The following is a 41,128-nucleotide window of genomic DNA, read 5'->3' as shown; positions in this document are numbered from 1 at the left end:
ATATACAGTTCGACTGCCTGCAGTTTAAGCTCTACAGAGTATGTTTGTTTTTTCGCCATTTAAAATCCCCCTTGAGTAAACAGTAGTGTTGCTTTTCTACACTGTCCACTTAAGGGGGAGCATATCAGGAAATTTTGTTGTATTCCAAATCCGTCATTCAGTTAATAAATAGATGTGCAGCTGGATAAAATACCTTCATCAAGACTGAGGAGGTATTTTGTTTTGAAAAAGATCGTTTTTACACTGTTCCTTAGCTTAAGCACTTTAGCCTTGTTTTTGAGTAATCATGTGTATCCTAATGAGAATAAATTGCACCCCATAGAAGAATCATATTTTGAATTAGGCTATAGCTCTGCGGAACAGGCTTTAGATAAATTTGAAGGTCATTTTAGAAAAGAAGTGAAGTTGCCTATAAAAATACCTTCCGTACCATTTACGCATCGTTTTGGCCGTTTCAACGACTTAGAAGGTGATGTGGATGACAGCCTTGAAATTGAATATATAAACGAGAAGAATGGCGAGGTTCATTATAAAATAGATATTCGGCCAAGCGAAAACAGGTTAGAATTTAAAAACAATTACATCAAAAAGGTATATAAATTACAAAACCAAACAGAAGCGTTATACAGCACGAATGTTTTAAAGGGGTCTAACTTGTTTGTATTCGAAAAAGACGGTTGGCAATATCTTTTGGGCGTAGATAAGCGAATTGGTGACGAAGTTACAGCACAGGTTTTGGTTAGTATAGCGAATTCAATAAAGTGAAGTGAATGCGACATAAATGCAATTTTGTTGTATTGAGAACGCCCTGGATCTTTAGAACTTAGGGTGTTTTTTCGATTTGAGTGCAATCACGAGAAGATTTCTCTAATGCGTCTTATTGAACTAAACCAGCTAATAGTTTGTCAATATTTTTCAATAAAAATCTTGAAAATCGCATGATACACTAAAAATAAGCATGACAAATAACCTTCTTTTAATCATGTTTTGGAAGGTTTTGTGTTATTTAGTTGGGTGTAGATTTTAAGCTATATCCTGGAAAGTTGTTCTGTTCTTTAATAGGGCAAATATCCAATGTAAGAGTTTATTTACACACGCAATAACGGCTACTTTAAAGGGTTTTCCTTCTTCACGTTTTTTATCATAGAACTCCCGTAATTTCTTATTACGAGGAATGATTTCATCGCTTGTTTTGATCTTACGACAGTCACGAATTGCACAACGAACTGCCATATATAAGGCGTGACGAAGCCTGCTTGACCCTCTTTTAGTGATTCGGTTTTTAGTGGCTGTAAACTTACCGGATTCAAATACACTAGGATCAACTCCAGCGAAAGCTACCAGCTTTTTAGGATCAGTAAATCGATCTATCTCTCCAATTTCAGAAATGATCGTTGCAGCGATCTTTTCTCCAATACCAGGGATAGATTTGATGATATTATATTCTTCAATTTCCTTAGCGAGGGCATCTATTTCTGACTCTAACTTTGATAGATGTTCTTTGTATTGAAGAAGAATATTAATATACATACGAAGACTTAATATATGGCTTTGGTACACTGTTTTTTCAAAAGGATTACGGGCTGCTGCAGCTTTAAGCTGAACAGCTTTTTCTTTTGCCCACCTGATTGATCGACTTTTACATAATCCAAATATCTCGTCTGTAATTGTTTCTTCACTGGCTCTCAAAATATCCTCGGAAGAAGGGAACTCTGAAAGAGTTAAGAGTGAAACAACCGAATATAAATCACCAAAGACCCCTTTATATTCAGGAAACACCTGTTCAAGCACTGCTTGAAATTGAAGCTTTGTCTGAATCATAACTCCAGTTATATTTTCGTGTTGTCTTGTAAGATTCCGAAGGTTCAATAACTGAACTCCACGCTTTTTATAAGGTTCTAATTCCTCTTTATAAAACAACTCACAGAGGAGGTAGGCATCAATGGCATCTGTCTTTACTTTTCTCAAACTTGATCCTCTTGCCTTATATGAGATCAATGGATTGATGATAACCAATAAATAGCCCCGTTCTTCCAAGTATTGAACGACTGGAGTTTGATAATGCCCAGTAGCCTCTAATATTACTGAAGGTTTCTTCCCAGCTTCTTGCTTTACATTCTCAAGAAACGACACAAGTGAACGAAGGCCCTCAAGAGTGTGATTTACTTTAAAGCTCTTACTGTATGGCTTACCTTTATCTAGAAAGGCTTGAACCTGACTTTCCCCTTTCGATATATCCAGACCGACGACTGGATTCATTCTGAATCTCCTCCTAATATGGTGATTTGCCAGTAACCCCTAATCCTTCATGCAGTATCACAGCTTCGCTTGTTATACGAGATCTACGTCCCAACCAGCCTCAATCATGTTTCTACAAGTAGGGGGCGAACGGTTTAGTTGACGGGGTCCGGCCCCACGGGCAGTTACGTTCTACCCTGGCTACTGATATCATAAAACCATATGAAAAATGGTCAACCAGAAATATTTTCTGGCTGACCTTATAATACGAATGTGTCAGTTTAGTTGAAGTAAAATATGCTAAAATTAAGACAAATTATTCTTGAACGGTGGATTAAAAAATGCTGAATTTGTCGGAGAAGTTGGCTGCATATCAACTTGGATTGGGAATAGGGTATTTTAAATTGCCTAAAGTAGTTGAATGGATTGATTTAACGATATTACAATTGGAATCTTCTGAAATTCCTTATCAATTGTACGAAGTTTCGTTATCGAGTAATAAAAAAATAGATGACGTTATCAGCCTTTTAAATGAAATAACAAGAGGAAATCACATAGATATTGCATCGAAAGTTATATTAGGTCTCCTGTACAAATCATTTGCGAAAAAAGAACTCGAAATTCATCAAGTGATTACTTCGATTTATAGATTAGCTTGGGAACGAAATATTGAAGATGATATATTTTCAAAAATAAATGAATTAGACGCTGAATATGAAATGGCTGTGGATGGATATGGAGATATGCGAAGGGTGAAAAAAGAAATACATGAATTTTTAGGGAGATATGAAATGTATGGTGAGTTAATGTAGTGCTTGTTGAACTAACGGGGTGCGTTAGTTCAAAAAGTGAACCATAAAACTCGCTTCCTAATTCAATATAAATGTAATTATGTTGAATTGAAAACGCCCTGGCTGTCAAAAGAAGCCGGGGCGTTTAACGTAAAGTATGACCGTACTGTTGACTAATCATCTTTTGTTTTTTAGGAGCTGTATGAATGGGCATTGTTCTTTAGTATAATTTAGGCATTACATAATAAAGGATGGCTGCTTTGAAATTTCAATTAGTTAAAGAATTGTTGTTTATCTTTTTTACTTATCTATTTTTATTTATGTTTTATTTCCATTTCCAAACGGTCGAATGGGAAATCAAGATACTAAACGACTTGAATTCTTATCTATCAGTCGCTGGTCTTGTTATCATATCAAGCTATCTTAGCAGAGGTGAAAAATTGGTTACTGGTTGGTATCGTATATCAACCATGCTATTGGCTGCAATGATTGGCATCTCTATTTATTTGATATTAACGTAAAGGTTATTCAACAGTTTCGGTCAACTATTCACTAATAATTCTTTGCTCAACACGAAAAAGCCGGGATAAAGGTTTTACCCTCCATCCCGGCTTTTTCTACTTGCGGTGCTTGCCCTTCGGCTTCTTGTGCGTCCGGTTAAAGTTCCGGATTGCGTAAACCGCGCTGGTGCAGCTGGCAATCGTTGCGATTGCCCGAAGGATCAGATCCATGTCACCTCCTTTCGTCGACGAAGAAAAGAAGGATAGAACGTAACCACATGGCGGCAGCTTTAAAATTTGATTTCGATAATCAAATTTTAAATTTCAAGTAGTCATAACTTAAAAAGTTTCAGAATAGAACAGATACTTCTCTCAACTTAGTTTTGTCTAACAGACAACAAGGGTATATGACTTACATCCGGTTAAGAGGAGTAATGAAAAATGGGCATCGTACAATCACGAAAAAGATATGTTATTAAACTCGAACGGAACGGCGAAACAGTCCAAATTGTAGTTATTGCTAAAAACCTTGAGAGTATGTATAAGGAAGTTTACCGACTATATGGGAATTTTCTTATTGATGAGAAGGGAAACGATACAGGAACAATTTCGTTTGAGGAAATAGCTTTATCTCCTACTGTGCAACAAGAGTTACACATACAAGCAAGCAATAGCTGTCAAAAATAGGAATGTCAACGGACGGTCTTTTTTTTATGCTCTTTAGAGTCCTGCAGTAGTCATAGCTTGTAGTCAAAAGTGAAATAAAGGCAGCTTTGAATTAGCTGGTATTTCTGATCAGCCCATGAGATACCATAATGCTTGTTTATCTAACATAACTGCTTGAATAGATAACATTTAGCTGTAAAACGGATTTTGTGTAGGCTAAACTTTCACTTATGTGATAAGTAAAGGAGAGGACTAAAAACTAGTCCTCTCTCCTTTTGGGCTTAAAACTTTATTCAAAGAGCTTTTTCTATTCCAACACATCTATTTCAATCATTGTGCCATCTTTACAGTGTACTTCATAAGCGGCCTGTATCCTGCTGACTTCCCCCGGGAAAAAAGTATCATCAACTTCAACTTTATTTATATTACTTTTGGTGAAATTGAAGCCTGCCTTGTCGTTGTCACTATCACTCCCAACGGAAATGATATTCCCAAGCTTTTCAACCTTTAAAATCATGCATCGCATATTTGAAACAACTGTGTGTATAAATGGGATGGCGGCATTCTCATCTTTTGTTCGTATGATGAATTGTACGTTCTTTTCTTCATAATGTTTTAAAATTTCTCCTAGTTGGTCCCCTGCTTCTGTTGCAGATGGTTTAAAGCACATGAAGATCCCTCCCACTACTTATTATTGGAGTTTATTTCCTAAAGCATAGCATATATTTCGAGAGTAGGCACAAGGGAACTATGGTGACATTTCGGTTTCTTACTTGTCTCAAAAACGATCATTTTTGAGATGTTTTTATGAATAGCTTCTTTTAGCCAAAATCTTATTATTATTGTTTCTCAAAACATTGCTCAAACCCTATGTCTCATTAATCATCCGTTATGTGCAGAAACTCGTCCTTTTCTGAACACAGCCACCCAGTTCCTAAAAGGGCACTTTTTTAACGTCTTTTCTGTCACAAAAATCTGTTCATTATTCTGTGTTCAATAACCTATCTATTTTTATATTATGTTACATAAAGATTCTCGCTTAAGTAGATGAATAAGCGAGAATGTCAACGAGTAAAGCAGTTGTTTTAAGAGCTGCTTTATTTTTGTTGTATGTACACTTTGTTGTAGAAACGGTGTCAAAACTTAACAGTTTTGAATACTGCATGAAAATGTAATATAAATGTATTTTTCAGATTTTACGAAGGATGAAAAATAGTTTTCCCCACTTATCGCCTTATCAAAAACGACCGTTTTTGAGATGTTTTTTTGAACAGCTTATTTTGCCAAAAATTCTATATTTTCTTGTCTCAAAACATTGCTCAAAATCTATGTCTCATTAACCACCGTTTATGAATATTCTTAGAGATAACAAGTATTAGCTGGCGTATTCATAAATTAAAAGTTTTGAGCAAAGTCTAATTTAGTGTATATTTATAACCTTCTAGCTTTGCTGTAAACTATCAAAATCAGCAAAATCAAGGCTAAAGAGGGATCATAACTCATAGTCAAAGCGAGACGCTGTTAAGAGCATCATAATTTATTTCACGCATTTTTTAGCTTTATATACTATGCGTTAAATTCAAATACATAAATTATTATAAAATATCTCAACATGATCTACAGGCGGCCCGGGATGCAGAATGTTACCTTTTTTTAGGGAAACCTAAGTTAGTATAGAGCACAAAGAAGCCATGTGGAAGGGACCACATAGCTTTTAAAACAGGTTCTTCGCTTATTTAATAAAGAAGCAGGAACTAAATAATTACAACCATGGGAAGTGAAAATAAAGAACTAACTTAGGGAAATCAGTCATCATTCTAGTTGAATGCTTGAAATTTATTGATACTATCCCTGCTTTGGTCCTGTTCACGTTTATATACTTCTTCAAGGATTTCTGCTGCAATGTCCTGCATACTCTTGCCTGTCTGTTCTCCTTTATTACGCAGCCACTCTTTAATATACACGGACAGGGAAACCGACAGCAATTCCTCCTCCGATTCAATGCTGAGCGCCTCATATTCTGGAACATACCGCACCCCCCCTTGTTTAGCCGAGCGTTTAATAAAGTCGGCTAACTCAACCGAAACGTTATTTAACCGGGCATCTTTCATATGAATGACCCATCGATCCTTTAACCGCTCCATGTACATATTGGCCACCGGCACCTGCTGATAAAGCAGATCCATTACTTGATAGGTCAGGGAATAGACGGCCGGCAGATTCAGCACCGCATATCCGGGCTTTGTACTGCGTTTACCCATTTCAATGGAGTAGTCAGGTGTTAACCTGTGTGTATAGATCCCTTCCATATAGCTGAATGTTTCATCGGTTCCCGGCACAATAAAGTACCAGTCCCCTAAACCTTTGCGCATAAGTCTTGCTTCCGGAATGGAAGGGGAAGAAAAGCGCTGATACACGGCTTCTTTTGCTTTTTTATTGTAGTATTGTCGCTGGAAAAGCCGGTCTTCCCAAATTTTCTTTTCATGCAGCTCGCTGAATTCTTTAAGATCGCTTTCTTGGATAAGGGGAATGGTACGACCTTTTACCTGTCCTTCGGAAGCTGGAAGAAGCCCTTCTTTAATATAAGCGGCAACAAAGTTCCGATTCGTCTGCAGGTACTCTGCCGCTTGGTTTAAGGTTAAGCCTTCTAGCGTTGTAGGCATTGTTTGGATTAGCCGCTCAATTTTTTTTAGAAAAAAGAAGCCTCTGGTTACCTCCGATCCTTCATAGGTTTTAGCTTTCCTTCCTGAACATACGCATGGACCGTAGAAATAGAGAGGCCACTCATCTCTGCGACTTCCTTTGTTGAGTAACAGTTCTCTTGGTTTATTTGAATGGTTTTATCTATCCTTTTAAAGAATATCTATTTTAATTTATATTTTCTTTATCTCAAAGGGGTTATGAATAATATCGATCATGTTATTCACCTCAAAATTATTTTTCTTATAACTATCCCTAGTGCCTATTATTTTTGTAGACATACTGAAGAGCTATTATTCTAAAGAAGATAGTTTAGTTGCTGTGGATACAAACTCTTTCATCAAAACAACAGTAAAAAAGAATATGAATACAAGCGATTTACCATAAAACAATTGAGAAGTGAATAGAAAATTGTCGTTTCCAATCAACATAAATTAAAAATTTAATTGACTAAATAATCTGCATATTGTAGAATGAAATCAAATCTTAACGCATACGTATGCGTAACTGATAAAAGAGGAAGAAGCTACTTAGGCAGTTACCATAGAAAAATTGCAAAAATGGCGAATACAAGGGCAAGTGAATCTAAAGTTCGATATGTCCAAATGCGATTCCTATGATTTCAAATACAAATCTTGACTTACAATAGCGCGGCAACTTAATAGATAAATTTTTGCGTTAATATGTAAGCGTTTGATAAAGAAAATATAATCCATATAATCGATAGTCAAAAACTTGAGATTAGATATGTATTAGTAATCAGGGAATGATCTTTAATAGACCTTTAGATTTAGTGATCCTTCTTCTTATTTTTTTGCTGATTTATGCAAGCGTATGCGAAAAGTGAAATTCTAAAAATACTACATAGAAAATGGTGAAAAAAATGGAGAAATATTTACAAGGAAAGACATGTATCATTACAGGAGCTGCAAGAGGAATTGGGAAAGCATTGGCTGTCAAATATGCTGAACAAGGCGCTAATATTGTGTTGATGGATTTAAATAAGGAAATGGTTGAAGCCACTGCAAAAGAAATAGAAGCATTAGGAGTAACAGTATTACCTCTTGTTGTAAATGTGACTTCTTCAAAAGAGATTGAAGCTGCAATTAAAGAAGTTGAATCTCAATTCACAAAAATTGATGTACTGGCTAACTGTGCTGGTATCTCTACTTCGAGATTAATCTTAGATATCGAAGAAGAAGAATGGGATAGAGTGTTCAATGTAAATTTAAAATCTGTTTATCTGCTTAGTAAATATGTTGGAAAAAACATGATTAGAAACGAAGTCAAAAATGGAAAAATAGTTACAATTTCATCTCAAGCTTCAAAAATTGGCGAGCTTGGAAACGGGGCGTATTGTGCATCAAAAGCGGCTGTTAATTCGTTGACCCAGGTGCTTGCGCTTGAGCTGGCAGAATACGGAATTTCGGTCAACGCAGTTTGTCCTGGTTTTGTAGATACCGAAATGCTGCAAGAGGTGTTTCAAAAACGGAGCGTAATTGAAGGCAAAGCACCACAGGAATATGAAGAATTATTAAAAGGCCAGGTTCCAATGAAGAGATTAGCGACACCTGAGGAGATAGCAGAATTTATGCTGTTTTTAAGTAGCGAGAAAGCAAACTATATTACTGGTACTTCAATGACTATTGCTGGCGGGAAAACATTAATTTAATAGAAAGGAGTTTTTATCATGAGAATGAGTTTGGTGACAGATTGTTTAGGCTTCATGTCTCTAGAAGAAATGGCTGATACTGCCGTGTCCTTAGGGTATGAAAACTTAGAATTTGCATGTGGGAATTGGTCCAAGGCCCCACATGTAGATCTGGATGCTTTAATCGAGAGTTCCATTCAACGTGAAAAATTTGTAAACGTTTTAAAGGAAAGAGGCCTTTCAATTGAGGTTCTGAATTGCTCCGGTAACCAGTTAGCTCCAAATGAGGAGGGACGAGAACACCAGAAAGTTGTGGAAAAAACATTTAAACTTGCAGAACTATTAGGGATAAAAACCATAAACATGATGTCAGGACTTCCTGGAGGAGGACCAGGAGAGACAACTCCTAACTGGGTAACAACAAGCTGGCCGCCAATCAATCTTGAAATCTTAAACTGGCAATGGAGTGAGGTAGCATTTCCATATTGGGAAAAAACCGTGAAAGAGGCAAAAGAACATGGAATTGAAAAAATTGCTTTGGAGAATCATGGCTCCCAGCTCGTTTATAATGCGGAAACACTCTTTAAGCTAAGAAATCATGTAGGAGACATGATTGGCATGAACTTTGATCCTAGTCATCTGTTCTGGATGGGAGGAGATCCAATCGCAACGTTAAGAAAATTAGGACCAGCAATCTATCATGTTCATGCCAAAGACACACGTATGGAAAAAGGACTCGTTGATGCAGAGGGTGTACTTGATACAAAAACAATTGATAGTTTTTCAAATCGTTCATGGAACTATGTAGCGTTAGGTCATGGTCATGACGTTAGCTGGTGGAAGGAATTCTTTTCCGTACTGAGTATGGTGGGGTATGACGGACAGGTTAGCCTAGAAATGGAAGACTTAACGATGGATCCACTTACTGCTTTGAAAAAGTCGACTCAGGTATTAAAGGAAGCTCTGCCTAAAGATTTCGATTAAAAAGAATACATTGAATTTAATTGAAAAAGAGACCTTGATTACGTTCCCTGATCAATTATCAACAGAAAGGAAAGGGGCAAGAATATGAACAAACAGGCTAATCAAAATCACATATCATTTTTGAGCACCATTGTCTTAGTCTCAACATTCGGAGGTCTTCTATTTGGTTATGATACCGGCGTTATCAATGGGGCTTTGCCTTATATGTCGGACGATTTTAATCTAACTTCATTCACAGAAGGTCTTGTTACAAGTGTTCTTCTTTTAGGGGCTGCGGTAGGAGCTGTATTTGGTGGTCGGCTTTCGGATGGTATTGGACGGCGTAAAAATATCCTTTTCCTTTCAATCCTTTTCTTTATTGCTACGCTTGGTTGTACCCTATCACCAAGCGTAACGGGAATGGTTATCTTCCGCTTCTTACTAGGTATGGCTGTTGGCGGAGCATCAGTAGCAGTTCCTACATTTATAGCTGAAATGTCGCCCTCTGATAGAAGAGGCCAATTGGTTACCCGTAATGAGTTAATGATTGTAGGTGGGCAATTGTTAGCCTTCGTCTTTAATGCTATTCTTGGTAACCTATTAAGTGGCGAAGGAGTTTGGCGTTACATGTTAGGTATTGCAGGAGTACCAGCAATTCTTTTATTCTTTGGTATGCTTAAAGTACCAGAAAGTCCCCGATGGCTTGTGAAAAAGGGAAGAAACGAAGAAGCGCTGCGTATACTCCGTAAGATACGTACAGAAGAGCAAGCGCTGACTGAACTCAAAGAGATTCAAACAGCTTTGGCTGCAGAATCTGATTTGAAAGAAGCATCGTTTAAAGATCTTACTGTGCCATGGATGCGTCGCATCGTATTTATCGGAATTGCTATCGCCATTGTTACTCAAGCTACTGGCGTTAACTCAATCATGTATTATGGAACTGAAATTCTCAGACAAGCAGGTTTTGCAACGTCTGCTGCATTAATCGGCAATGTTGCAAACGGTGTCATTTCGGTTTTAGCGACAATTGTAGGGATTTGGCTTCTTGGTAGAGTCGGACGTCGCCCTATGATGTTGACGGGTTTAACAGGAACAACCTTAACCCTTCTACTAATTGGGATCCTTTCATCTACGGTTGTATCATCTGAGGCGCTTCCATATGTGATGCTGGCACTAACCGTCACATTTCTCGCTTTCATGCAAGGGGCAATTGGGCCAGTATTATGGGTTTCACTATCCGAAATTTTCCCGTCACGCTTAAGAGGATTTGGCATGGGTGTTAGTGTATTCTTCCTTTGGATGACAAACTTTGTCATTGGTTTATTGTTCCCTGTCATGCTTGATAAAATGGGTTTGTCGGTAACATTCTTTATCTTCGCAGGGGTAGGATGTGTATCTATCTTCTTAATGGCGAAGTTCTTACCTGAAACTAAAGGTCGCACACTGGAAGAAATTGAAGAGTCCTTCCGTACTTATTATGATGACAAAACAGATAAATATGATGGTATTAATCATATAAAATCTCAGGTAAATAAATTTTAAGATTACACACCTATGTTAGATGTAAACGTTGATATTCCTGTATCGATGACGCTTTTCCAGTGTTGAGCTGAGAGGTTTTTTATATGAATCTTTATTAAAACGGTATAGGTAAAATAAAACTCTATTCAAATAGGAAAATGCTTGTAAATAGATCCATCTCAACCATCAGCGAGCATTATTATTAACATAATATTGAAATCGATTTCAATTTCAATAAGAACATCTATTTCTAAGGAGGAATATATACATGTCAGCAATTAATTCCGAGGTAAAAACATTACAAAACTACATAAATGGAGAATGGGTGGAATCTCTGTCCAGCCAGACCGAAACGGTTGTAAATCCTGCAACAGGCGAAGAAATTGCCCAGGTGCCGCTTTCTACAAAAGAAGACGTAGACCGTGCTGTGCAGGCCGCAAGCGAAGCGTTTAAAACTTGGTCGCAGACGGCTGTTCCAAAGCGTGCACGCATTCTTTTCAAATATCAGCAACTTCTTGTTGATAACTGGGAAGAGCTGGCGAAGCTGATCACGATTGAAAACGGAAAAAGCTTGTCAGAAGCCATGGGCGAAGTGCAGCGCGGGATTGAATGCGTAGAATTCGCAGCCGGTGCACCGACATTGATGATGGGCAGCCAGCTTCCAGACATCGCTACAAATATTGAATCAGGCATGTACCGTTACCCGGTTGGAGTAGTGGGCGGCATCACACCATTTAACTTCCCGATGATGGTTCCTTGTTGGATGTATCCACTGGCAATCGCATGCGGTAACACATTTGTATTGAAACCATCTGAACGTACGCCGCTTTTGGCAGCGAAATTAGTCGATCTATTCAAAGAAGCCGGCCTTCCAGACGGCGTACTAAACATCGTAAACGGAGCGCATGATGTCGTAAACGGCCTTCTTGAGCACCCAAAAGTGAAAGCCATCTCATTTGTTGGCTCACAGCCAGTTGCAGAATACGTATACAAAACAGGAGCAGCGAACTTGAAACGCATACAGGCGCTTGCAGGTGCGAAAAACCACTCGATCGTGCTGGCAGATGCAAATCTTGACCTGGCCGCAAAAGAAGTAACAGCCGCCGCTTTTGGTTCAGCGGGTGAGCGCTGCATGGCTGCAGCCGTTGTAGCAGTAGAAGAAAGCATTGCCGATGAGTTTATCGCAAAATTAAAAGAAGCAGCCGACAATATTCAAATTGGCAACGGTTTAGATGACGGCGTATTCCTTGGCCCAATCATCCGCGAAAATGCGAAACAGCGTACAATCGGCTACATTGAAGCCGGTATCGAGCAGGGTGCCACGCTTGTGCGTGACGGCCGCGAAGACGAAGCCGCAAAAGGAGACGGCTACTTCCTTGGCGCCACCATCTTCGATAACGTGACACAGGAGATGACGATCTGGCAGGATGAAATCTTTGCACCCGTTCTTTCAGTCGTCCGCGTAAAAGACCTGGCAGAAGGTGTGGAGACAGCCAATGCTTCTACACTGGCAAATGGTGCCTGCCTGTACACAGACAGCGCAGCAGCGGTACGCCAGTTCCGTGAAACGATCCACGCAGGCATGCTGGGCATTAACGTTGGGGTGCCGGCGCCAATGGCATTCTTCCCATTCTCAGGCTACAAAAATTCATTCTACGGCGATCTTCATGCGAATGGTAAAGACGGGGTTGAATTCTTTACACGCAAGAAAATGGTCACTGCACGCTACGTGAAGTAATAGCTTGAATGGGTCCTGGCTGTCCGGTTCAACCCGGGCAGCAGGCCATTCAAGAAAAAATCAGGAGGTACATAACATGAGCCGCTTGCTTCAAAAACCAATGAAAAAAGAACAATCAGAAGGCGTCACACTTGTCCATGACGTTACACAAGAAAACTCTCCCCTCGAATATGTCGGATTTAAAGTCATTGATCTGGCTCCCGGCGCCACTTACACTGAATCATTAAATAAAACAGAATGCTGCATTGTCGCCCTGACAGGCAAAATTCACGTAACCGAAGGAAGCGAAGAATTCCGCAGCCTTGGCACGCGTGAAAATGTGTTTGAGAAAGTGCCGACAGACAGCGTATATGTTTCCAACGATAAAACTTTCCACGTAGAAGGCGCAACGGCTGCCCGGGTAGCACTATGCTATTCCCCTTCCCAGGAGCAGCTGCCGACTGTACTCATTAAAGCTTCGGAGGTCGGCATTGAAAACCGCGGCATTTTAAGCAATAAACGGATGGTACATAATATCCTGCCGGATTCCGACCCACGTGCAAACAGCCTGCTTGTCGTAGAAGTTTACACAGAAAGCGGAAACTGGTCGAGCTACCCACCGCACAAACATGACCAGGATAACCTGCCGGATGAGTCATTCTTAGAAGAATCTTACTATCATGAAATGAATCCGCCGCAGGGCTTCGTGTTCCAGCGTGTATATACGGATGACCGGTCGATTGATGAAACGATGACCGTTGAAAACAGTGATGTCGTGCTTGTTCCAGCTGGATACCATCCAGTCGGCGTACCAGATGGCTATGAGTCTTATTACTTAAATGTGATGGCTGGCCCGACACGTATTTGGAAATTTTACAATGATCCAGACCATGAGTGGATTTTAAAACGTCAACCTGACTAAAGAAGCAGTGAACCCGGATGAACTACACATTCGAGGTGAAAACAGCAGTATTGCATCAGTTGGCGTACCGGGAGGCTACGAGTCTTATTACTTAAACGTAATGGCCGGCCTGACACGCATTTAGAAATTTCATAATGATCCAGACCATGAGTGGATTTTAAAACGTTAACCCAATTAAAGGAGCGGTGAAACCGAATGAACTATACATTCAATAATGAAAAAGAACTTGATGTAATCGCCATTGGGCGTGCCTGCATCGACTTAAATGCAAACGAATACAACATGCCAATGGAAGAGACGATGACGTTTACGAAATACGTCGGCGGCTCACCCGCAAACGTCGCGATCGGCAGCGCGAAGCTTGGCTTGAAGGTAGGCTTTATCGGGAAATTAGCGGATGACCAGCATGGGCGTTTTATTGAAAAATACATGCGTGAAGTCGGCGTGGATACGTCGAACATGGTCACAGATAAAGAAGGTCATAAAACCGGTCTTGCCTTCACGGAAATTTTAAGCCCGGATGAGTGCAGCATCCTGATGTACCGTGACGATGTAGCAGATCTATACCTTGAGCCATCTGAGGTAAGCGAAGACTATATTAAACAAGCGAAAATTCTGCTTGTTTCCGGTACAGCGCTGGCAAAAAGCCCGTCACGCGAAGCCGTTTTGAAATCGGTCAGCCTGGCGAAAAAACACGGCGTGAAAATTGTGTTCGAACTTGACTACCGTCCGTACACATGGCAGTCGCCGGAAGAAACAGCTGTTTATTATTCGCTTGTGGCTGAACAGTCCGATATCGTCATCGGCACACGCGATGAGTTTGATGTGATGGAAAACATCCAGGGCGGCGACAACAACGAAACGATTCAAAATCTATTCAAGCATTCAGCCGATCTTGTTGTCATCAAACACGGAGTAGAAGGGTCGTACGCATATGCAAAATCGGGAGAAGTATTCCGCGCGCAGGCGTACAAAACAAACGTATTGAAAACATTCGGTGCAGGTGATTCCTACGCATCGGCTTTCCTTTATGCCCTGGTCAGCGGGAAAGACATTGAAACTGCTTTGAAATATGGCAGTGCTTCCGCATCGATTGTAGTCAGCAAACACAGCTCGTCTGATGCGATGCCCCTTGTTTCTGAGATTGAGCAGCTGATTGCATCTGCCGTATACGTGTAAAAAACAATTCATTAAGAGGTGAGTAGAAAATGGGAACTATTCGATTAACAACCGCGCAAGCGTTAATTAAATTTTTAAATCAGCAGTACATCCATGTGGACGGCGAAGAAACCCCTTTTGTCGAAGGCGTATTCAACATATTTGGCCATGGAAATGTGCTTGGGATCGGCCAGGCGCTTGAGCAGGATGCCGGCCATTTGAAAGTCTATCAGGGAAAGAATGAGCAGGGCATGGCGCAGGCGGCCATCGCCTACAGCCGCGAAATGCTCCGCCGCAAAATTTATGCGATCACGACATCTGCGGGTCCCGGTTCAGCAAACTTGATCGCAGCAGCGGGAACCGCGTTTGCGAACAACATTCCGGTTCTTTTGCTTCCGGCGGATACCTTTGCGACGCGCCAGCCTGATCCAGTGCTTCAGCAGCTGGAGCATGAACACAGCACAGCGGTAACCACAAACGAAGCGTTTATGGCGGTTTCCCGCTACTGGGACCGCGTAACACGTCCGGAGCAGTTAATGTCCGCACTCATCCGTGCGTTTGAAGTGATGACCGATCCGGCTAAAGCCGGCCCAGCGACGATCTGCATTGCACAGGATGTCGAAGGGGAAGCATTTGATTATGATGAGCGTTTCTTTGACAAACGTGTTCATTATCTGGACCGCAAGCCGGCGGTAGAACGCGAGCTGCAGGGCGCAGCAGAGCGGATCAAAGCAAGCAAAAAACCCGTCATTATTGTCGGCGGCGGTGCCCGTTATTCAGGTGCCCGTGACATTTTAAAACAAATCTCTGAAAAACATAATATCCCGCTTGTAGAAACACAGGCCGGGAAATCAACAGTGGAAGTCTCATTTCCAACTAACCTGGGCGGTCTTGGAATCTTGGGCACGTCGGCTGCAAACAAAGTGGCGCGTGATACAGACCTTGTAATCGGTGTCGGCACACGCTATACAGATTTCACGACATCATCCAAAACGCAGTTTGATTTTGACAAAACATCATTCTTAAACATTAATGTCAGCCGCATGCAGGCTTATAAGCTGGACGCATTCCAGGTAGTTGCCGATGCAAAAACCGCGCTTGAACAGCTGGCACCTCTTTTGGGAGACTATAAAACCGCATTTGGCGGCCTGCTTTCAGCATGGAAAGAGGAATGGCTGGCAGAACGTGACCGTCTGGCGAACGTAACATTTAACCGTGAAAACTTCACACCGGAAATCAAGGGCCAGTTTTCCCAGGAAACGATGAATGAGTACGCCGATGCGCTGGGCACTGAATTCACCCAAACGGCTGCTTTGGTTGCGGCCAATGAAGCAGTCGCACCGGACAGCATCGTCATCGGTTCAGCCGGGTCCCTTCCGGGCGACCTGCAGCGCTTATGGCATTCAGATGTGCCGAATACGTACCATCTTGAATACGGATATTCCTGCATGGGATATGAAGTGGCCGGTGCACTGGGTGCGAAACTGGCTCACCCGGACCGTGAAGTATATGCGGCAGTCGGAGACGGCAGCTTCCTCATGCTTCACACAGAGCTTGTAACAGCGCTTCAGTACGATAAAAAAATCAACATTCTCCTGTTTGATAACTCTGGCTATGGATGTATTAATAACCTGCAGATGGGTAATGGAAGCGGAACATACTTCTGTGAATTCCGTACACATGATAATCAAATTATGAACATCGATTACGCAAAAGTGGCAGAAGCTTACGGAGCAAAATCTTACAAAGCCAACACAGTAGAAGAATTGAAAGCAGCGCTTGAAGATGCGAAAAAGCAGTCTGTTTCCACATTGATTGATATGAAAGTGCTTCCGAAAACAATGTCGGATGGCTATGATGGATGGTGGAACGTTGGTCTCGCTGAAGTATCCGAGTTTGAAAGCGTTCAAAAAGCCTATGCCGCGAGAGCAGAAAAACTAGAAACGGCGAAGATGTATTAAGAGAAGATTGCACACGATATAGGATATTAACTTGTTAAACTATATTACAGTAGCAGTGGTTCAAGGGACGGAAGTCGGCGGCTTCTTTCCTGAACCCGTTATTTTGAAAGAGAATTGGCGTTGTGTCATTTAAATAATTGTATCCGAGCAAACGTATAGCACTTAAGGGCAAGATATAGGCCGCAAAGTGAATTTTTTAATGGCTAACTAGGTGAAAGGAGAGATTCATTAAATGGCTTTAGTTTCAATGAGAGAGATGTTGATAAAAGCAAAAAAAGACAGGTATGCAGTAGGACAGTTTAATATCAATGGCCTTGAATTTGCCCAGGCTTTTTTGCTTGCTGCGGAAGAGGAACAGGCACCGATCATTTTGGCTGCTTCGGACCGGCTTGTTGATTATCTTGGCGGTTTCAAGACGATATCATCTATGGTCAAGGCATTAACAGAAGAACTAAATATTACTGTTCCGGTTGCACTTCATTTGGATCATGGCATGAGTATCGAACGCTGCAAACGGGCGATCGATGCCGGTTTTACATCGGTGATGATCGATGGATCACATGGGTCAATTGACGCAAATATCGCGATGACAAAAGAGGTCGTGGCATATGCAAAAGTAAAGGATGTCTCGGTCGAAGCTGAAGTCGGTACAGTGGGCGGTCAGGAAGATGGAATGGTTGGTGGCATTCAATATGCGGATATTGATGAATGCATCCGCATTGTCGAAGAAACAGGCATTAATGCACTGGCTGCCGCTCTTGGTTCTGTTCACGGACCATATCAGGGTGAACCGCAGCTTGGTTTTGAAGAAATGAAAGAAATCATGGATAAAACGGACATTCCACTGGTACTACACGGCGGATCGGGTATTCCATTACATCAGCTTCAGCGTGCAATTGAATTGGGTCACGCTAAAATTAATGTGAACACGGAAAATATTCAAGCGTGGACAACTTCTATTCGTCAGACATTAAATGAAAAACCCGATGTGTATGAGCCGCGTTTGATCTTGAGACCAGCGATTGAAGCAGTGAAAGAAGCGGCCAAAGCAAAAATGAAAGAATTTGGGACGAGTGGACGAGGTGTTATAATAAATAAAGGAAACGGAAGGGTAGAAGATGCCATTACTACGCTTTGATATTGTAAAAGGAAGAACAGAAGAAGAATTAAAGAAGCTGCTTGATGCTGTTCATCGTGCCATGCTTAAAGCATTCGAAGTACCCGAACGTGACCGCTATCAGATAGTGCATCAGCACCCTGCTCATGAAATGATTATGGAAGACACAGGACTAGGGTTTGAGCGCTCAAAAGATATGGTGTTGATTAGCATCACCAGTAAAAAGCGAACAGAAGAACAAAAGCAAAATTTGTACAAATATATTGTCGAGGAATTACGGAAAGACTGCAATATTGATCCCAAAGATGTAATGGTTTCTATTACAGTCAATGAAGATGCAGACTGGAGTTTTGGATTTGGAAAGGCGCAGTTTTTAACAGAAGATCTTTGAGGTTGCTTTCAGAATCAAAGGAGTATACTTAACCGATACGGGACTCAAAACATCATTATCGACCAGATATTTTCGCCAGAATACCGCACTTCAAATCCAGTGCAGAGTAGCGCGTAAGGATAAGTGGGGGCTGAATGACGATCCTTCTTTTTTAAATAGTAAAGTAATTAATATAAACAAATTCTTGAATTTTTATTCTGAAAAGAAGCAGAAAAATGCTGAAGAATAACAAAAAAAGAATTGACTAAAAATTATAAATATTTTAATATGAATAAAATTAATGCACTCCTATGTATATTTACCTAAATGAAAACGATAACAAAACGTATGAATATTAAAATTTTATGGAAATATAAAAACACTTCAGCTGTTGACCAAAATATTATAAAATTTAATAAAGTGTTTTTATAAATGCATACGGATGCGTTAATTTTATGAAAGAAGGAAAATAGATGGCAATTACTACAAAAGATCTTGCAAAACTGGCAAATGTTAGCCAATCAACTGTTTCGAGATCCTTAAATGATAGTCCAATGATACCAGAGAAAACAAAGAAGAGAATAAAAAAGATAGCAGAAGAGCACGGTTTTCAATTTAATTCACATGCAAGAAGTTTAGCCGCAAATAAAACTTATACAATTGGTGTAATTCTCCCGGAAACTTTGTTTGATTCTCGAGTAGACACCCACTTTAAATCTTGGCAGAATGAGTTGTTGGAAAGCTTGGAGCGTTTGGAGTTTGATGTAATTATTTCGTTTTTTCAAAATAGGTTTACAAAGAAAAATAACATAAAAAGACTTATTGCAGCTAAAAAGATAGACGGTCTTATCATATTAGAACCATCGTTAGATGATGAGACAATAAATGTGCTGGAAAAAACGGACGTACCATTTGTTTTTTGTAAATATATTCCTCCTTTTTATCAAGCGAAAGAAGTAGATTTTGTATGTGTAGATCAATTCAAGGGGGGATATATAGCCACTGAACATTTAATTAAATTAGGGCACCAAAAAATATTATGTATTTCAGCAAATAATGTTGGTGGTGAATTTGAGTTAAGAACTGAAGGGTTTAAAGCGGCTTTGATTAATAATAATATTCAATATGACGAAGAAATGCTGATCTATGGAAATGAAACTTTTCAATCAGGATACGAATTAATACTAAATCATTTAGAAAAGGTAAAAGACGTCACTGCTATTTTTGCACAGAATGATTTGATGGCATTAGGAGCCATACAAGCGTTAAAAGAATCAGGATTTAATGTGCCTCAGGATATAGCAGTTGTCGGGTTTGATGACATTGATTTATGCACATGTTATAAACCGTATCTAACTACAGTGCATCAGCCGACTAAGGAAATTGCAGCATTAACATGCAAGCGATTAATAGAAAAGATTGAATCGACTGAGCCAGTAGCAAAGCTAAAGCTTGAGATAAGCCCTTCACTGGTAATTAGGGAGTCGTGTGGAATAGATAATTAATTTATTCCACTTCTTTATTCTTAAACTTTTATGCAACCGTATGCGTAAAAGATTGAAAAGCAGAGAGGGGAATAAACAAGCATTATATACGAGTTAAAAATACATCGAGCCTTCTAATATTTAAATATTTTACCGAATGATTAAAAACGTCGGTACCGTTTCTCTGAACGGCATTGGAGAGTTACAAGCCGGGAGGTCATATCAAAACAGGTTATATTTGAATCCTTTTTTGGCAGGCGCTCCAGAAATTTTCTATTGGGAAACTCCATAACAATACACGACAAAACTATTTTAATGATAGCGATTACTGTCCAGCTCCAAATTACAGTGAGAAGAAGGATGATTCACAGTGTTTACTAAGCCAAAAATGAACTAAAGTCTTGCTTTGTAAAAACATATTATAATTTGGAGGATAACGAGCTGTGACAAAATTTAACGTTGGTGTTTTGGGGATAGGCGATATTAGTGATGTGTATATTCAGAACTTAAAGAAGTATGAAATCGTACATGTGGCAGCTTGTGCAAGCAGGAACCTTGAAAAGGCACGCAAAAAAGCAGATCAGCATCAAATTGAAAAAGCATATGCAACAGCTGAGGAATTGATAGAAGACCCAGAAATCGATATTATTTTAAATTTAACGGTCCCAGCTGTGCACGCTGAGCTTACGGTTAAAGCACTGGAAGCGGGTAAGCATGTATATACGGAAAAACCGTTAGCGGCTGCTTTAGAAGATGGAAAGAAAATTCTTGATCTAGCAAAAGAAAAAGGTCTATATGTCGGCTGTGCACCTGATACCTTTTTAGGAGGACGTCTTCAAACATGCAGGAAACTGATTGATGAAGGTACGATCGGCGATATTGTAGGAGCAAGTGCTTTTGTCGCTTATCATGGTACTGAGTCATTCCATCCAAATCCTGATTTTTTTTACAAGCCAGGAGGAGGTCCGCTGCTTGACATTGGCCCCTACTATATAACAGCACTTTTGTCTTTAATTGGACCGGTTCGAAGCTGTTCTGCAATGGCCAAAAGGACATTTGATAAACGGATTATTGAAAGTGAACCGAGGCAGGGAGACGTCATTGAAGTAGAAGTAGAGACACATATCACAGGAACACTGCAGTTTGCTAACAATGCCCTTGCAACATTTATAATGAGCTTTGATGTATGGGATTCAGAGCTTCCGAGATTAGAGATATACGGTACAAAGGGTACGATTTGCATAAATGATATTGACCCCTTAGACGGCCCTAATTTGTTTGGCGGACCCATTTTATTGAAAACAAAAGAGCAGTACAGATGGAAAGCAATGCCGAGACAGAAGCCTCTAAGCCGATGGGAAGAAGTTCCGATCATTCACCCGTTTAATGAAACGAGCCACCAAGAGAACAGCCGTGGAATAGGCCTGATTGATATGGCGTATGCAATCCGGGACAAACGGGTAGAGCGTGCAAGCGGCCAGATGGCTTTTCACTCCTTGGAAGTGATGGAAGGCTTACTTAAGTCTGCAAAGGAAGGCCAATTTTATCACGTAAAAAGCAATTTCAACCGGCCTCATCCGCTGCCTATTCATTTTCCTCAAAGTGAAGGTTGAATGCTATTCATTCATAAAAAACAGGGCCATTTTAGCGGAAGTGCCCTACAAAGAAGCATACACTAAAAGTCGACAAGAGACAGATTGGCTTGCGAAATGGAAACTTTAGTATGGTTATACAGCAGCTTGAGTAGCATATAAGCAATCAATGCCGCAAAAAGCTGATTGTACACGACATTTTTGGACGTGCCAAATAACACAGGCACATTCAAGTTCTGCTTAATCCAGCAAAAAAAGAATTCGATCGCCCAGCACGCTTTATACATGTCTGCAATTATCTATGATTAACATGTGTGGTGTAGGATAAATATTTGAATTCATTATTACCTTCTAATATTTTAATATTTTTTTGAATATCAACGCATTCGTATGCGTAAAAAATAAAAGTAGGGAGGTGATTAGATGATTTAAAAGGACATTGAATCTTCTGAATTTTAAACGCTATCCCTGGATGACTAAAACAATGGTAAAAATTAATTTGATCAAAGTTTTATCAACCCATGCTCTAGCCGCTTTGAAAAAAGGTTGGAGGAAAAAAATCAAAGTGTTATCCAGTGCAATGCTGTCACCCAGTATTTTATCAAAAAAATTTCTATATTTTATAAATAATCAGAAAAAACTGAAAAATATTATTGACATTAGCACCATGAGAATATACACTCTACATTAAAGAAAGAACTTTCCCTTTATTTATGAATTTTTAAATATTTTAGTTTTTTATAGGATGATTTTCTCTTTGTTTTCAGTATCAGTCGCCTTTATTTTTATAATCATTTAGGAAATAACTTTCCTAAATAGATAATAAACAGAAAGGAGGTACATGAACCAGTGTTTTAAAAGCGCTACAAAAAATTAACTGTGAATAGGCAATCTAGAGGTGGTGGAGGCTTTCAATTCCACACGGAGGATAACTAAACTAATAATTAAGTGGATGTTACGATACAGCGAACTTATTGTTTTGAATAAAAGAAGATCCCTTTCTTTATTTATGAATTGAAAGCTAATCGACATGAACAGCTTTTGCCTCATAATCAGCTTTTTCGACCATAACTCGATACTTTTAGCCTTCAACAAAACTTAGGTTAGAGTAACGTTTACATTGCTGAGAGAATAGAAGGGGAAAAATGAATGAAATTCACAATATACGATGTAGCTGAAAAAGCAGGAGTATCTATTTCCACTGTATCTAAGGTGCTTAATAACACAGGCAATCTTGCGGAAAAAACCAGAAACAAAGTGAAAGCAATCATGCTGGAATTAAATTATCAGCCTAGTGTTGCTGCATCTGTGAGAAAGCGTATTCAAACCATCGGGCTTTTGATTCCCGATATTGCAAATCCGTTTATGGCGGAAATCGCACGTGTTATTGAAAACCATGTAAAACGGTATGGTTATAGCCTTTTGATCTGCAGCACAGACAATGATTTGAAAAACGAGGTGGAATACGTTTCGATTCTGAAACAAAAATACTCGGATGGCATCATTGTAGCAACGGGCCTCAAAAGAGAGGAGGCCGTTAAAGAGCTGATTAAAACGGATATCCCCATTGCACTGCTTTCTAGGGATGTTCCTTCTTTGGCTGTAAATACTGTACTGGTGGACGATTACTTAGGCGGATATGAAGCGACAAACCACCTAATTAGTCTGGGTCATCAAAAGATTGCAATGATTACGGAAGACACGGTCTTTTCTACTTTGCAAGCGAGAGTAAATGGTTATAAAAAAGCGCTGGAAGAAGCCGGGCTGAGCTATGATGAAAACTTAGTCCTGACTAACAACACCTCTCTTGAGGAAGGAAAAAAATCCATAATGAGCCTTCTAAAAAAATTCAATCCGCCAACGGCCATTTTTGCCTCTACCGAATCCTTGGCGATTGGGGCAATGCAGGGTGCACACGAATTAAATCTAAAAGTGCCGGATGAAGTATCGATTATTGGATTTGATGATACAGTGCTGTCTACAGTCTGTGAGCCGCCTCTCACGACAATTGCGCAGCCAATTGAAGAGATGGGAGAAAAAGTAGTCGAATTATTAATCGAGGAAATTGAAAAAAAGAAGGAATCGAAACAACGTGTGATGCTGTCTCCTAAATTGATTGTCCGAAAATCTACTGCTCATAAAGGTGATATTTAATAGATGCTTTCTATGAATATAAACAAAGAAATAGCGAGTATAGTGGCTAATAGGGTTAGAACTAGGTGGTATTTGATCAAAAATAGGCTAATTCACTTTTAAATGAAATATCCTACCCTTTACCGGCTATTTAGTTAAGCGCTTCCATTTAACTCTTAAGAATATACGGTTTTAATTAAAGCGGAAGCATTCAAGAAAATTAGGGAGGAAACGACATAACCACTTTGAAAAAAGCAAAATTACTCCTAAAAGGAAAACTATCCAAAAATTTTTGGTGAAAAACATTTTATTCAACATAAAAGCAATCCGTCATGTGACGCATAATTCATTCAGTCTAAAAAATAAGTTAGTTGATTATCAGAGATTTAAAAATTTAAAAATAGGTTGGAGGAAGAAAAATGAAAAAAATCAAAGTATTATCTGGTGCTGCTCTGTCATTAAGCCTTTTATTAGCTGGTTGTGGGGAAGAAAACAGCGCAACTTCTTCTCAAGGTGGAAGCGATGGCGGCAGTGAAAAAATCTCCGTTATTTTAAAAGCTTCTAACGAGGAGTATTGGAAGATTGCAGAACGCGGTGCAATGGATGCTGGTGAGAAGTATGGAATTGATGTGAATGTAATGGCACCAGCAAGTGAAACACAGGTAGACCAGCAAATCTCAATGATTCAGGATCAGTTCACAAGCGGAACGAGTGCATTAGTGTTAGCGCCGAGTCAGCCTACAACGGTGTTAAATGCACTTCAACAATATAAAGATAGTGACACGCCAGTAATTTTTCTAGACAGTGATGCCGAGTATGAAGATAAAGTGAGTTTTGTTGGAACGGAAAACTTCAGTGCCGGAAAAATGGGCGGAGAATTCCTGGCGGATAAGCTTAGCAAAGGAGATAAAGTTGCAATTATTCGGGGACAGCTGGGAAGCACTACACATGACGAGCGGACAAATGGAGCCGAGGAAGCATTGGAAGATGCTGGACTTAAAGTAGCAACTGTACAGGCTGCTGACAGCGATAAAGATAAAGCTTTAACGGTTATGCAAAATATTCTTCAATCTAATCCTGATATCAAAGCTGTGTTTACTACCAGTGAAACGATGGCATTAGGTGCTTTACGTGCAGTTGAATCGAAAAATAAGGATATTTTAGTTGTTGGCTTTGATGGTACGACTGAAGGATTGGAGTCCATTCAGGCAGGCGGGCTGACTGCTGAAGTAGCACAAGATCCATACCAGATGGGTTACTTGTCAGTTGAAGCAGCAGCTAAAAAACTGAACGGGGAAGAAGTAGAAAAACGGATTGATTCAGGTACAGAAATTGTGACAAAAGAAAATGTTGAGGAAGCGCTTGCTGAAATTAAAAAATATACAGGAAAGTAATTTCCGACAGACCAAACAAATACATTGCCAGCATGTAAAAGGCTTGCTTTTATGAGAATGCGGTTAATCCAAATGCTCCTGTACCGTGAAGGAGATTACTTATTCAGGATTCCAGATAGTATTTCAATACCTATACAATCAGGTAATACGGAGGAGGACAGCCATGAAAGAGTTGCTCAGACTTAAAGATGTTTGTAAAGGCTTTTCCGGTATTCCGGTCTTGAAGAATATTAATTTAGATGTCAGGGCTGGAGAAGTGCATGTGCTTTTAGGAGAAAATGGCGCTGGAAAATCAACCATTATCAAAATCATGACAGGTGCTTATTCTAAAGACGAGGGTAAATTGTTTTGGGAAGGGCAGAAAGTAAATATTAACACACCGTCAGACGCTATGGATCTAGGCATTGCAACGATTTATCAGGAGCTGAACCTCGTTCCTGAACTGCCAGTTTACGAAAATATCTTTTTAGGAAGAGAACTTAAAGTAAAAGGCAGGTTTTCCTTTTTAAATAAGAAAGAAATGATTAACCGGTCTAAAGAAATTCTTAAACGGCTTGGCCAGAATATTGACCCAGAGGCGCTTGTTTCCACGCTCGGTATTGGCCAGCAGCAGCTTGTCGAAATTGCGAAGGCGCTGACAATTGACACAAAGCTCATCATTTTGGATGAACCCACTTCCAGCTTAAGTGCGTCAGAAGCGGAACAGCTGCTGGAGACCATTATGGAGCTTAAAAGACAGGGAATTGCCATCGTATACATCTCGCATCGCCTGGAAGAGCTGAAACAAATCGGGGATCGGATTACGATTCTGCGCGATGGGAAAGCAGTGGCTACCCGCCAGGTAAGTGAAACAAGTACAGATACCATGATTGAACTAATGGTCGGGCGCGCCTTGGAGGATAAGTTTCCAAAAGGAAATTTCCAGCTGGGCAGCCCTGGACTGAAAATTGAAAACTTGAAGCTGAAAGGATCAGATAAGCCCATTAATTTTACCGCTTATCAAGGACAGATTTTAGGAATCGCAGGGCTTGTCGGTGCGGGACGGACAGAGCTGATCAGGGGCATTTTCGGAGCCGATCCAATTGATGCCGGTAAAGTGCATGTTTTTGGGAAAAAAGTGAAAATCAAGTCGCCTAAAGACGCGATCAATGCAGGCATGGCGTTTATTACAGAAGACCGAAAAGGGGAAGGGCTTATTCTGGATCAGTCTCTTCATTTTAACATGTCCCTTGCCAGCTTGAAGAAGTTTAAAAAAGGACTGTTTATCCAAAATGGTGAGGTCAATAAAAAATCTGATGTGTATGTCAATGAACTTCAAATCCGTCCAAATGATATTCAAAAGCACGCACGAAAGCTAAGCGGCGGAAACCAGCAGAAAGTCGTGATTGCGAAATGGCTTTCAACAGAAGCCAGAGTCTTCTTCTTCGATGAGCCAACTCGTGGAATTGATGTTGGGGCAAAAACAGAAGTATACCGCTTGATTAACTCTCTAGTGGCAGATGGCGCCATCGTAGTGATTGTTTCGTCTGAACTGCCTGAAATACTAGGAGTGTGCAACCGCATCTTAGTCATGTGCGAAGGGGAAATCACGGCGGATCTTTTAAAAGAAGAAGCCAGCCAGGAACTGATTATGAAAGCGGCTACAGGAAAGCTGACGGAAGAAGATCTTTGTGAAGGGGAACAGCCTGCATCACTTGAGAAAACGGGAGTAGGAGGAAAATAAACATGGCAGAATTAGCAGTAGGGAAAAAGAAACTGGAATCAAAAAAAATTTCCAAGGGACTCATGAGCAAGTTCGGATCCTTAATTGGGCTTGCACTGCTGGTCGTGATTTTATCAGCATTGAACAGTGACTTTTTAACGCTGAGTAACATTATGAATATCGCAGGCCAGTCTTCCATTAATGCACTATTGGCACTTGGGCTGCTTCTGCCCATTTTAACAGCAGGCATTGATTTGTCCGTCGGCGCTATCCTGGCTATCTCGATTATGCTGATGGGCGTCGTTACGGTAAATATGGGCCTTCACCCAATTGTAGGAATACTGGTTTGTCTGCTTGTAGGTGCGTTTTGCGGATATTTAAATGGCATTATGCTAACAAAGCTGCGCCTGCCCCATCCATTTATTGCAACGCTTGGAACCATGAACATCGCACGTGGTATTGCTTTGATTATTACGGGGGCAGCACCCATTGCAGGTTTCCCATTCATGATTCAGTTTTTTGGCAGCCAGTCCATCGGTATTATTCCTTATAGCTTTATTCTTGTTATTGTAATGTGTGTGATTCTTCACCTATTCTTAACGCGTACGATGACAGGCCGGTATATTTATGCGATTGGTGGAAATAAAGAAGCGACTCACTTATCAGGAATTAACGTGGACCGTGTACTAATTATCGTGTATGCGATCAGCGGTTTTATGGCAGGATTAGCTGGACTAGTGATGGTAGGACGCGTTAACTCCGCTTTTCCTCTTGCTGGTCTTGGCTTTGAGCTGGATGCGATCGCGGCTGTTATTATCGGCGGAGCCAGCTTCTTTGGTGGAGTAGGTACAGTCTGGGGCACGTTGATTGGTGCTTTGATTATTGCGGTTCTCCGCAACGGACTTAACCTCATGAACGTCGCGGCAGATCTGCAAATGGCTTTTATCGGATTTGTTATCATTGCCGCTGTATATGTGGATGTTCTACGGCAGCGCAAAAACAAGTAAAGTTCTTGAAAGTGTAATTATAAATAGGTACAAAAGATACTGAATGTTCTAATATATTGGCTGCAGGAAGCAATTAAAAAATTGCTTTCCTGCATTTAATCTACAAATTATTTTTTTGTTACTCTAGGAAAGAACTTTCCTGTTTAGGGACACAGAATTTTGAATGAAAGAGTAAGAGCCAGTATATCAACTAAAATTATATTTATTAAAGGAGGAACAAAAAATGAAAGAAATTAAAGTAGGACTTGTTGGGGCAGGACGTATGGGGAGTTTTCATGGTACTTCCATTGCGCGTAAAGTGTATGGAGCATCACTTGTGGCGATTGCTGATCCGGTTCCAGGGGCAGCCGAAAGACTGGCGTCTGAACTTGGTGCGGCCAAAACGTATACAAGTCCAGAAGAGATGTTTCATGATCCAGAAGTGGATGCAGTAGTTATTGCAGCACCTGCCCGCTCACATGCAAAACTGGTTATTGCCGCCGCTAAAGCAGGAAAAGCGGTGTTCTGCGAAAAACCGATGGCCGTTACCCTTGAGGAGGCAGATGCCGCAATTGCAGCAGCAAAAGAAGCCAATGTCGCCCTGCAAGTGGGATTTAACCGCCGATTTGCTTCAGGCTTTAAATCTGCTCGTGACAATATTGCTGAAGGGCGTATTGGTACACCACAGCTGTTAAGATCTTTAACGCGTGATCCAGGACTTGGCGACCCCACGCCAATTCCAGAATGGACAATATTCTTAGAAACATTGATTCATGATTTTGATACACTTCTTTATTTAAATCCAGGCGCAAAACCGACTGAAGTGTACGCAGTAGCCGATGCGCTCGTTCGCCCGGATTTCAAAGATAAAGGGCTGCTTGATACAGCTGTCGTAACAATTAAATTTGATAACGGGGCTATTGCTACCGCAGAAGCAAATTTCCAAGCGGTGTACGGATATGATGTACGCGGAGAAATATTTGGTTCAGCCGGCATGGTGACAGCCGGAAGTGTCCAGCAAACGAATATGACCCGCTATACAGCAGACGGCATCAGTATGGACACTTACAGAAAAGACACAGAATTATTGCATGACGCTTACGTCGCTGAATTAACATCTTTTGTTGATAGTGTACGTTCTGGAAACAAGCCGGATGTGACAGGAGAAGATGCTCGAAACGCATTGGCTATTGCGTTAGCTTGCATCAAATCCGTTCAAGCACGTCAGCCGGTTAAACTTGAAGAAGTGGAAATGGCAAAAAGCGTCCAGTCATAAATTTTTCAATAGCTCAAAAAGCACTTCATGATAAGCGAAACAAGAAGGTTATATCAGGACAGGCTTTTCTTGACAGCCTGGTCTTATTCAAAATGTTCATTCTAAAACAACAGAAAGGAGAGGCGTTATGAAAGCAACGATTTATCATGTGGCAGAAGAAGCGGGTGTATCTACGGCGACCGTTTCAAAAGTAATCAATAATAAGGGATTAATCAGCATGGATACAAAGCGTAGAGTGCTGGAAGCGACTAGAAAGTTGAATTACCACCCTAATGAAATGGCAAAAGCTCTTATAGGAAAAAAGACCAAAGTAATTGGTCTTCTCGTTTCAGATATTGCCTCTCCTTTTTTTGCTGAATTAACCAGGAGTATTAGCGAACAGTGCCGATTTCAAGGGTTTAGTATTATGGTCTGCAGCACAGACGGCCAGCCGGATAAAGAGAAAAGCTGCGTATCTGCACTTATTCGGCAGGACGTAGATGGCTTTATTGTGGCTTCTGACCATTATCCCGAAATTATTGAAGATGAATTGAAAAAGCGCGGACTGAAAGGGGTCTTCCTTTCTACGGAACCAGAAAAACAAGATTACGTAATGCCGCTTATTACAATAGATAACTATGAAGGCGCCTGTCAGGCGGTCCGTCATTTGCTGGCGTCTAATCATAAAAAAATCGCCATGATTGCAGAAAATACAGCGGCCGGGAAGGTACGTCTTCGTGCTTTTCACGACACAATGGAAGAAGCGCAGCTCCCTCTGGATAAGCAGTTTGTCGTTAAAACAGCTTCCTCTATTGAAAATGGATACGAGTGTGCAAAACGGCTGCTCGCTTTGAAGGAACGTCCCAGCGCCATTTTTGTATCCTGTGATGTGTTGTCAGGCGGTGTAATCAAAGCGGCCAGAGAAATGAATGTCCGTATTCCCCAAGAACTGTCTATTATCGGCTTTGACAACCTTTCAATTTGTGAATTAACTTCTCCTCCGTTAACAACTATTGCTCAGCCTATACGCATTATGGGGCGTCGGGCCGTCGAGCTCCTTATAAAGCAAATCGATGGAGCAGAAACTTATATGAGAACACATATTGTAGAAACTAGCCTGATGGTGAGAAACTCCACATCATTTCATCATGATATATAAGAGTGATCTGAAATAAGTTATCTGAGATTATGAAAAACCTATAAAGTAAATAAAGGAGGTAGAAATATGAGTAGAGACTATGGTTTATGCTTATGGTCTTTTGGAGATATTTCTGTTGAAGAAAAATGCAAACTAGCTAAAGAAATTGGGGTAGAAGGTGTAGAAGTTCAAGGAGACTTGACACAAGATCCGAGGGAACTGGCAGATATCCTGTCTAAGTATGAGTTGAAAATCTTATCTGTAACACCAGATAACGTAGACATTTCTAGTGATAACAAAGAAACCAGAGGAAAAGCTGTTCAATATTTCTTAGACTTGTTAAGCTGGGCAAGAGAATTAGGAGCCAATAGAATTTGTCTGCATGGAGATGTAGGCAAAACAGCGGGATGCGGGGATCTTTCCAAGGATTGGCAGCTGCTTGTCGAGAGTTCTAAAGCTGTGATGGAGAAAGCGGAAAGCCTAAATATCGAAGTTGTATTTGAAGTGTTAAATCGCTATGAAAACCATCAAATTGTTACGGGCCAGGAAGCATTAAAGTTAATTGAAGCTGTCAACAGCCCAAATCTGTTCATTCTTCTTGATGCGTACCATATGAACATTGAAGAAGCTGATCCAGTAGAAGCATTACGAAACGTTGGAAGCAAGTTAGGAGTTTACCACGTAGCGGATTCCAATCGTCAGGCAATTGGAAATGGTCACGCGGATATTAAGAGCCAGATAGAAATGCTACATACCATGAATTATACAGGTCCAATCATTATGGAAATGACTGCAGAAGGACCAAACCCTTTTACTGCCGTTAAGGGGGAAGGTTATATTGAGGTTTTGACAAATTACTATAAAACTTCATTAGAGCAAATAAAAGCATGGGATCATTTAAAGATAGAAGTAGAATAAATTATTGGAAAAGCTACAAACAGAACAAGAAGCATATAGCTTTCTATATGCTTCTTGTTCTGTTTGTAGCTTGTTTTATAAATAAACCGCTTTTTCTCACTATTAAATTTAAAGCAATTCTACAAACTCTTTAGAATCTAAAGAGTTAATTGATCAAAATCAATGTCTCATTAATCAATAATGTTGATTCAGTGTCTGTCCCGCTGATATCCTCCTTCAAGGATCTCCGTAGCAATGTCCTACATACTCCTGTCGGTCTACTCTCCCTTTTATCCTTATTATCCGCGAACATCTTATTTCATTCCAGTAAAACTGAGGTAAAATAGATTATAAAATAGTGAGAAAGAAACGAGAGGAAAGGAAACGATGAAACCTACCATCTATGATGTGGCTAAAAAAGCAGGCGTGTCCATTTCTACTGTATCTAAAGTGCTTAATAATACTGGGAACCTGGCAGACAAAACAAGAAAAAAAGTGCAGGAAACAATGCAGGAATTAAATTATCAGCCCAGTGTTACGGCATACGGCATCCGTAAAAAAGCGAATTCAAACGGTCGGGCTTTTAATACCGAGCATTGCCAACCCGTTTATGGCAGAAGTAGCGCGCAGTATTGAAAACCATCTTAAGCGGCACAATTATAGCCTGATGATTTGCAGCACGGACAATGACATTAAAAATGAATTGGAATACATTTCGATCCTGAAGCAAAAGTATATAGATGGCATCATTGTTGCAACGGGATTGAAAAAAGAGAAGTCTATCAAAGAGCTGGTGAAAGCGAAGCTTCCGATTGCCCTGCTTTCAAGGGACGTTCCTTCCCTAGCAGTGGATACCGTGTTGGTGGATGACTATTTAGGTGGATATGAAGCCACAAAACATTTAATTGACCTTGGACATGAAAAGATTGCAATGATTACCGAGGACACCACATACTCAATCATCCAATCAAGGGTTCAAGGGTATAGAAGTGCGCTCGAGGAATATGGTTTAACGTATGATGAAAGCTTCGTGATACATAATAATATTTCCATTGAAGAAGGAAAAAATGCCATGTTAAGCCTGTTACAAAAGGACAGCCCGCCAACAGCCGTTTTTGCTTCTACGGAAGCATTGGCAATCGGGGCACTGCAGGGAGCACGTGGGCGGAATGTACAAGTTCCAAGTGAGCTATCGATTATTGGGTTCGATAATACCATCCTATCTACAATCTGTGAGCCGCCTTTAACAACGATTGCCCAGCCGATTGATGAGATGGGAAAAAAAGTAGTGGAGCTGCTTATCGAAGAAATTGAGAAAAAGAAGGAATCCAAACAGCGCGTCATCCTGTCTCCTAAATTGGTGGTGCGAAGCTCTACAGCAAAGAAAAAAGAGCGTTAACATTCTCTTTTAGTTGAAGAACCTAACCTGGTTTTTTTTCCTTTTATTAAGCGTACTCTCTCAAACGTTTCGATCAATTACTTATTTATCGATACAGAAATTAATTAGATATGTTACGTTAAATAAAAAGCATCTATTCAACATATTTAATTTCATTGAAAATTTATTATAATTATAGGTAAAAGAAATAAGGATGATTCTTATGAAGACTACCATTTATGATATTGCTAAAAGAGCCGGCGTATCCGCGGCAACAGTTTCAAATGTCTTAAATGAGCGTGGACGTGTAGGGGTACAAACAAGAAAAAAAATTTTATCAATTGCGGAAGAACTACAATACTTACCGAACATGTCTGCTTCTGCGCTAAAAGGCAAGTCTACTTACACAATCGGTTTTTTTGTACCAGATGTCCTCAATCCAGTTTACATGGAATACTTAAAACATGCTGAAAAGCAAGCACAGGAATTGGGATTTAGCGTTATTATGTGCAGCACGGAAAATAATGCTGATCAAGAACGAAAGCTTTTTGAAATTATGCAGCAGAAAAATGTTGATGGATTCATCATTACTGCTAAGTTTAGAAATGAAGAACTATTAAAAGAAATGCAAACAAAACAAATACCCACTATTTGCATTGGTCATGAACGTCCCGAATTTCAATTTGATAGTGTGGCAGGTGATGATGTAGAAGCGGGAAAAATAGCAGCAAACTATTTACTATCACTTGGGCACACAAATGTAGCAATTATTGTTGAAAAAAATTCGGCTAGCAGCTTAGGTCGTATTGAGGGTTTCCGATCAGAGTTTTTAAATCAAGGTATTAAAATTGACGATTCATTTATTATTGATTCTCAAACAGAACTTGAAGAAATAGAAAAAACAGCGCTGTCATTACTTAACTCCCCGAATCGTCCAACAGCTGTATTTGGTGGGAATGATGTAATTGCAGTTGGTATTGTTCAAGCTGCCCGTCATCTTGGTTTATCTATTCCAAAAGATATTTCTGTAATTGGACTTGATGATACCTTTTTATGCAAAATTATTTCACCTCAATTAACGACAGTATCAATGTCAATTACGGAGATTGGACATTTTGTGATAAATATACTGGTAGATAAAATAGAAAGAAATAGTACCAAAAAACAAGCCATTCGCTTTCAGCCAAAACTGGTAGCTAGGGAGTCGGTAGGGAAAGTTGAATGAATTTTCAAAAAAAGTATTGTCATTTTACGAAAACTAGTTTACACTTTAAAAAAGAAAACGCTTACTTACCGGTTGACTTCTGCTGTATACGGAGACTTCAACTTGGTAAAAGTTTAATCTTTGATTAATCGATTAATCAAAAAAACTAAGAAAGGAGCAGAGAAGTCTTTTCACACTTAATAAAAAAAGCTGTACCTTTTATTTGAAAAAAATGCAATTCTTTCTGAGTATATTTTTTAATAAAATATGGGGGAATGACGAATGAACAAGAAATTCAAATTATTGGGTATGGCAACTGTACTATCATGCGTGACATTTGTTGCAGGCTGTAGTGGAGAAGATCAAGCAGCAAGCAGTGATGGAAACAGCAAGGAATCGGAAAAGATTTCAGTTGTTTTGAAGACACTTTCTAGCCCGTACTGGAAATACGTTGAAGCAGGAGCGAAAGACGCCGGCCAAGAACTCGGAGTGAACGTTACAGTTGTGGGGCCAGCATCAGAGTCTCAGACTATGGAGCAGGTAAATCTACTGGAGGATCAAGTAAGCCAGTCCCCAGGAGCTATTGTGGTAGCGCCCTCACATCCGGATACCGTTGTACCAGTATTAGAGCGGGCATCCCAGTCCAATATGCCGGTATTATTAGTGGATACGGATGCTGATATAAAAGGAAAAACAACTTTTATAGGAACTGAAAACTTTACCGCTGGGCAAGAAGGAGGAAAGCTGCTGGCTTCCATGCTGCAAAAAGGAGACAAAGTTGCTTTACTTGCTGGTGCCCTTGGGAACCCCGCAACAGACGATCGGGTTAAAGGAGCAAAAGAAGAACTTGAAAAAGCGGGGATGGAAATTGTAGCAGAACAGCCAGGCGATAGTGATAAAGCAAAAGCTATGTCTGTAATGGAAAACCTTCTTGAAAAAAATGCCGACATAAAAGGAGTATTTGCGGCCAATGATGAAATGGCGCTCGGAGTCTTGCGTGCAGTAGAAGCAAAAGGGAATGAAGTAAAAGTTATCGGGACTGATGGAACGCAGGAAGCCGTAGAATCTATTTTAAGCGGAAATCTTGCTGGGACCATTGCACAAAGCCCTTACAATATGGGATACCAGGGTGTTGAAAATGCACTGAAAGCAATCAATGGAGAAAAAATTGAGGAACGAATTGACAGTGGTATCGAGATTGTTACGAAAGATAATGCTCAAAAACAATTAGAATTTCTAAAGAGTATTTCTGAATAAGTATAAGAGATGTAGCTGTATATAATAAAACAGTGAATTAACGATAATTATAGCACACCTTTTCACAATTGATTAATCGATTAATCTGCAAAAAGAGTTTAGCTATTTTTGAATGGCCTTTTGCTCATTTAAAAATTACCTTATTGCTTCTCTAAAATATTGGCTACGAAAATTACTGAAGGAGGAACTTGAATGAAATTAGGCTACAATCCTACATTAATACAAGCCGAACTGGAAGAAGAATTGCGTTACTGCGAGTATTATGGTTTTGACGCAATAGAGTTAAGGATTGAAAAATTGAAAGACTATTTTACTCGAAATTCCATGCAGGATTTAAAAGATTTTTTTGCACGATCTTCCTTAAAACCTCTTTCTCTAAATGCCGTTGAAGAAATATTATTTGCAGATAAAGAAACAAAAAGGAAAAATGATGAGGATTTAGAATTCCTATTTGAAGTTGGAAGAGAATTAAACATTCAGGATATTGTCATCGTGCCCTCTTTTCATGAAACACAATATTCATTGGAAGAAATTAAAAGCGAATCAGTAAAAGTATTAAAAGACATAGCTGCAAGAGCAAAAAAGTTTGATATGAGGCTTGCCTATGAATTTATAGGAAACCCAAGTGCTTGTGTAAATAATTTTAAGCAGTGCTATGAAATTGTTGAAGCTGTAAATGCAGATAATGTTGGAATATCACTGGATTTCTTTCATTTCTATGCAATGAATTCAAATATCGAAGACTTAAGAAATGCTGACATCAATAAAATCTTCTTGGTTCACATTAATGACGCGGATTATTATCCCCCTGGATCTTTAAGAGAAAAGGAAGATCGTCTTTTTCCAGGAGAGGGTGCAATTCCAATCCATAATTATCTGGACATTTTAAATGGGAAGAATTATCAAGGATTAGTATCGGTAGAACTATTTCGCCCAGAATATGATACTTGGGATGTAGAAACATTTATTAGGACAGTAAAAGAAAAAACAGCTCCTTTTTTAAATAGTATTATGCAGAGTAATTAATTTTATTATCATTTTAAAATTATTTGATTTGATTCAGCGCTGAAGTTCCAACAGACGTGGTTTCAGTGAACCATTAGGCAAATTGTTCATTCAGTCAGCAGTAAACATATAAAAAAATAAGGAATGGTGATGAAATATGGGAAAAAAAATTAAATGTGCCGTGCTTGGCTTGGGTCGTCTTGGATACTGGCATGCGGTAAATGCCTCGACAAGAATTCAAAATGCGGAAGTAACAATGGTTTGCGATATAGATATTATAAAAGCTGAAAGAGTAGCGAAAGAATTAGAGATACCAAAGTATACAAATAATCCGGAAGACGTTTTTAATGACAGCAGTATTGATGCCGTTATTATAGCAACCTCTACTAGTACTCACTTTGAAGTATTGAAAAAAGCTGTATTGAGCAAAAAAGCCATCTTCGTAGAAAAGCCTCTTACTTTGGAAGTGAAAGATGGTCGGGAAATATGCGGAATAATAGAAGAAAATAACATCTTTTGCCAAGTTGGATTTATGAGACGTTTTGATCCTGCCTACGCTGAAGCGAAACGTCGTATTGAAGCTGGTGATATTGGAAAGCCCATTTATTTTAGAGGGATTTCACGGGACCCAGTAGCACCTCCAGCTGAATATATCAAAAACAGCGGAGGTATTTTTGTGGACGTATCAATACATGATTTCGATATTGCCCGTTTCCTAATGAATTCAGAAGTAACAAATATCTTATCGCGTGGAAAAGTCATTAAGTATCCATATGTGGCTGAATACAATGATGTAGATCAGGCGCTTAGTTATATTGAATTTGAATCAGGAGCTGCAGGAGATGTTGAAGCGAGCAGAAATGCTTACTATGGCTACGACATTCGAGCGGAAGTTATCGGAACAGAAGGAACCTTATTGATTGGCAACAATTTGAGTCATCACAATATGATTATTCTTACTCCATCAGGATACACTCATGACATTGTCCCAGACTTTCCAGATAGATTTACGGATGCATACTTTTTAGAATTAAAAGAGTTCTTCAAGAGCATTGAAGAAGGCAGTAAATCCAGTGTAACGGCACGAGATGGTTTAAAAGCCTTAGAAATTGCGACCGGTGGTAGAGAATCTTATAAAACAGGCAAAACGGTCTCACTGGATTCAGCGAATCCGGTGAATATCTAAATTTTATTTTACTCGCCTATTTGTAAACGATTTCTTTTAGCTAGGAATTGCTTTGTAAAACCATTGAAAGGTTAGAGAGTTGGAAAATGAGGGGAAAAGTTCGCTGGGGAATCTTGAGTACGGCAAAAATTGCTCAAGATGAATTACTTCCTGCATTAAAAGACGCCTCCAATGCAGAAGTTATGGCTATTGCGAGTTCGAATCATAAGGTACATGACATTGCTGCGAAATTTGGCATTCCTATAATTTACAGCACCTATGAAGAATTGCTGGAAGATCCAGATGTTGATGCCGTGTATATTCCACAAGATAATAAATAATGGAGGCACTTTTAAAGTGTCTTCTTTTTTTAATTCGAAGTGCAACCGCTTATATAGGAAGGAATTTTGAAATGAGCGTAAATTAAATTTTAACATTATGTGTTAAATTCAAATACATATAACACTAAAAGATATATCTACAAAATTTACAAGTGATGAAGGTACAAAGTGTAGCCTTTCTGTAGAAAGCTCGGTTAAATGTAGAGTGGTTGCTATGCAGCTTCTTTCACATAGCTTTTGAAATAGGTTCTCCACCTCACTAAAATTGGAACCAAACAATTACAGAAATAAAGTAAAAGAACTGACTTATCTGAGTCAGTTCTTTTACTTTATTTGAATTCTTGAAAGTGATTAACATTATCTCCGCTTTGACCTTGTTCACGTTTATAAACTTCTTCGAGGATCTCCGCAGCAATATCCTGCATACTCTTGCCCGTCTGTTCTCCTTTTCTTCGAAGCCAGTCCTTAATATCTACGGACAGGGAAACCGACAGTAATTCTTCCTCCGATTCAATGCTGAGTGCCTCATATTCCGGAACATACCGCACACGCCCTTGTTTGGTCGAACGTTTAAGAAAGTCAGCTAACTCAACAGAAACACCATTTAACCGGGCATCTTTCATATGAATAACCCACCGATCTTTTAACCGTTCCATATATAGATTGGCCACTGGAACCTGCTGATAAAGCAGATCCATCGTTTGATAAGTAAGGGAATAAACGGCCGGCAGATTGAGCACCGCATATCCAGGCTTTGTGCTGCGCTTGCCCATTTCAATGGAATAGTCAGGTGTTAGCCTGTGTGTATAGATGCCTTCCATATAGCTGAATGTATCCTCGGTTCCTGGCACGATGAAGTACCAGTCGCCTAAACCTTTGCGCATAAGTCTTGCTTCCGGAACGGAAGGAGAAGAAAAGCGCTGGTAGGCCGCTTCTTTGGCTTTTTTATTGTAGTATTGCCGCTGGGAAAGGCGGTCTTCCCAGATTTTCTTTTCGTGCAGCTCACTGAATTCTTTAAGATCGCTTTCTTGAATCAGTGGAATTATTCGCCCTCTTATTTGTCCTTCAGAGGCGGGAAGAAGACCTTCTTTAATATAAGCGGCAATAAAGTTCCGGTTCGTCTGCAGATATTCTGCAGCCTGGTTTAAGGTTAAACCTTCCGGCGTTTTGGGCATGATTTCGATCAGCCGTTCAATTTCTTCTTTAGAAAAAAGCAGTCCGTGATGGCCACCCCACGGATCCTCCACAGCCTTTAGCTTCCCTTCCTGTACATAAGCATGGACCGTAGAAACAGAGCGGCCAATCATTTCTGCGACTTCCTTTGTTGAGTAGTATTTGTCTTGGTTAATTTGCATGGTTTTTATCCATCCTTTAAAAAATATCTATGTACGTATCCTTACGCGATTCGGTATGTTATGGGTATAGCAGGATTTATTTTGGTTCATACTGTTACTGTTTCGCTCAAACATCCTAACTCCTACGACGAAACAAACCATTTTTGCAGTCAGGTCGCCCCCTGGCTGTTTTTTAGTTATGTGTAACTCCACACAGGTTTCCGCAAATCACATGTGGTAATCCACATCACTCATCATTTCTAATAAAACTTCCTTGATCGATAAGTGATGCTCCTTCCCAAATCGGTTCACCAACACTTCCTATAGAAAAAATTCGCAAACTGCTCGCGGCCATCCGAGAAGACCACTTTAACGACTCGATGCTGCTTCATCCTTTTTTATTCCTGATACTGGAATATTCAAGAAAGAGTCCACTTCGTCATTCAATTCGCTTCTTTTCTTTATTCCTTCTTATTTCATTACCTATGTGTATATTGATGTTTTTCTTTTCTCGTTTTAAAAATTAAATATCTATTTTTCTTTTTGTATTTTAATGATTAATTTTATTTTATCATTTTAATTAATTACATACAATTTAATTATTATAAATTAAATACTTATCATATAAATTTTTAATCATTTATAATTAGTAAAACAAAGAGACACTTTTTTTCACTAAATTAGGCTAGTTTGAAAATTAATTAAATAAATAATGATATAATTAAATAGAAAAATAACTAATAAAAATAAAATAAAGTTAAACATTAATAAATGCATATATATATTTTCTTTTATTCTCATTTGATTGAATGTGAAAATGATTAATTACATAAAGAATGAATGAAGGATTACAGGAGGTTAAAAGAATCCGGATGCTGATCCGGAAAGATAGGAGGAAGACATATGTTTGAACTGATGCCAAACAGCCAGCCGCTTTTTCCGGCTGACCGGACGGAAGCAGCCGTGCAGCTGCTTGAACGGATAGATCAGGCTGAGAAAGAAAACAAAGACCCATTTTTTTATTTTAACGACAGGGATGTGCTTCATTACTATCTGTACCGCAGTATAAACCTAAATAAAGAAGCCGAGCGCTCTGACCGCACGCTGAATGAGTATGAAAGGGAATTGTCTCAAATGATCCAGAACATGATGCATTTTCCGTATGAAATCGGGCTGGATATTGAGCAGATTGAAGAAGGATCCTTATTTAAAAGTTTGTCTCCGCGTCACCTGAGGCGTTACCAGACTTGGCTTGCGGAAGAGAGCCCTCATGTAAAAAAGAAAGGATCGTATTCGGCAGCGACTCTCGCGCGTAAAACGACCATCCTTAAGAGTTTCTTTCGTTTTTTGCACGAGAATCGCTATCTCAAGCAGCCGATTCACCAAGGACTGCGCCCGGCAACCGTCCGGAAGGATGACCGGCCGAACCGCGACCTGGGACCAGGCGAAGTCATTCAGCTGCTGGACTATTATCGGGACCGTAATCCCATTATGTTTACTTTGATTCATGTGCTGGTAGGAACCGGTATGCGGAATGATGAGCTGTGCCGCTTAAAAGTATCGGATGTCCGGTTTGATCCGATCCTTGGCGGATTTTATCTGCATGTAATCGGGAAGGGGAACAAGCAGCGGGATATTCCGCTTCGAGACAAGGTGATGGACAGTATTATGTTGTACCGGAAAACCCGCCTTCTGTCGGCAGATTTCCCAAGCAATAATGATGAACCGCTTTTTCCAAACAGTCGGTGGAAAGCGTTCCGACCATCATACTTTGCGACGATGCTGGGAGATGAAATCGAGAAGGTGCCGATCTTATCGATTCAGGCAAGAAAGAAGAGAATCACACCACATGAGTTTAGACATAGCTTTGCGATTATCAGCTACATGAATAACAGTGATGTGTATGCCATCATGCGTGCACTTGGCCATGAGAAAATTGAGACCACGATGATCTATTTGCAGAAGATCATGGAAAGGGAGCAGCATGTCGTTCACCAATGGAAAGATGATGCGCTGGGAAGGTATATATAATAGAAGAAACTCGGAAAATAAATGAGGTTTCTCGGTAAAAAATGTAACTTAGCGAAGCTTCCAACTGACGGTTAATAAAGGAATATAGAGTTAAACTGTAAAAGATTATTGTATTCCTTTGAGGGTCTAACAGTAATTTGAATTTTTATCCAGGAGATTGATATCGTGTTTAAGATAATATTAAGAAATTATTTGATAGTTACACTTGTTTATTCGGTGGCAATGCTTTTCTTTTTTGAGGCTGACAAGGTTGACTATATTGGCGGATGGGGCGCTTATACTCTTGGATACTTGATAGTCACTTACCGGGAGATAAAAAAGAGAAGAAGTGATTCTAAAGGCTACATATGATGCAGTCTTTTTTTGAGAAAATCTCTTTCTCAACAGTATCGGCCTACTGTTGATCAGAATAGAATGCAACAAAAATGATTGATCTGCCCCCCGTCAAGTAGACACTCATAAAGAGCTACATAGCCTTCACACGATATTCAACAGGGGAAAGGTTATGTAGTTTCTTTTGACACCTTGAGGTGTTATAGAATTCGATGTATTTATGT

General features: G+C 39.8%; 35 protein-coding genes and 1 pseudogene. 29 read left to right on the top strand and 7 right to left on the bottom strand.

The genetic code is table 11. The features are described from left to right. The first annotated feature begins 222 nt into the window (after positions 1–222). Positions 223–765, top strand: a complete 543-nt coding sequence (locus M3221_RS23810; RefSeq protein WP_251274555.1) for a hypothetical protein — start codon at positions 223–225, stop codon at positions 763–765. A gap of 258 nt (positions 766–1,023) precedes the next feature. Here M3221_RS23810 and M3221_RS23805 read toward each other — a convergent pair whose 3' ends face one another. After that, on the bottom strand, positions 1,024–2,259 hold the full coding sequence (locus M3221_RS23805; RefSeq protein WP_251274554.1) for an IS110 family RNA-guided transposase: 1,236 nt from the start codon (positions 2,257–2,259) through the stop codon (positions 1,024–1,026). Positions 2,260–2,579: 320 nt separating this feature from the next. Between M3221_RS23805 and M3221_RS23800 the strand changes: the two genes are divergently transcribed. Continuing rightward, positions 2,580–3,050, top strand: coding sequence for a hypothetical protein (locus M3221_RS23800; RefSeq protein ID WP_251274553.1), 471 nt, complete (start codon positions 2,580–2,582; stop codon positions 3,048–3,050). A gap of 920 nt (positions 3,051–3,970) precedes the next feature. Next, entirely contained in the window at positions 3,971–4,216 is a 246-nt protein-coding gene (locus tag M3221_RS23795) for a hypothetical protein (RefSeq protein WP_251274552.1), read from the top strand. A gap of 286 nt (positions 4,217–4,502) precedes the next feature. Here M3221_RS23795 and M3221_RS23790 read toward each other — a convergent pair whose 3' ends face one another. From M3221_RS23790 to M3221_RS26955, 3 genes are all read right to left on the bottom strand, one after another. Beyond that, positions 4,503–4,865, bottom strand: coding sequence for a hypothetical protein (locus M3221_RS23790; protein WP_251274551.1), 363 nt, complete (start codon positions 4,863–4,865; stop codon positions 4,503–4,505). 1,147 nt (positions 4,866–6,012) lie between these two features. After that, positions 6,013–6,858: a helix-turn-helix domain-containing protein gene (locus M3221_RS23785; protein ID WP_251274550.1), complete on the bottom strand. Its 846-nt coding sequence runs from the start codon at positions 6,856–6,858 to the stop codon at positions 6,013–6,015. 47 nt (positions 6,859–6,905) lie between these two features. Further along, on the bottom strand, positions 6,906–7,025 hold the full coding sequence (locus M3221_RS26955; protein WP_396395392.1) for a helix-turn-helix domain-containing protein: 120 nt from the start codon (positions 7,023–7,025) through the stop codon (positions 6,906–6,908). Positions 7,026–7,778: 753 nt separating this feature from the next. Between M3221_RS26955 and M3221_RS23780 the strand changes: the two genes are divergently transcribed. From M3221_RS23780 to M3221_RS23725, 11 genes are all read left to right on the top strand, one after another. Then, positions 7,779–8,567: an SDR family NAD(P)-dependent oxidoreductase gene (locus M3221_RS23780; protein ID WP_251274549.1), complete on the top strand. Its 789-nt coding sequence runs from the start codon at positions 7,779–7,781 to the stop codon at positions 8,565–8,567. Positions 8,568–8,585: 18 nt separating this feature from the next. Next, complete coding sequence (locus M3221_RS23775) at positions 8,586–9,530, top strand: sugar phosphate isomerase/epimerase family protein (protein ID WP_251274548.1); 945 nt, start codon at positions 8,586–8,588, stop codon at positions 9,528–9,530. 84 nt (positions 9,531–9,614) lie between these two features. After that, positions 9,615–11,051: a sugar porter family MFS transporter gene (locus M3221_RS23770; protein WP_251274547.1), complete on the top strand. Its 1,437-nt coding sequence runs from the start codon at positions 9,615–9,617 to the stop codon at positions 11,049–11,051. Between the two features lie 247 nt (positions 11,052–11,298). Beyond that, positions 11,299–12,768 carry a CoA-acylating methylmalonate-semialdehyde dehydrogenase gene (locus M3221_RS23765; protein WP_251274546.1) on the top strand — a complete coding sequence of 490 codons (1,470 nt, stop codon included), beginning with the start codon at positions 11,299–11,301 and terminating at the stop codon, positions 12,766–12,768. A gap of 76 nt (positions 12,769–12,844) precedes the next feature. Then, entirely contained in the window at positions 12,845–13,669 is an 825-nt protein-coding gene (iolB, locus tag M3221_RS23760) for a 5-deoxy-glucuronate isomerase (protein ID WP_251274545.1), read from the top strand. Positions 13,670–13,864: 195 nt separating this feature from the next. Beyond that, a complete protein-coding gene (iolC, locus tag M3221_RS23750) occupies positions 13,865–14,848 on the top strand; it encodes a 5-dehydro-2-deoxygluconokinase (protein ID WP_251274544.1) in 984 nt (327 codons plus the stop codon). A gap of 29 nt (positions 14,849–14,877) precedes the next feature. Continuing rightward, complete coding sequence (gene iolD, locus M3221_RS23745; RefSeq protein ID WP_251274543.1) at positions 14,878–16,788, top strand: 3D-(3,5/4)-trihydroxycyclohexane-1,2-dione acylhydrolase (decyclizing); 1,911 nt, start codon at positions 14,878–14,880, stop codon at positions 16,786–16,788. A gap of 232 nt (positions 16,789–17,020) precedes the next feature. Beyond that, positions 17,021–17,926: a class II fructose-1,6-bisphosphate aldolase gene (gene fba, locus M3221_RS23740; protein ID WP_251274542.1), complete on the top strand. Its 906-nt coding sequence runs from the start codon at positions 17,021–17,023 to the stop codon at positions 17,924–17,926. After that, positions 17,907–18,296, top strand: coding sequence for a tautomerase family protein (locus tag M3221_RS23735; RefSeq protein ID WP_251274541.1), 390 nt, complete (start codon positions 17,907–17,909; stop codon positions 18,294–18,296). Before fba ends, M3221_RS23735 begins: the two co-directional genes overlap by 20 nt. Positions 18,297–18,748: 452 nt before the next feature. After that, positions 18,749–19,780 carry a LacI family DNA-binding transcriptional regulator gene (locus tag M3221_RS23730; RefSeq protein ID WP_251274540.1) on the top strand — a complete coding sequence of 344 codons (1,032 nt, stop codon included), beginning with the start codon at positions 18,749–18,751 and terminating at the stop codon, positions 19,778–19,780. A 422-nt stretch (positions 19,781–20,202) separates the two neighbouring features. Continuing rightward, complete coding sequence (locus M3221_RS23725; RefSeq protein WP_251274539.1) at positions 20,203–21,372, top strand: Gfo/Idh/MocA family protein; 1,170 nt, start codon at positions 20,203–20,205, stop codon at positions 21,370–21,372. A 74-nt stretch (positions 21,373–21,446) separates the two neighbouring features. Here the strand turns inward: M3221_RS23725 and M3221_RS23720 are convergent. Beyond that, positions 21,447–21,647, bottom strand: a pseudogene (locus tag M3221_RS23720) (IS4 family transposase); the annotation flags it as partial. Between the two features lie 853 nt (positions 21,648–22,500). Here M3221_RS23720 and M3221_RS23715 point away from each other — a divergent pair. The 14 genes from M3221_RS23715 to M3221_RS23655 all read left to right on the top strand — a co-directional run bounded on the left by M3221_RS23715 (position 22,501) and on the right by M3221_RS23655 (position 37,206). After that, positions 22,501–23,505, top strand: coding sequence for a LacI family DNA-binding transcriptional regulator (locus M3221_RS23715; protein ID WP_251274538.1), 1,005 nt, complete (start codon positions 22,501–22,503; stop codon positions 23,503–23,505). 398 nt (positions 23,506–23,903) lie between these two features. Further along, on the top strand, positions 23,904–24,878 hold the full coding sequence (locus tag M3221_RS23710) for a sugar ABC transporter substrate-binding protein (protein ID WP_251274537.1): 975 nt from the start codon (positions 23,904–23,906) through the stop codon (positions 24,876–24,878). Between the two features lie 163 nt (positions 24,879–25,041). After that, complete coding sequence (locus M3221_RS23705; protein ID WP_251274536.1) at positions 25,042–26,601, top strand: sugar ABC transporter ATP-binding protein; 1,560 nt, start codon at positions 25,042–25,044, stop codon at positions 26,599–26,601. 2 nt (positions 26,602–26,603) lie between these two features. After that, complete coding sequence (locus tag M3221_RS23700) at positions 26,604–27,587, top strand: ABC transporter permease (protein ID WP_251274535.1); 984 nt, start codon at positions 26,604–26,606, stop codon at positions 27,585–27,587. Between the two features lie 223 nt (positions 27,588–27,810). Continuing rightward, positions 27,811–28,842 (top strand): Gfo/Idh/MocA family oxidoreductase, encoded by a 1,032-nt coding sequence (locus M3221_RS23695; protein ID WP_251274534.1) that lies wholly within the window; start codon positions 27,811–27,813, stop codon positions 28,840–28,842. A 127-nt stretch (positions 28,843–28,969) separates the two neighbouring features. After that, positions 28,970–29,980, top strand: coding sequence for a LacI family DNA-binding transcriptional regulator (locus M3221_RS23690; RefSeq protein ID WP_251274533.1), 1,011 nt, complete (start codon positions 28,970–28,972; stop codon positions 29,978–29,980). A gap of 66 nt (positions 29,981–30,046) precedes the next feature. Further along, on the top strand, positions 30,047–30,877 hold the full coding sequence (locus M3221_RS23685; RefSeq protein ID WP_251274532.1) for a sugar phosphate isomerase/epimerase family protein: 831 nt from the start codon (positions 30,047–30,049) through the stop codon (positions 30,875–30,877). Positions 30,878–31,243: 366 nt separating this feature from the next. Continuing rightward, on the top strand, positions 31,244–31,492 hold the full coding sequence (locus M3221_RS26655) for a LacI family DNA-binding transcriptional regulator (protein ID WP_311316175.1): 249 nt from the start codon (positions 31,244–31,246) through the stop codon (positions 31,490–31,492). Continuing rightward, a complete protein-coding gene (locus tag M3221_RS23680; protein WP_311316174.1) occupies positions 31,467–32,255 on the top strand; it encodes a substrate-binding domain-containing protein in 789 nt (262 codons plus the stop codon). Before M3221_RS26655 ends, M3221_RS23680 begins: the two co-directional genes overlap by 26 nt. A gap of 202 nt (positions 32,256–32,457) precedes the next feature. Continuing rightward, positions 32,458–33,459, top strand: coding sequence for a LacI family DNA-binding transcriptional regulator (locus M3221_RS23675; protein ID WP_251274531.1), 1,002 nt, complete (start codon positions 32,458–32,460; stop codon positions 33,457–33,459). Positions 33,460–33,720: 261 nt separating this feature from the next. After that, positions 33,721–34,695 (top strand): sugar ABC transporter substrate-binding protein, encoded by a 975-nt coding sequence (locus M3221_RS23670; RefSeq protein ID WP_251274530.1) that lies wholly within the window; start codon positions 33,721–33,723, stop codon positions 34,693–34,695. Positions 34,696–34,887: 192 nt separating this feature from the next. Continuing rightward, positions 34,888–35,721: a sugar phosphate isomerase/epimerase family protein gene (locus M3221_RS23665; RefSeq protein WP_251274529.1), complete on the top strand. Its 834-nt coding sequence runs from the start codon at positions 34,888–34,890 to the stop codon at positions 35,719–35,721. A gap of 136 nt (positions 35,722–35,857) precedes the next feature. After that, entirely contained in the window at positions 35,858–36,886 is a 1,029-nt protein-coding gene (locus M3221_RS23660; protein WP_251274528.1) for a Gfo/Idh/MocA family oxidoreductase, read from the top strand. 86 nt (positions 36,887–36,972) lie between these two features. Further along, positions 36,973–37,206, top strand: a complete 234-nt coding sequence (locus M3221_RS23655; RefSeq protein WP_251274527.1) for a Gfo/Idh/MocA family oxidoreductase — start codon at positions 36,973–36,975, stop codon at positions 37,204–37,206. Between the two features lie 329 nt (positions 37,207–37,535). On the opposite strand, the gene M3221_RS23650 is transcribed toward M3221_RS23655, so the two are convergent. Then, on the bottom strand, positions 37,536–38,561 hold the full coding sequence (locus M3221_RS23650) for a helix-turn-helix domain-containing protein (protein WP_251274526.1): 1,026 nt from the start codon (positions 38,559–38,561) through the stop codon (positions 37,536–37,538). 882 nt (positions 38,562–39,443) lie between these two features. Between M3221_RS23650 and M3221_RS23645 the strand changes: the two genes are divergently transcribed. Beyond that, positions 39,444–40,571: a tyrosine-type recombinase/integrase gene (locus M3221_RS23645; RefSeq protein WP_251274525.1), complete on the top strand. Its 1,128-nt coding sequence runs from the start codon at positions 39,444–39,446 to the stop codon at positions 40,569–40,571. A 466-nt stretch (positions 40,572–41,037) separates the two neighbouring features. Here the strand turns inward: M3221_RS23645 and M3221_RS26950 are convergent, their stop codons facing one another. Next, complete coding sequence (locus M3221_RS26950) at positions 41,038–41,118, bottom strand: IS3 family transposase (protein ID WP_396395329.1); 81 nt, start codon at positions 41,116–41,118, stop codon at positions 41,038–41,040. Positions 41,119–41,128 lie beyond the last annotated feature (10 nt).

This window comes from Domibacillus indicus, assembly GCF_023715895.1.
GTDB lineage: Bacteria > Bacillota > Bacilli > Bacillales > Domibacillaceae > Domibacillus > Domibacillus indicus_A.
Note: the sequence above shows the minus strand (reverse complement) of the source record. Positions and strands in the feature narration are given on the sequence as shown.

Coding starts and splice junctions, on each gene's coding strand:
- M3221_RS23805 (WP_251274554.1), bottom strand. CDS start 2,259: ATGAATCCAGTCGTCGGTCTGGATATATCGAAAGGGGAAAGTCAGGTT.
- M3221_RS23800 (WP_251274553.1), top strand. CDS start 2,580: ATGCTGAATTTGTCGGAGAAGTTGGCTGCATATCAACTTGGATTGGGA.
- M3221_RS23795 (WP_251274552.1), top strand. CDS start 3,971: ATGGGCATCGTACAATCACGAAAAAGATATGTTATTAAACTCGAACGG.
- M3221_RS23790 (WP_251274551.1), bottom strand. CDS start 4,865: ATGTGCTTTAAACCATCTGCAACAGAAGCAGGGGACCAACTAGGAGAA.
- M3221_RS23785 (WP_251274550.1), bottom strand. CDS start 6,858: ATGCCTACAACGCTAGAAGGCTTAACCTTAAACCAAGCGGCAGAGTAC.
- M3221_RS23780 (WP_251274549.1), top strand. CDS start 7,779: ATGGAGAAATATTTACAAGGAAAGACATGTATCATTACAGGAGCTGCA.
- M3221_RS23775 (WP_251274548.1), top strand. CDS start 8,586: ATGAGAATGAGTTTGGTGACAGATTGTTTAGGCTTCATGTCTCTAGAA.
- M3221_RS23770 (WP_251274547.1), top strand. CDS start 9,615: ATGAACAAACAGGCTAATCAAAATCACATATCATTTTTGAGCACCATT.
- M3221_RS23765 (WP_251274546.1), top strand. CDS start 11,299: ATGTCAGCAATTAATTCCGAGGTAAAAACATTACAAAACTACATAAAT.
- iolB (WP_251274545.1), top strand. CDS start 12,845: ATGAGCCGCTTGCTTCAAAAACCAATGAAAAAAGAACAATCAGAAGGC.
- iolC (WP_251274544.1), top strand. CDS start 13,865: ATGAACTATACATTCAATAATGAAAAAGAACTTGATGTAATCGCCATT.
- iolD (WP_251274543.1), top strand. CDS start 14,878: ATGGGAACTATTCGATTAACAACCGCGCAAGCGTTAATTAAATTTTTA.
- fba (WP_251274542.1), top strand. CDS start 17,021: ATGGCTTTAGTTTCAATGAGAGAGATGTTGATAAAAGCAAAAAAAGAC.
- M3221_RS23735 (WP_251274541.1), top strand. CDS start 17,907: ATGCCATTACTACGCTTTGATATTGTAAAAGGAAGAACAGAAGAAGAA.
- M3221_RS23730 (WP_251274540.1), top strand. CDS start 18,749: ATGGCAATTACTACAAAAGATCTTGCAAAACTGGCAAATGTTAGCCAA.
- M3221_RS23715 (WP_251274538.1), top strand. CDS start 22,501: ATGAAATTCACAATATACGATGTAGCTGAAAAAGCAGGAGTATCTATT.
- M3221_RS23710 (WP_251274537.1), top strand. CDS start 23,904: ATGAAAAAAATCAAAGTATTATCTGGTGCTGCTCTGTCATTAAGCCTT.
- M3221_RS23705 (WP_251274536.1), top strand. CDS start 25,042: ATGAAAGAGTTGCTCAGACTTAAAGATGTTTGTAAAGGCTTTTCCGGT.
- M3221_RS23700 (WP_251274535.1), top strand. CDS start 26,604: ATGGCAGAATTAGCAGTAGGGAAAAAGAAACTGGAATCAAAAAAAATT.
- M3221_RS23695 (WP_251274534.1), top strand. CDS start 27,811: ATGAAAGAAATTAAAGTAGGACTTGTTGGGGCAGGACGTATGGGGAGT.
- M3221_RS23690 (WP_251274533.1), top strand. CDS start 28,970: ATGAAAGCAACGATTTATCATGTGGCAGAAGAAGCGGGTGTATCTACG.
- M3221_RS23685 (WP_251274532.1), top strand. CDS start 30,047: ATGAGTAGAGACTATGGTTTATGCTTATGGTCTTTTGGAGATATTTCT.
- M3221_RS26655 (WP_311316175.1), top strand. CDS start 31,244: ATGAAACCTACCATCTATGATGTGGCTAAAAAAGCAGGCGTGTCCATT.
- M3221_RS23680 (WP_311316174.1), top strand. CDS start 31,467: ATGGCAGAAGTAGCGCGCAGTATTGAAAACCATCTTAAGCGGCACAAT.
- M3221_RS23675 (WP_251274531.1), top strand. CDS start 32,458: ATGAAGACTACCATTTATGATATTGCTAAAAGAGCCGGCGTATCCGCG.
- M3221_RS23670 (WP_251274530.1), top strand. CDS start 33,721: ATGAACAAGAAATTCAAATTATTGGGTATGGCAACTGTACTATCATGC.
- M3221_RS23665 (WP_251274529.1), top strand. CDS start 34,888: ATGAAATTAGGCTACAATCCTACATTAATACAAGCCGAACTGGAAGAA.
- M3221_RS23660 (WP_251274528.1), top strand. CDS start 35,858: ATGGGAAAAAAAATTAAATGTGCCGTGCTTGGCTTGGGTCGTCTTGGA.
- M3221_RS23655 (WP_251274527.1), top strand. CDS start 36,973: ATGAGGGGAAAAGTTCGCTGGGGAATCTTGAGTACGGCAAAAATTGCT.
- M3221_RS23650 (WP_251274526.1), bottom strand. CDS start 38,561: ATGCAAATTAACCAAGACAAATACTACTCAACAAAGGAAGTCGCAGAA.
- M3221_RS23645 (WP_251274525.1), top strand. CDS start 39,444: ATGTTTGAACTGATGCCAAACAGCCAGCCGCTTTTTCCGGCTGACCGG.